The 57,671-nt window shown below is 71.1% G+C and carries 46 protein-coding genes and 1 riboswitch (2 of these 47 only partly in view); of the genes, 27 read left to right on the top strand and 19 right to left on the bottom strand.

Translation table 11 applies throughout. The annotated features are described in order from the left end of the window. The 4 genes in view from ACFWBB_RS09030 to ACFWBB_RS09015 are tightly spaced (each overlapping or abutting the next) and all read right to left on the bottom strand, a layout consistent with a single transcriptional unit that may run on beyond the window. Positions 1–285, bottom strand: the 5' end (the start) of a protein-coding gene (locus tag ACFWBB_RS09030) for an NADH-quinone oxidoreductase subunit H (protein WP_385268676.1). It extends 684 nt beyond the left edge of the window; 285 of the gene's 969 nt are visible here — the first part of the coding sequence; the start codon lies at positions 283–285; its stop codon lies off the left edge, out of view. Beyond that, a complete protein-coding gene (locus tag ACFWBB_RS09025) occupies positions 282–1,664 on the bottom strand; it encodes an NADH-quinone oxidoreductase subunit C (RefSeq protein WP_385268674.1) in 1,383 nt (460 codons plus the stop codon). Before ACFWBB_RS09025 ends, ACFWBB_RS09030 begins: the two co-directional genes overlap by 4 nt. Continuing rightward, positions 1,661–2,428: an NADH-quinone oxidoreductase subunit B gene (locus ACFWBB_RS09020; RefSeq protein WP_385268672.1), complete on the bottom strand. Its 768-nt coding sequence runs from the start codon at positions 2,426–2,428 to the stop codon at positions 1,661–1,663. Before ACFWBB_RS09020 ends, ACFWBB_RS09025 begins: the two co-directional genes overlap by 4 nt. Continuing rightward, the gene (locus ACFWBB_RS09015) at positions 2,419–2,826 is read right to left on the bottom strand and encodes an NADH-quinone oxidoreductase subunit A (RefSeq protein WP_356247383.1); all 408 of its coding nucleotides are present in this window, start codon (positions 2,824–2,826) and stop codon (positions 2,419–2,421) included. Before ACFWBB_RS09015 ends, ACFWBB_RS09020 begins: the two co-directional genes overlap by 10 nt. Positions 2,827–3,346: 520 nt before the next feature. Here ACFWBB_RS09015 and ACFWBB_RS09010 point away from each other — a divergent pair. The 5 genes from ACFWBB_RS09010 (at position 3,347) to ACFWBB_RS08990 (ending at position 10,431) form a co-directional block, all read left to right on the top strand. Beyond that, positions 3,347–4,429, top strand: a complete 1,083-nt coding sequence (locus ACFWBB_RS09010) for a sensor histidine kinase (protein WP_385268669.1) — start codon at positions 3,347–3,349, stop codon at positions 4,427–4,429. Positions 4,430–4,602: 173 nt separating this feature from the next. After that, positions 4,603–6,009 (top strand): sensor histidine kinase, encoded by a 1,407-nt coding sequence (locus ACFWBB_RS09005; protein WP_385268667.1) that lies wholly within the window; start codon positions 4,603–4,605, stop codon positions 6,007–6,009. A 422-nt stretch (positions 6,010–6,431) separates the two neighbouring features. Further along, the gene (locus ACFWBB_RS09000; protein WP_385268665.1) at positions 6,432–7,103 is read left to right on the top strand and encodes a LuxR C-terminal-related transcriptional regulator; all 672 of its coding nucleotides are present in this window, start codon (positions 6,432–6,434) and stop codon (positions 7,101–7,103) included. A gap of 309 nt (positions 7,104–7,412) precedes the next feature. Beyond that, on the top strand, positions 7,413–9,359 hold the full coding sequence (locus ACFWBB_RS08995) for a 2-oxoacid:acceptor oxidoreductase subunit alpha (protein WP_385268663.1): 1,947 nt from the start codon (positions 7,413–7,415) through the stop codon (positions 9,357–9,359). Continuing rightward, positions 9,352–10,431, top strand: coding sequence for a 2-oxoacid:ferredoxin oxidoreductase subunit beta (locus tag ACFWBB_RS08990; protein ID WP_385268661.1), 1,080 nt, complete (start codon positions 9,352–9,354; stop codon positions 10,429–10,431). The genes ACFWBB_RS08995 and ACFWBB_RS08990 overlap by 8 nt, the downstream gene beginning before the upstream one ends. A gap of 73 nt (positions 10,432–10,504) precedes the next feature. Here ACFWBB_RS08990 and ACFWBB_RS08985 read toward each other — a convergent pair whose 3' ends face one another. Next, positions 10,505–10,939, bottom strand: coding sequence for a winged helix-turn-helix transcriptional regulator (locus tag ACFWBB_RS08985; RefSeq protein ID WP_385268659.1), 435 nt, complete (start codon positions 10,937–10,939; stop codon positions 10,505–10,507). Between the two features lie 96 nt (positions 10,940–11,035). Between ACFWBB_RS08985 and ACFWBB_RS08980 the strand changes: the two genes are divergently transcribed. From ACFWBB_RS08980 to ACFWBB_RS08965, 4 genes are all read left to right on the top strand, one after another. Next, the gene (locus tag ACFWBB_RS08980; RefSeq protein ID WP_385268657.1) at positions 11,036–11,890 is read left to right on the top strand and encodes an SDR family oxidoreductase; all 855 of its coding nucleotides are present in this window, start codon (positions 11,036–11,038) and stop codon (positions 11,888–11,890) included. Positions 11,891–12,045: 155 nt separating this feature from the next. Next, positions 12,046–13,194 (top strand): EamA family transporter RarD, encoded by a 1,149-nt coding sequence (gene rarD / locus ACFWBB_RS08975; RefSeq protein ID WP_385268655.1) that lies wholly within the window; start codon positions 12,046–12,048, stop codon positions 13,192–13,194. Positions 13,195–13,372: 178 nt separating this feature from the next. Beyond that, positions 13,373–13,858, top strand: a complete 486-nt coding sequence (locus tag ACFWBB_RS08970) for a VOC family protein (protein WP_385268653.1) — start codon at positions 13,373–13,375, stop codon at positions 13,856–13,858. 257 nt (positions 13,859–14,115) lie between these two features. Then, positions 14,116–15,069 carry a M28 family metallopeptidase gene (locus tag ACFWBB_RS08965; protein WP_385268651.1) on the top strand — a complete coding sequence of 318 codons (954 nt, stop codon included), beginning with the start codon at positions 14,116–14,118 and terminating at the stop codon, positions 15,067–15,069. Between the two features lie 106 nt (positions 15,070–15,175). Here ACFWBB_RS08965 and ACFWBB_RS08960 read toward each other — a convergent pair whose 3' ends face one another. Further along, positions 15,176–16,936 carry a tetratricopeptide repeat protein gene (locus ACFWBB_RS08960; protein WP_385268649.1) on the bottom strand — a complete coding sequence of 587 codons (1,761 nt, stop codon included), beginning with the start codon at positions 16,934–16,936 and terminating at the stop codon, positions 15,176–15,178. 216 nt (positions 16,937–17,152) lie between these two features. On the opposite strand from ACFWBB_RS08960, the gene ACFWBB_RS08955 reads away from it, so the two are divergent. The 3 genes from ACFWBB_RS08955 to ACFWBB_RS08945 all read left to right on the top strand — a co-directional run bounded on the left by ACFWBB_RS08955 (position 17,153) and on the right by ACFWBB_RS08945 (position 19,855). Beyond that, positions 17,153–17,656 (top strand): hypothetical protein, encoded by a 504-nt coding sequence (locus ACFWBB_RS08955; protein WP_385268647.1) that lies wholly within the window; start codon positions 17,153–17,155, stop codon positions 17,654–17,656. A gap of 113 nt (positions 17,657–17,769) precedes the next feature. Then, a complete protein-coding gene (locus ACFWBB_RS08950; protein ID WP_385268645.1) occupies positions 17,770–19,092 on the top strand; it encodes an amidase family protein in 1,323 nt (440 codons plus the stop codon). Positions 19,093–19,270: 178 nt separating this feature from the next. After that, complete coding sequence (locus ACFWBB_RS08945) at positions 19,271–19,855, top strand: flavodoxin family protein (protein WP_385268643.1); 585 nt, start codon at positions 19,271–19,273, stop codon at positions 19,853–19,855. Here ACFWBB_RS08945 and ACFWBB_RS08940 read toward each other — a convergent pair whose 3' ends face one another. The 4 genes from ACFWBB_RS08940 to ACFWBB_RS08925 form a co-directional block, all read right to left on the bottom strand. Continuing rightward, positions 19,856–20,893, bottom strand: coding sequence for an ABC transporter permease (locus ACFWBB_RS08940; RefSeq protein ID WP_385268641.1), 1,038 nt, complete (start codon positions 20,891–20,893; stop codon positions 19,856–19,858). Further along, on the bottom strand, positions 20,880–21,848 hold the full coding sequence (locus ACFWBB_RS08935) for an ABC transporter ATP-binding protein (protein ID WP_385268638.1): 969 nt from the start codon (positions 21,846–21,848) through the stop codon (positions 20,880–20,882). Before ACFWBB_RS08935 ends, ACFWBB_RS08940 begins: the two co-directional genes overlap by 14 nt. A gap of 89 nt (positions 21,849–21,937) precedes the next feature. After that, positions 21,938–23,227, bottom strand: coding sequence for an outer membrane lipoprotein carrier protein LolA (locus ACFWBB_RS08930; protein ID WP_385268637.1), 1,290 nt, complete (start codon positions 23,225–23,227; stop codon positions 21,938–21,940). A 505-nt stretch (positions 23,228–23,732) separates the two neighbouring features. Next, positions 23,733–24,743 (bottom strand): polyprenyl synthetase family protein, encoded by a 1,011-nt coding sequence (locus ACFWBB_RS08925; RefSeq protein WP_385268635.1) that lies wholly within the window; start codon positions 24,741–24,743, stop codon positions 23,733–23,735. A 646-nt stretch (positions 24,744–25,389) separates the two neighbouring features. Next, positions 25,390–25,618: riboswitch (cyclic di-AMP (ydaO/yuaA leader) on the top strand. A 3-nt stretch (positions 25,619–25,621) separates the two neighbouring features. Between ACFWBB_RS08925 and ACFWBB_RS08920 the strand changes: the two genes are divergently transcribed. Then, positions 25,622–26,095, top strand: coding sequence for a transglycosylase SLT domain-containing protein (locus ACFWBB_RS08920; RefSeq protein WP_385268633.1), 474 nt, complete (start codon positions 25,622–25,624; stop codon positions 26,093–26,095). 45 nt (positions 26,096–26,140) lie between these two features. Here the strand turns inward: ACFWBB_RS08920 and ACFWBB_RS08915 are convergent, their stop codons facing one another. Next, on the bottom strand, positions 26,141–26,965 hold the full coding sequence (locus ACFWBB_RS08915) for an HAD family hydrolase (protein ID WP_385268631.1): 825 nt from the start codon (positions 26,963–26,965) through the stop codon (positions 26,141–26,143). A gap of 314 nt (positions 26,966–27,279) precedes the next feature. On the opposite strand from ACFWBB_RS08915, the gene ACFWBB_RS08910 reads away from it, so the two are divergent. The 6 genes from ACFWBB_RS08910 to ACFWBB_RS08885 all read left to right on the top strand — a co-directional run bounded on the left by ACFWBB_RS08910 (position 27,280) and on the right by ACFWBB_RS08885 (position 35,080). Continuing rightward, positions 27,280–28,344: a GNAT family N-acetyltransferase gene (locus ACFWBB_RS08910; protein WP_385268629.1), complete on the top strand. Its 1,065-nt coding sequence runs from the start codon at positions 27,280–27,282 to the stop codon at positions 28,342–28,344. Positions 28,345–28,878: 534 nt separating this feature from the next. Beyond that, entirely contained in the window at positions 28,879–30,189 is a 1,311-nt protein-coding gene (locus tag ACFWBB_RS08905) for a glycosyltransferase (RefSeq protein WP_385268627.1), read from the top strand. Between the two features lie 185 nt (positions 30,190–30,374). Continuing rightward, the gene (locus ACFWBB_RS08900) at positions 30,375–31,151 is read left to right on the top strand and encodes a polysaccharide deacetylase family protein (RefSeq protein ID WP_385268625.1); all 777 of its coding nucleotides are present in this window, start codon (positions 30,375–30,377) and stop codon (positions 31,149–31,151) included. A 91-nt stretch (positions 31,152–31,242) separates the two neighbouring features. Next, positions 31,243–33,177: a hypothetical protein gene (locus ACFWBB_RS08895; RefSeq protein ID WP_385268623.1), complete on the top strand. Its 1,935-nt coding sequence runs from the start codon at positions 31,243–31,245 to the stop codon at positions 33,175–33,177. A 116-nt stretch (positions 33,178–33,293) separates the two neighbouring features. Then, positions 33,294–33,944 carry a hypothetical protein gene (locus tag ACFWBB_RS08890; RefSeq protein ID WP_385268621.1) on the top strand — a complete coding sequence of 217 codons (651 nt, stop codon included), beginning with the start codon at positions 33,294–33,296 and terminating at the stop codon, positions 33,942–33,944. Next, positions 33,941–35,080: a glycoside hydrolase family 26 protein gene (locus ACFWBB_RS08885; protein WP_385268619.1), complete on the top strand. Its 1,140-nt coding sequence runs from the start codon at positions 33,941–33,943 to the stop codon at positions 35,078–35,080. Before ACFWBB_RS08890 ends, ACFWBB_RS08885 begins: the two co-directional genes overlap by 4 nt. Here the strand turns inward: ACFWBB_RS08885 and ACFWBB_RS08880 are convergent. Further along, complete coding sequence (locus ACFWBB_RS08880; RefSeq protein WP_385268617.1) at positions 35,001–37,598, bottom strand: oligosaccharide flippase family protein; 2,598 nt, start codon at positions 37,596–37,598, stop codon at positions 35,001–35,003. The two genes, ACFWBB_RS08885 and ACFWBB_RS08880, sit on opposite strands and share 80 nt — an antisense overlap. Further along, positions 37,591–38,826 (bottom strand): DegT/DnrJ/EryC1/StrS family aminotransferase, encoded by a 1,236-nt coding sequence (locus ACFWBB_RS08875; protein WP_385268615.1) that lies wholly within the window; start codon positions 38,824–38,826, stop codon positions 37,591–37,593. Before ACFWBB_RS08875 ends, ACFWBB_RS08880 begins: the two co-directional genes overlap by 8 nt. A gap of 301 nt (positions 38,827–39,127) precedes the next feature. Between ACFWBB_RS08875 and fahA the strand changes: the two genes are divergently transcribed. The 8 genes from fahA (at position 39,128) to ACFWBB_RS08835 (ending at position 49,120) form a co-directional block, all read left to right on the top strand. Next, positions 39,128–40,339 carry a fumarylacetoacetase gene (gene fahA / locus ACFWBB_RS08870; RefSeq protein WP_385268727.1) on the top strand — a complete coding sequence of 404 codons (1,212 nt, stop codon included), beginning with the start codon at positions 39,128–39,130 and terminating at the stop codon, positions 40,337–40,339. A 358-nt stretch (positions 40,340–40,697) separates the two neighbouring features. After that, complete coding sequence (locus ACFWBB_RS08865; RefSeq protein ID WP_385268613.1) at positions 40,698–41,636, top strand: M56 family metallopeptidase; 939 nt, start codon at positions 40,698–40,700, stop codon at positions 41,634–41,636. Between the two features lie 122 nt (positions 41,637–41,758). Then, on the top strand, positions 41,759–42,547 hold the full coding sequence (locus tag ACFWBB_RS08860; RefSeq protein ID WP_385268611.1) for a GntR family transcriptional regulator: 789 nt from the start codon (positions 41,759–41,761) through the stop codon (positions 42,545–42,547). A 208-nt stretch (positions 42,548–42,755) separates the two neighbouring features. Next, complete coding sequence (locus tag ACFWBB_RS08855; protein WP_020130156.1) at positions 42,756–42,983, top strand: ferredoxin family protein; 228 nt, start codon at positions 42,756–42,758, stop codon at positions 42,981–42,983. 30 nt (positions 42,984–43,013) lie between these two features. Continuing rightward, the gene (locus ACFWBB_RS08850) at positions 43,014–44,369 is read left to right on the top strand and encodes an ABC transporter substrate-binding protein (protein WP_385268608.1); all 1,356 of its coding nucleotides are present in this window, start codon (positions 43,014–43,016) and stop codon (positions 44,367–44,369) included. After that, positions 44,366–45,250 (top strand): ABC transporter permease, encoded by an 885-nt coding sequence (locus ACFWBB_RS08845; RefSeq protein ID WP_385268606.1) that lies wholly within the window; start codon positions 44,366–44,368, stop codon positions 45,248–45,250. Before ACFWBB_RS08850 ends, ACFWBB_RS08845 begins: the two co-directional genes overlap by 4 nt. Next, positions 45,234–46,049, top strand: coding sequence for an ABC transporter ATP-binding protein (locus ACFWBB_RS08840; RefSeq protein ID WP_385268604.1), 816 nt, complete (start codon positions 45,234–45,236; stop codon positions 46,047–46,049). Before ACFWBB_RS08845 ends, ACFWBB_RS08840 begins: the two co-directional genes overlap by 17 nt. 11 nt (positions 46,050–46,060) lie before the next feature. Beyond that, positions 46,061–49,120 (top strand): fumarate reductase/succinate dehydrogenase flavoprotein subunit, encoded by a 3,060-nt coding sequence (locus ACFWBB_RS08835; protein ID WP_385268602.1) that lies wholly within the window; start codon positions 46,061–46,063, stop codon positions 49,118–49,120. A gap of 148 nt (positions 49,121–49,268) precedes the next feature. Here ACFWBB_RS08835 and recQ read toward each other — a convergent pair whose 3' ends face one another. The 6 genes from recQ to ACFWBB_RS08805 form a co-directional block, all read right to left on the bottom strand. Next, positions 49,269–51,326 carry a DNA helicase RecQ gene (gene recQ, locus ACFWBB_RS08830; RefSeq protein ID WP_385268725.1) on the bottom strand — a complete coding sequence of 686 codons (2,058 nt, stop codon included), beginning with the start codon at positions 51,324–51,326 and terminating at the stop codon, positions 49,269–49,271. Positions 51,327–51,545: 219 nt separating this feature from the next. Then, the gene (nuoN, locus tag ACFWBB_RS08825) at positions 51,546–53,204 is read right to left on the bottom strand and encodes an NADH-quinone oxidoreductase subunit NuoN (protein ID WP_385268600.1); all 1,659 of its coding nucleotides are present in this window, start codon (positions 53,202–53,204) and stop codon (positions 51,546–51,548) included. Continuing rightward, positions 53,201–54,772: an NADH-quinone oxidoreductase subunit M gene (locus tag ACFWBB_RS08820; RefSeq protein ID WP_385268598.1), complete on the bottom strand. Its 1,572-nt coding sequence runs from the start codon at positions 54,770–54,772 to the stop codon at positions 53,201–53,203. The genes nuoN and ACFWBB_RS08820 overlap by 4 nt, the downstream gene beginning before the upstream one ends. A 5-nt stretch (positions 54,773–54,777) precedes the next feature. After that, positions 54,778–56,736 (bottom strand): NADH-quinone oxidoreductase subunit L, encoded by a 1,959-nt coding sequence (gene nuoL / locus ACFWBB_RS08815; protein ID WP_385268596.1) that lies wholly within the window; start codon positions 56,734–56,736, stop codon positions 54,778–54,780. Between the two features lie 15 nt (positions 56,737–56,751). Then, positions 56,752–57,051, bottom strand: coding sequence for an NADH-quinone oxidoreductase subunit NuoK (gene nuoK, locus ACFWBB_RS08810; RefSeq protein ID WP_020130147.1), 300 nt, complete (start codon positions 57,049–57,051; stop codon positions 56,752–56,754). Continuing rightward, a protein-coding gene (locus ACFWBB_RS08805) for an NADH-quinone oxidoreductase subunit J (RefSeq protein ID WP_385268594.1) crosses the window boundary here: on the bottom strand, positions 57,048–57,671 show its 3' portion. Its footprint extends 219 nt past the window's final position; 624 of the gene's 843 nt are visible here — the last part of the coding sequence; its start codon lies beyond the right edge, outside the window — the gene reads right to left on this strand; the stop codon is at positions 57,048–57,050. Before ACFWBB_RS08805 ends, nuoK begins: the two co-directional genes overlap by 4 nt.

Here is a 57,671-nt window from a genome sequence, read left to right as displayed (position 1 = left end):
GATGGCGAGGAGAACCAGAAGGTACGGGAGGAGGGATACGGCCGGCGCGAGCTGGAAGATACGGCGGTCCGCGCCCGCGGGGACGATGTCCTCCTTCTGTGCGAACTTGACTCCGTCCGCGACGAGCTGGGCCCAGCCGTGGAAGCCGCCCGCGTACATCGGTCCCAGTCGGCCCTGCATATGGGCCATCACCTTGTGCTCGGTCTGACCGACGATCAGGGGGAAGGTGAGGAAGACGACGAAGACGACCAGGAGTCGCAGGGCGACGTCGAAAGCGTCGTTCACTGCCGGCCTCCTGCGGGGTCCTCGGGGGCGATCTGCTCGGGGCTGAGCGGCTCCGGTTCGGACTTCGGTTCGGACTTCGGTTCGGACTTCGGTTCCGACTTCGGCTTCGGGTCCGGTCCTGACTTCGGTTCGGGTTCGGACTTCGGTTCAGGCGCTGGTCCCGGTTCGGATTCCGGCCCGTGTTCGGGTTCCGGCCCCGGTTCGGGGCGTGGCCTCGGCGATGGCTTCGGCTCCGGCTCCGGCTGCCGCTCTGGCTGGGGCTCGGCACTTACTTCCGGCCTCTGCTCCCGCTCCGCGTTCACCTCCGGATCGGCACTCCCCTCCGGCTCCTGCACTGGCTCAGCGTGCTCCTCCGGCTGGGGCTGCGGCTTCTGCTGGGGCTCGTGCTGCTCGTCCGGTTCCGGCTTCTGCTGGGGCTCGTCGAAGGCTGGGCGGGCGTGGTGCCATGGGGCGTCGGAGCTGCGGGCGGTCGTGGAGGAGCGGGTGGGGGTGCCGGGCGGCGATGTCGGGGGCTGGGTGTGCTGGGAGGCCGAGCCCTGGGAGGCGCTGCGCGCGCGGCGGGGTCTGGCCGGGGCGGGTGCGTCGGGCGCTACGGGCTCTGGCGGCGTCGCCGGTGTGGCCGACGTCGCCGATGTGGTCGGTGTTGCCGGTGTGGTCGGTGTCGCCGGTGTTGCCGTCTGGCTTGCTGAGCCTGCTGATGCTGTGCGGGCGCGGCGGACCGGGCGGTCGCCTGCCGTGGCTCCTGTTGCCGCCCGTGCCGTTGCCGCGCGTCCCGTTGCCGCTCGGGCAGGGCGGGTCGGGGCGGGGGGGAGCTGGCCCTTCAGGGGGCCCCATTCGTTGGGGTCGGGGACGCCTGGGGGGAGCATCTGGCGGCGCTTGGGACCGCCGTGCTCGGACTCGCCGGGCTCCTTCGCGCCGGGCCAGGCCTTGGCGACGCGGGCGGCGAGGACGAAGTCCTTGCGCAGGGGGTGACCTTCGAAGGTCTCCGGGAGAAGGAGGTGGTTCAGGGCGGGATGGCCCTCGAAGGCGACGCCGAACATCTCGTGCGTCTCGCGTTCGTGCCAGGTCGCGCCGGCGTAGACGTCGACGGCGGAGGCAAGCGACGGTGCCTCGTGCGGGACGGTCGTGCGCAGCAGCAGACGACGCACCGGGGACAGCGCCACGACGTGCGCCGAGACACGGAAGCCCGTGCCGGGTTCGTCGACCGCGCTCAGCCAGTCGAAGTACGTGCAGGACAGGCGGTCGCGTGCCACGCGCAGGGCGTCGGTCCAGGATGAGGGAGGGACGTCGACCGTCAGGACGTCGTACGACTCCTCGGCCGTGGCCTGCGGACCGAAGAGATCCTCGGCGGGGGCGGGGAGCCAGCCGATCGTGGTCATCGGCCCTCCCCCGACGGCTCAGAAGCGGACTGGGCGGCCGGGGGCCGGACCAAGCCGCTCTGCAGGGCCGCCGTCGAGGGGCGGGCCGAGGGGCGGGAAGCGGCCGAGCCGGACGTGGTCGGGCCGGACGTGGTCGGGCCGTAGCGCTCGTCCAGCGACTCCCGGGCGATCTTCTCCTGGAGCTTGAGGATGCCCTGGAGAAGCGCCTCCGGGCGCGGTGGGCAGCCCGGCACGTACACGTCCACCGGGATGATCTGGTCGACGCCCTTCGTCACCGAGTACGAGTCCCAGTAGGGGCCGCCGCAGTTGCTGCACGCGCCGAAGGAGATGACGTACTTCGGCTCGGGCATCTGCTCGTAGAGGCGCTTCACGGCCGGGGCCATCTTGTCCGTGACCGTGCCGGAGACCACCATCAGGTCGGCCTGGCGCGGGCCCGGCGCGAAGGGGATGACTCCGAGGCGGATGAAGTCGTGGCGGGCCATGGACGCGGCGATGAACTCGATGGCGCAGCAGGCGAGACCGAAGTTGAAGACCCAGAGCGAGTAGCGGCGGCCCCAGTTCAGGATCACCTTCATCGGTTCCGGGGCGAGGCGGGCCAGGGTGCCCAGGCGCTTCGGCTCGGGCAGCGGAACAGGTTCCGAGCGCACCCGTTCGAGCTGCTCCGGCTGCTGCGGCTGCTGCGGCTGTTCCGCTTGTTCCTGCCGTTCCTGCGGCTCCTGCTGCTCCGGCTGTTCTGGGGGATTCACTTTCGGCGTCACGTCCATGTCAGGACGCCCTTCTTGTAGGCGTACAGCAGGCCCACGGCCAGGAAGCCGAGGAAGATGAACATCTCCACGAGCGTGGCGGCGCCATAGCCGGGGGCCGCGAAGACCGTCGCCCACGGGAAGAGGAAGATCGAGTCGACCGCGAAGATCACGTAGAGGAAGGCGTAGACGTAGTAGCGGACCTGGGTGTGGGCCCAGCCCTCGCCCACGGGGTCGACGCCGCACTCGTACGTCAGGAGCTTCTCCGGGGTGGGGACCACCGGCCGCAGCAGGCGTCCCGCGCCGAAGGCCACGGCGACGAACAGCACGCCGACGACGGCGAGCAGCCCGACGACGGAGTAGGACTGGAAGTAGTCCGCCGCGACTTCCGCCGCGACCTCGACGGTCCGTTCCCGCACGTCCGTCCCTCGCTCCCTGACCTCAGTCTCTTCGACGACAGGCCCGTTCGACGATCTGTACGCACGGGAGTCTAGGCCCTGATAAAGGGACGGTAAGCAGCCCGTCACGCCTCGGCCTGCGGGGCGGGGGTTTTCCCCCGGCCGAGGAAGGCGGCAGACCTCATGGCGCGGCGCCGTGCGGCGCGGCAGGCTAGCCCATATGACCGCTTCCGCCAGCCGATCCGCCTCCGACCCCAGAAGTTCCGAGCCCAGAAGTTCCGGGCCCAGAAGTTCCGGGCCCAGAAGTTCCGGGCCCGAAAGTTCCGAGCCCAGAAGCCCCGATCACAGGAGCTCCGACCCGGGGAGTCCTCGGTCGAGCCCGGGAAGTACGCACTCGGGCGGCTTCCGTCCGGGGGACGCCCGTCCTACGAACTCTCCTCCCGGCGGGGCGGGGCATGACAACGACCGTCCGGCCCCGGTCCGTCTCGCCTACGACCCCCAGACGTGGAAGGAGATCGCGCACCTTCTCACGAACCTGCCGATGTCGTTGATCGGCTTCACCTATGTGATGACGGTGATCGTCAGCGGCGCCGCGATGACCGTCACCGTGGTCGGGTTTCCGCTGCTCGCACTCGGGCTGGCCGGGGCGCGGCTGATGGGCCGGTTCGAGCGGGGGCGGGCGCGCCTGCTGCTCGGGATGCGCATCGACGAGCCGAGCCCGCTGCCGCTGCGCAGGACGGGCGGCCTCTTCGCGCGGATGTGGCTGGCGTTGAAGGACCCGGTGGCCTGGCGCACGGTGCTGTACGACCTCATCAGGTTGCCCTGGGGAATCCTGACCTTCAGCGTGGTCGTCCCGTCGCTGTTCGTGCTGTGGCCGGTGCTGCCGTTCCTGGCGCGCGGGCTGACGAACGCGGACCGGGCGATGGTGCGGGGACTGCTGTCCCCCTCCGACGAGCTGGAGCGGCGGATCGCGGAGCTGGAGTCGGACCGGGGAGTCGTGGTCGACACGGCGGCCGCCGATCTGCGGCGCATCGAGCGGGACCTGCACGACGGGGCGCAGGCCCGGCTGGTCAACCTGGCGATGGGGCTGGGCCTGGCGAAGGAGAAGTTGCTGGAGGGACAGGCCGACGACGCCGTGGCGGCGATGGTGGAGGAAGCGCACGGCGAGGTGAAGCTGGCGCTCCAGGAGCTGCGGGACCTGGCGCGGGGGATTCATCCGGCCGTCCTCACCGACCGGGGGCTGGACGCGGCGCTGTCCTCGGTGGCCTCGCGCTGCACGGTCCCGGTGAAGGTGACCGCCGACCTGACGTCGAGGCCGGCGCAGGCCATCGAGGGCATCGCCTACTTCACCGTCTCCGAGCTGCTCCAGAACGTCAGCAAACACAGTGCGGCCCGGTCCGCCTCGGTCGACGTGTGGCGGACCGACGACCGGCTGCTCATCCAGGTGTGGGACGACGGCCGGGGCGGAGCGCGGCTCGACGGCGGATCGGGGATGCGGGGGCTGGCGGAGCGGCTGGACGCCGTCGACGGGCTGTTCATCGTGGAATCGCCGGTGGGAGGCCCCACGACGGTGACCGCGGAGCTGCCCTGGCGCAACCGCGGCGGGAAGGACCGGCAGGGATAGGGGACAGAGGGGCGAGCGGGGTGTGGAAGGTGGGTGGCGTCGAGGGAGGTAGGGAAAACCCCCCTTCCAAGACGCCGACGGACTCCATGGTCCGCGCGCCCGCCGCCGAGGAGGGTTGGAGGTACGGATCGACAGCTGCGCGACGAGCAGGACGACTAGAACGGACGACGCCGATGGCCACGCAGTACGGGCAGCACGGGCAGCAGGGGCAGGTCGAGGACGGCCTCGGTCTGTTCGGGCAGCCGGACCGGTACGGACCGGAGTACGGGCGCCGGGACGGGGGGCGCCGCCATCTGCTGCCGACGGGGCTGCGCGAGCCGCTCACGGCGCGTCACTGGCGTGAACTCGTCTACGTCCTGCTCGGTCTGCCGGTCGGCATCGTGTTGTTCACCTTCACGATCACGATGCTGTCGCTGGGTGCGGGGCTGCTGGTGACGTTCCTCGGCATCCCGGTGCTGGCGGCGGGGCTGGCGGCGGGCCGGGGCTTCGGAGCGCTGGAACGGGCCCGGGCGCGCGGGCTGCTCGGCCTGGAGGTGGCCGACCCCGAGCCGCTGCGGCCGCGGGGCAGGGGCGCGATGGCCTGGATGGCCGCCGTCCTGAAGAGCGGCACGTCGTGGCGGCAGGCGCTGTACGCGGTGGTGCAGTTCCCGTGGGCGGTGTTCTCCTTCGCTGTCACGGTGGCCGTGTGGTCGTTCGGCTGGGCCATGCTGACGTATCCGCTGTGGTTCTGGGTCTTCCCGATGTACGGCGGTCAGGGCGGGCTTCAGCTGTACGGCGACGAGCAGCACAGCGTCTACCTCGACAACCCCTTCGAGATCACGGTGACGGCGCTGGTGGGCCTGCTGATCACGCTGGCCACGCCGTGGATCGTGCGGGCGCTGACGACGGTGGACCGGCTGCTGGTGCACGGGCTTCTCGGGCCGTCGTCGCTGGGGGCGCGGGTGGTGGAGCTGGAGTCCGGCCGGGGGGTCGTGGTGGACACGGCGTCCGCCGATCTGCGGCGCATCGAGCGCGATCTGCACGACGGGGCGCAGGCGCGGCTGGTGGCGCTGGCGATGGATCTGGGGCTGGCGAAGGAGAAGCTGCGGGAGGATCCGCGGGCGGCGGCACGGATGGTGGACGAGGCGCACGGTGAGGTGAAGACGGCGTTGCAGGAACTGCGGGACCTGGCGCGCGGGATCCATCCGGCGGTGCTGACGGACCGGGGGCTGGACGCGGCGCTGTCGGCGGTGGCTTCGCGGTGCGCGGTGCCGGTGCGGGTGGATGTGGATCTGGTGGAGCGGCCGGCGCCGGCGATCGAGGGGATCGCGTACTTCACCGTCTCCGAACTGCTTCAGAACATCAGCAAGCACAGTGGGGCGCGGTCGGCCTCGGTCGATGTGTGGCGGGTGGAGGACCGGTTGATGTTGCAGGTGGTGGACGACGGGGTGGGGGGAGCGGACGCCTCCGGCGGGGGGTCTGGGCTGGCCGGGCTCGCGGGGCGGTTGGACGCGGTGGACGGGATCCTGGTGGTGGATTCACCGGCGGGCGGCCCCACCCGGGTGACCGCGGAGTTGCCCTGGCGGGCGGAGGGCGCCTGAGGGGCAGGCTGTTCGGCCACCCCTCGAACGGAGGGCGCCTGAGGGGCAGGCTGTTCCGCCACCCCCGCCACCCCGCCGTCCCCGCCCTACCCCCTGCCCTACCCGTACCTGACCTTTCGGCCCTCGCCCTTCCCGTACCTGACTTCCCGCCCCTGCCCTGCACGTCTCTGGCTTCCCGCCCCTGTCCTTCCCGCCCCTGTCCTTCCCGTCCCTGCCCTTCCCGTCCCGTCCCGGGTGCTTCATCCCTGCCCTTCCGCCCCTGGCTTCCCGTCCCCGGAGGTTGCGTTCCCGGGCCCTCCTTCGGCCCCGAAAGGGCCTGCTCCTCGAACTCGGGCAGAAAACTCGGACAGAAAACTCCCAGCCCGTTGCTGGAATGCTTGACTGGTTCGACCAACGGGTGGACGGCTGGGGGGCCGAGGATCGTGGAGGACAGGGTGCGGGTGGTCATCGCCGAGGATTCGGTGCTGTTGCGGGAGGGACTGACCCGGTTGCTGACCGACCGGGGGCATGAGGTGGTGGCCGGGGTCGGGGACGCCGACGCGTTGGTCAAGACCATTACGGAACTGAACGACGAGGGCGCGCTGCCCGATGTCGTCGTCGCGGACGTGCGGATGCCGCCCACTCATACGGACGAGGGGGTGCGGGCAGCCGTGCAGCTGCGCAGGGCGCATCCCGGGCTCGGAGTGCTGGTGTTGTCGCAGTACGTGGAGGAGAGGTACGCCACCGAACTGCTGGCCGGTTCCACTCGCGGGGTGGGGTATCTGCTCAAGGACCGCGTGGCGGAGGTACGGGAGTTCGTGGACGCCGTGGTGCGGGTCGCCCAGGGCGGGACGGCCCTCGATCCGGAGGTCGTCGCGCAGCTGCTCGGGCGGAGCAGGAAGCAGGATGTGCTGGCCGGGCTCACCCCGCGGGAGCGGGAGGTCCTCGGGCTGATGGCCGAGGGACGGACGAACTCCGCGATCGCCCGGCAGCTGGTCGTCAGCGACGGGGCCGTGGAGAAGCACGTCAGCAACATCTTCCTGAAGCTCGGCCTGTCACCGAGTGACGGGGATCACCGCCGCGTACTCGCCGTCCTCACCTACCTCAATTCCTGACGAGATGGCACTGTGCCTTCGTCGAGTCGGGGAACTCGGAGAGGGCGGAGGAAGCGACGGGGGCGGCGAACAGGCAGTGAGCGCAGCTGCGTGCAGATGCGTGCAGAACCGCGGTGTGATTCCGGAGCGTCTGCCGGACTGGCGCCGGGGGGCGGGAAATCATGAAAAGCGGGGGTGCCGGGCCGTCTCGGGACAGCGACCGTCATACGAATGGCCGAGGTAAGGCGACCCTTACAGCCATAGGGTTGATCCGTGGAGGGTCTTCGTGAAGGCCTTCCGGGACAGCCACCTCGAGGGAGGTCCAGTTCAGTGACCAGTCAGGTCAGCAGTCCAGCGGAACAGGCCGACGGAATCGACGGAACAGACGGGTCCGTCGTGGGAGAGCAGCGCAAACCGGGCGGGACGAAGGACGTCCGTCGTCTCGACCGGGTGATCATCAGGTTCGCGGGCGACTCGGGTGACGGTATGCAGCTCACCGGCGACCGTTTCACCTCGGAGACCGCGTCGTTCGGGAACGACCTCTCCACCCTGCCGAACTTCCCCGCCGAGATCCGCGCGCCCGCCGGCACCCTCCCCGGCGTCTCCTCGTTCCAGCTGCACTTCGCCGACCACGACATCCTCACGCCGGGTGATGCGCCCAATGTGCTGGTCGCGATGAATCCGGCGGCGCTGGCGGCCAACATCGCCGATGTGCCGCGCGGCGCGGAGATCATCGTCAACACGGACGAGTTCACCAAACGGGCGATGCAGAAGGTGGGGTACGCGGCCTCGCCGCTGGAGGACGGGTCCCTCGACGGTTATCAGCTCCACCCGGTCCCGTTGACCACCCTGACCGTCGAGGCACTCAAGGAATTCGACCTCACCCGCAAAGAGGCCGAGCGCAGCAAGAACATGTTCGCGCTCGGCCTCTTGTCATGGATGTACCACCGGCCCACCGAGGGCACCGAGAAGTTCCTGAAGACGAAGTTCGCGAAGAAGCCCGACATCGCGGCCGCCAATATCGCCGCTTTCCGTGCCGGCTGGAACTTCGGCGAGACGACCGAGGACTTCGCCGTCAGTTATGAGGTCGCTCCGGCCGCGAAGGCGTTTCCGGTCGGCACCTACCGGAACATCTCCGGGAACCTCGCTCTGGCGTACGGGCTGATCAGCGCCTCCCGGCAGGCCGATCTGCCGCTGTTCCTGGGGTCCTATCCGATCACGCCTGCCTCCGACATCCTGCACGAGCTGAGCAGACACAAGAACTTCGGCGTGCGTACGTTCCAGGCGGAGGACGAGATCGCCGGGATCGGTGCGGCACTGGGGGCGGCTTTCGGGGGGTCCCTCGCCGTCACCACCACCTCCGGGCCCGGTGTGGCACTGAAGAGCGAGACCATCGGGCTCGCGGTCTCGATGGAGCTGCCGCTGCTGATCGTGGACATCCAGCGGGGCGGACCGTCGACCGGCCTGCCGACCAAGACCGAGCAGGCCGACCTGCTGCAGGCCATGTTCGGGCGCAACGGCGAGGCCCCGGTGCCGATCGTCGCGCCCCGCACGCCCGCCGACTGCTTCGACGCGGCCCTGGAGGCGGCCCGGATCGCGCTCACCTACCGCACGCCGGTGATGCTGCTGTCCGACGGCTATCTGGCCAACGGCTCCGAGCCCTGGCGGATCCCCGAACCGGACGAGCTTCCGGACCTGACCGTGCAGTTCGCCCAGGGGCCGAACCACACCCTGACCGACGGCAGCGAGGTCTTCTGGCCGTACAAGCGCGACCCGCAGACCCTCGCCCGGCCGTGGGCGATCCCGGGCACCCCGGGGCTCGAGCACCGCATCGGCGGGATCGAGAAGGAGGACGGGACCGGGAACATCTCCTACTCCCCCGCCAACCACGACTTCATGGTCCGCACCCGCCAGGCCAAGATCGACGGCATCGACGTCCCCGATCTCGAGGTCGACGATCCGCACGACGCGAACACCCTGGTACTGGGCTGGGGTTCCACCTACGGGCCGATCACCGCCGCGGTACGGCGGCTGCGCACCGCCGGGGAGGCCGTCGCGCAGGCTCATCTGAGGCATCTGAACCCGTTCCCGCGCAACCTGGGCACGGTGCTGAAGCGCTACGACAAGGTCGTCATCCCCGAGATGAACCTCGGCCAGCTCGCCACCCTCGTACGGGCGAAGTACCTGGTCGACGCGCATTCGCACAACCAGGTCAACGGCATGCCGTTCAAGGCGGAGCAGCTCGCCGCGGCGCTCAAGGAGGCCATCGATGGCTGAGACGTCAACGGAGGGCACGGGCACGATCGAGGCGCTCTCGCTCGTCCCCAAGGCCGAGGCCCGGCAGTCCATGAAGGACTTCAAGTCCGATCAGGAAGTGCGCTGGTGCCCAGGCTGCGGTGACTACGCGATCCTGGCGGCCGTCCAGGGCTTCATGCCGGAGCTCGGGCTGGCCAAGGAGAACATCGTCTTCGTGTCGGGCATCGGCTGCTCGTCGCGCTTCCCGTACTACATGAACACGTACGGCATGCACTCCATCCACGGGCGGGCGCCGGCGATCGCGACGGGACTGGCCGCCTCACGCCGGGACCTGAGCGTGTGGGTGGTCACGGGTGACGGCGACGCGCTGTCCATCGGCGGCAACCACCTGATCCACGCGCTGCGGCGGAACGTGAACCTGAAGATCCTGCTGTTCAACAACCGGATCTACGGGCTGACCAAGGGCCAGTACTCGCCCACCTCCGAGGTCGGCAAGATCACCAAGTCGACGCCGATGGGCTCGCTGGACGCGCCCTTCAACCCGGTGTCGCTGGCGATCGGGGCGGAGGCGTCGTTCGTGGCGCGGACCATCGACTCCGACCGCAAACACCTGACGGAGGTGCTGCGTCAGGCCGCCGCCCACCCCGGTACCGCGCTGGTCGAGATCTACCAGAACTGCAACATCTTCAACGACGGCGCGTTCGAGGCGCTGAAGGACCGGCAGTCGGCCGAGGAGGCGGTGATCCGGCTGGAGCACGGGCAGCCGATCCGGTTCGGTGCGGATCGCGCGCGGGGCGTTGTGCGCGATCCGGCGACCGGTGATCTGCGGGTCGTCACGGTGACCCCGCAGAACGAGGCGGACGTCCTCGTCCACGACGCGCACGCCGCGTCCCCGACCACCGCCTTCGCCCTGTCCCGGCTGGCCGACCCGGACACCCTGCACCACACGCCGATCGGCGTGCTGCGCTCGGTCGAGCGGCCGGTCTACGACACCCAGCTGGCGGACCAGTTGGACACGGCGATCGAGCAGCACGGCAAGGGCGATCTGGCGGCGCTGCTGGCGGGCGGGGACACCTGGACGGTCGTCGGCTGAGGTACGGACACCTGGTCCGTCATCGGCTGAGGTACGGACACCTGGTCCGTCGTCCGCCGGGGCGCGGACCGGTTCACGAGGCCCGGGAGCGGAGTTCCCGGGCCTCGTCGTATGTCCGGCGGGCCTGCTCCACGTCCGGCATCCGGGTGTGCGTCCACAGGGCCAGCGCGCGCACCTGCCCGGCTGCCTCCCGGCCGAGCTCGGTCAGGGAGTAGTCGACGCGCGGCGGGATGACCGGCTTGGCGTCGCGGTGCACCAGGCCGTCGCGTTCGAGAGTCTGGAGCGTCTGGGTGAGCATCTTCTCGCTGACGGGCCGGCCCACCCCGCCGATCGCCCGGCGCAGCTCGCTGAACCGGTACGAGCGGTCGAGCAGCTCGATCAGCACCAGGACCCCCCACCGGCTGGTGACGTGTTCGAGGACGAGTCGGTGGGGACACATGCTCTCCGCTTCGGAGGGACCTACCTGGCTCACCTGCGCCACTCGCGCCACCTGCTCACTAACCGTCATGCCAGTACCTTACTTCAAAGTGGGTACTTTCGCTGAGTTAGCGCATCCCCTAGGGTCGGTGACAGACCCGCCCACCCCCACTAGGAGTTCCTGAGCATGAGCATCGTCGTCACCGGAGCCACCGGACACCTCGGCCGCCTCGTCGTGGAGCAGTTGCTGGAGAAGGTTCCGGCGGAGCAGATCACGGCCGTCGTGCGCGACGAGGCCAAGGCCGCCGACTTCGCGGCCCGCGGCGTGAAGCTCGCCGTCGCCGACTACAACACCCCCGAGTCCTTCGGCAGCCTCTTCGCCTCCGGCGACAAGGTGCTGCTGATCTCGGGCAACGAGTTCGACAAGGGCCGCCCGGCACAGCACCAGGTCGTGATCGACGCCGCGAAGGCGGCCGGAGTGGCGCTCCTCGCGTACACCAGCGCGCCGGGCACCCTGAGCGCGGCGCTGGCGGACGACCACCGCGCCACCGAGAAGGCGCTGCTCGCCTCCGGTCTGCCGTACACGCTGCTGCGCAACGGCTGGTACCACGAGAACTACACCGAGAACCTCGCGCCGGTGCTGGAGCACAACGCCGTCGTCGCCGCCGCCGGTGAGGGCCGGGTCTCCTCCGCCTCCCGCGCCGACTACGCGGCCGCCGCCGTCGCCGTGCTGACCGGCGAGGGCCACGAGAACAAGACGTACGAGCTGGGCGGCGACGAGGCGTGGAGCCTCGCCGAGTACGCGGCCGAGCTGAGCAGGCAGACCGGCAAGGAGATCGCCTACAACGCCGTCCCCGGCGAGGTGCTCGTCGGCATCCTGACCGGCGCCGGGCTGCCCGAGGCGTTCGCCACGATCCTGGCCGGTGTGGACGCGTCGATAGAGAAGGGCGAGCTGGTCGTCGTCAGCGGCGACCTGTCGCGCCTGGCAGGCCGCCCGACCACCCCGCTCGCCGAGGCGATCACGGCCGCGCTCAAGGGCTGATTCTCCCCGGGAGCCCTCGCGCTGCCCTGCGTCGAGAGACCCCTGCCTGCACCACCCCTGCCTGTCATGACCGTATGGCGATACGGACATGACAGGCAGGGGTGTCCGGCGTTACCTTTTCGTCCACGCATGCCTGCCGTGAGAAGGAGGGGCCCGTGGCCGGGACGTCGAGGAGTGAGGGCCGGACAGGCCTGCTGAACGGTCTCGCGGCATACGGGATGTGGGGGCTGGTCCCCCTGTTCTGGCCGCTGCTCAAGCCGGCCGGGGCGATCGAGATCCTCGCCCATCGCATGGTGTGGTCCCTCGCCTTCGTCGCCGCCGCGCTGCTCGTCGTACGGCGCTGGGCGTGGGCCGGTGAGCTGCTGCGGCAGCCGCGCCGACTGGGGCTCGTCGTGATCGCCGCGGCCGTCATCACCGTGAACTGGGGCGTCTACATCTGGGCCGTGAACAGCGGGCACGTCGTCGAGGCCTCCCTCGGGTACTTCATCAACCCGCTGGTCACCATCGCGATGGGCGTGCTGATCCTCAAGGAGCGGCTGCGGCCCGTGCAGTGGGCGGCGGTCGGCGTCGGCTTCACCGCGGTGCTCGTCCTGACCATCGGCTACGGCCGTCCGCCGTGGATCTCCCTCACCCTCGCCTTCTCCTTCGCCACCTACGGACTGGTGAAGAAGAAGGTCAACCTCGGCGGGGTCGAGTCGCTGGCCGCCGAGACCGCCATCCAGTTCCTGCCCGCGCTGGGCTACCTGCTGTGGCTGTCCGCGCACGGCGGCCTCACCTTCGCGACCGAGGGCACCGGACACGCGGCCCTGCTGGCCTCCACCGGCATCGTCACCGCGCTCCCCCTCGTCTGTTTCGGCGCGGCGGCGATCCGCGTGCCGCTGTCCACGCTGGGCCTGCTCCAGTACCTGGCGCCGGTCTTCCAGTTCCTGCTCGGCGTCCTCTACTTCGGCGAGGCCATGCCGCCCGAGCGCTGGGCCGGGTTCGCGCTGGTGTGGCTGGCGCTGGTGCTGCTCACCGGGGACGCGCTGCGCACCTCGCGCCGAGGGGCCCGGGCACTCGGCCCCGAGACCGCCCAGCTCACCGGGCTCGGGGTAGCCACCGGGACCGAGGTGGCCGGACCGGCAGGTCCGGCAGGCCCGCCTGGCTCCGCCGGCGCCGGACGGGAGGCGGAAAGCGTGACCTCCGGCGCCACCGGTGCCGCCCGTGTCTCCGGTGCCGCCCGTGTCTCCGGTGCGCCTGGCGCCTCGGGCATGCCCGGCGCTCCGGCTTCGGAGGCGGGAACCGCTCCCCTCGCCAAGCCGTAGTCCACCCTCACCGCCCCCGCCCCCCTCGCCCCCCTCACCGAAACTCGACAGCGCCCGCCGCCGCTCGACAGCACTCGACAGGGCTCGCCTGCGCTCGCCGGCATCGGATCGGGGCCGTGCCGCGTCGCGTACGGCGTGCGGGAGGCCGGGCCGGGGCGGGGCTGCTAGAAGTGACCGCATGACCGAGACATCTGGAGTACCCGAGGCACGGCCCACGCCCGTGCACTGGAAGCTCGTAGTCGACTCCGCCGACCCGCACGCGCAGGCTGATTTCTGGGCAGGCGCGCTCCACTACGAGGTCGAGGACAACAGCGCGCTCATCGAACGGCTGCTGGAGCTCGGCGCGCTGCCGGGGGCGGCGACGGTGGAGTTCCACGGCCGCCCGGCCTTCCGTGCCCTGATCGCCGTACGCCACCCCGACGACCCGTACGACCCCGACAGCGGGACCGGTCTCGGGCGGCGGCTGCTGTTCCAGCGGGTGCCGGAGGCCAAGACGGTGAAGAACCGGCTCCACCTCGATCTGCATCCCGGTGCGGAGCTGCGCGCCGCCGAGGTCGAGCGGCTGACGGCACTGGGGGCGAGTGTGCTGGGGGAGGTGAGTGAGCCGTCCGGGCAGTGGGTGGTCATGGCGGATCCGGAGGGCAACGAGTTCTGCGTGCATTGAGAGACCGTGCAGCGAGAGACGCGCATGGAGAGACGCGCGTCGAGGCATCGCGAGACGCGCTTCGAGACGCGCGTTGCTGGAAACGGGGGGCTTCATGGGCCTTCGGTATGTGAACCCGCTGTCCGGATAGCGCTCTTGACGGAGTGTTGACCACGGCTTCACCATCCAGTCACCCCATTCACTGTGGATTACCTGTGGGCGTCCAGGTGTTCGACGGTCGCTCACGGGTGTCCCCCTGGAATTCGGAGCCCCCCACCATGAAGCTCCCCGTTTCCGGGCGCGCGACGGCCACCGCCGTCTTCGCGGCCATCACCCTGCTCGCCACCGGATCCATAGCCGGGGCGGCGCCCGCCCCCGGTTCCGGGACGATCGCCGCCGCTCCCGACCTCCCGGTGGCCAACGTCAAGGCGCACCTGGCCCAGCTGCAGTCCATCGCCACCGCCAACGGCGGCAACCGGGCGCACGGCCGTACCGGCTACAAGGCCTCGCTCGACTACGTGAAGGCCAAGCTGGACGCCGCCGGATACACCACCAACATCCAGCAGTTCACCTCCTCAGGCCGCACCGGCTACAACCTCGTCGCGGACTGGCCCGGCGGCGACACCGGCCAGGTCGTGATGGCCGGATCCCACCTGGACTCGGTGACGGCCGGGGCCGGGATCAACGACAATGGCTCCGGCTCCGCGGCCGTCCTGGAGACCGCACTGGCCGTGGCCAGAGCCGGCTACCACCCCACCAAGCACCTGCGGTTCGGCTGGTGGGGCGCGGAGGAACTGGGCATGGTCGGATCCCGGTACTACGTCAACAGCCTTTCGTCGGCGAACCGGGCGCGCATCAGCGGCTACCTCAACTTCGACATGATCGGTTCGCCGAACCCCGGTTACTTCGTCTACGACGACGACCCGGCCATCGAGAAGACCTTCAAGGACTACTTCACCGGCCTCGGCATCCCCACGGAGATCGAGACCGAGGGCGACGGCCGCTCCGACCACGCTCCGTTCAAGAGCGCGGGCGTGCCGGTGGGCGGCCTGTTCAGTGGCGCCGACTACATCAAGACGGCGGCACAGGCGGCCAAGTGGGGCGGTACGGCAGGACAGGCCTTCGACCGCTGCTACCACTCGTCCTGCGACACCACGGCGAACATCAACGACACGGCCCTGGACCGCAACGCGGACGCGCTCGCGTACGCGATCTGGGCCCTGTCATCCTGATCGGCCGTTCGGCTGATCGGCCCTCGTGAACGACTGTCCTCGTGAACCGGCTGTCCCTGTGATCGGCTGTCCCCGTGATCGGCTGATCAGCCGATCAGCCGGGTCGCTACGCGCCCGACTTGCGGGCGCGTTCGGCCAGCCGGAGCATGCGCGCGCGGGCCGACTCGAGCTCCTCGACGTCGTCGGCGGCCGGCCCCTCCTCGGTGATGAGCTCCGTCCACAGGCCGAGGAGTTCGGTCCCCAGGTTCAGCCCCTGGAAGGGGTCGCGTACGGCACGCCAGGCCGCCGCCGCGCTCTGGACGTTGCCGTACGCGGCCTCCGCGTCACCGGCCCGGCGGTGGATGCGGGTCAGGTCGAGGGAGACGTGGAAGGCGCGCAGTGGATCGCCTGCCAAGTAGGCGATGTATGCCGTGAGTTCACGCATCCGGAGCACCTCTGGGTGCTCCGGGCCCAGCGTCCCGGACGCCTCCAGCACGGTTTGCTCGGCGAGCGCGGCCGCCGCGTCCGTCCGGCCCGAGCGCACCGCCTCGTTGATCCGCGCGTTCGGTTCCGCGAGGAGGGCCGGGGCGCTCCCGTCTCCGTGCAGGGTCCGGGGGTCGTCTCCGAGCACCGCCTCGGCGACGGCGTCGAAGCCGCGAGCGGGGGTCGGCTTGGGGCCGGGGTCGAGCTCGAAGGCCGAGTCGGAGATGAGGCCGTCGGGGAGAAGGGGGGTGAGCGCGGGGCCGAACGAGGGGCTCGGGCCGGAACTGGGGGTTGGGGTGGAGGCAGGGGTCGGAAGCGGGAGCGGGAGCGGGATGGGGGCCGAGGCGGAGATGTGGGCCGGCATCGGGGTCGGGGTGGAGACCGGGCTCGGGGTCGGGGTGGAGACCGGGCTGGGGGTCAGGGTCGGGGCGGAGGCCGGGGTCAGGGTCGAGGTGGGGGTCGAGTCCGGGTTCGGCGGCTCGTCCATCGTCGGGGGCGGGCCGAACACGCCGGTCGGAGCGGTGACCGTGCCCGGGGCCCGGGTGTCCCCCGCATACGTGAGTGCCGGCTGTGGTGTCTGCTCGGTCTCCGGCTCGGACACCGCGCGCAACGGGAACGTCGGGGCCGGGTCCCGCACCGGCTCGGGCACCTGGCGCAGGAGATGCGTGGCCTTGTCGCGTCGCGCCTGAGCGGACTGCTCGTCGTCGGCGGACGCGGGCGGGCCGGCCGGCGTGGGCGCGTCAGGGGGTGCGGCCAGGTCGGCGAATGCGGGCGTGCCGACGGGCGTCGGCCTGTCGGTCGGTGTCACGGCGGATGCGGGTGCGACAGCGGACGCAGGTGCGACAGCGGGTACGGGCGCGTCAGCGGATGTGGGCGCGTCCGCAGGCGCAGGCATGTCACTGCGCGCGTCGGCGGCCAGGGGAACGCCGGTGGAGGCGGGAACGCCCGGGGAGGCGGGAACACCGGTTGAGGCGGGAACACCGGTTGAGGCGGGAACACCGGCGGGGGCGGGAACGCCCGTGGAGGCGGGAACGCCGGTGGGTGGTGCAGGGCTCTGCGGGTCCGGTGCCGTCTCCTCCCGTGGCGCCGACGCGGCCGCGGGCATGCGCGAGGGCTCCGCCGTGAAGTGGCTGGACCCGTCCGGGTCCACGCGCAGGGCGACGACGAAGCCGATGCGTTCGTCGTAAACCGTGGCGCGGACCGGGTGTCCGGTGGCGAGGGCGATGCGGTGCAGGTGGCTCAGGACGGCGCGCTGGATCTCCTCGCCGTCGATCGCCACGACGGGTACGCCGCCTATCGTCGCCGTCCCACCCCCGCGGACGTGGACATCGAGCGGTGCCACCACGGCGGCCGTGTGGCCGGCGTGCTTCTGTTCCCGCTTCTTCTCGCGGCTGAGTCGAGACATCGGTTCCTCACTCGGATGCGTCGTCACGATCCGGTCGTCCAGGCACGCGTACGTGTACACGTACTGTTGAGTCTCTCCGAGCGCTCCCGGTCCGCACGTCACCACGACGTCACAGCCTCGTTCCAGGAACCCACGCCCCGCTTTCGGGGCGGCTCCGGGACCACCAGGATCAGGGGCGTCGCGGAGGGACGGCGACGACTGGGAGGAACGCGGGTCATGCGGACGACGGACGGGCAGCGCGGGCCGGAGATCTGGATCCGCGGGCCGGTGTCCGCACCCGATCCGGTGCCGATGCCGTACGCCTCCACCGCCGCACCACGGCGCTTCTCCTGGGTCGCCACGCACGGCGGGGCCGGCGGTTCCACGCTCGCCGCGGTCTACGGCGGCCACGACTGCGGCCGCGCGTGGCCCGGCCCGGCTGATCCCCCGTCCGTGCTGCTGGTGGCCCGTACCCATGCGGCGGGGCTGGCGTCCGCCCTGCGGGCCGTGGAGGTCTTCCGGCGCGGGGAGGCTCCGCGCGGGCTCGACCTGGACGCCGTGGTCCTCGTCGCGGACGCACCGGGCCGACTGCCCCGGCAGCTCGTCCAGCGGATGCGGGTGATCGAATCCGTCATAGACGTGTACCGCGTCCCGTGGGTGACGAACTGGCGCCTCGGTGACCTGGGCGGGAACCCGCCACGCGGGACGGAACCACTGTCCCGGCTCACCGGGGCCCGCTGAGCAGCCGCGGTGGGACGACGACGGGGTGAGGGGTGAGGACCGGGACCGCACAGGGGCCGTGGCCGTGGCCGGGGCCGGGCGCCGGGCCCGGGTTCCCGGAATGGCCCCCGGCCGTGGAGATCGCCGCGGCCGTGCGGGCGGGGCGGCTGCCGGCCGTGGACGTGGTCGGCGAGGCACTCGGGCGGATCGCGCGGGTCGACCGTTTCCTGTGTGCCTTCGCCGAGGTGTGGGCGGAGCGGGCGCGGGCGTGGGCGCGTGAGGTCGACGCACGGGTCGCCGCGGGGCAGTGGCTGCCGCTGGCCGGGGTACCGATCGGCGTGAAGGGGCGTCACGGGTTGCGCGCGGCGGGCCCGCTGGTCGCCGCCGGATGCGTGCCGGTGGGGGCGACCGCCGTACCGGGCCCCGGCACCCCCTGGCAGACCTGGGGCCTCGGCGCCCACGGACGTACCGTCAACCCCTGGCGCGCCGACCGCACCCCGGGCGGCTCCTCGGCCGGGTCCGCGGCCGCGGTGGCCGCCGGCCTGGTCCCCCTGGCTACCGGCAGCGACGGCGCGGGCTCGGTTCGGATCCCGGCCGCGTGGTGCGGCGTCATCGGCCTGAAGGCCACGAACCGACGCCCACCCCCCGGCGCGAGCCGCGCGCGTGGTGCGGCGCCCGCCTCACAGAACCGTACGGGGTTGGCGGCACCCGGCGTACTCGTCCGCCACGCGGCGGATGCCGAGGCGTACTGGCGGATCATGGCACCGGGGCCGGAGAACGCGTCGCCGCCCCGTCCCACGCCCACACCCACGCCCCCACCCTCTCCGTCCCCCTCACCCTCACTCCCGGCATCAGGAGTGCCTGCTGCGGGTCTCGCCTCGGAAGCTCACGCGCGCGTGGGCGGCCACGGGGAGGCGGGCGAGGGGACGGTGGAGGGAGGCGAAGGAGCCGTTCCCGCTCCGCCCCTCGCCGTCTTCTCCGCCGACCTCGGCTTCGCCGCTCCCGACCCCGGGCCGCTCACCCTGGCCCGTGCCGCCGCCGGCCGTCTCGCCGAGGCCGGTGCCGTACGGCTGCTGCCGCCCTCCGGCGCGCCCGCTCCCTCGCCCCCACGCCTGGTGGACCCCGCCCCGGCCTGGCTCGCGCTGCGCACCCCGGGCTCGGACCTCCGCGCGGCAGAACGGGTCCGGAACGTCAACGACCGCCTGCTGGCCGACTTCTTCGCCCGTGCCGACCTGCTGCTGACCCCTACGACCCCGAACGCCGCACACGGTCACGAAGGCCCGGGCGACCGCTACTCGACCGAGCTCACCTGGGCGTTCAACCTGAGCGGGCATCCGGCGATCAGCGTCCCGGCGGGGATCGGCGCCGACGGCTGTCCGGTGGGCTTGCAGATCGTCGCGGCACACGCATGGGAGATGGCGCTGCTGGCAGCAGCCCGAGCCGCTCAGACGGCTTGAGCCGACCCAGCCGCTCACGCCGGCTCATGCCGGCTCATGCCCCGCATACCGCTCATGCCGCTCATGCCGCTCATGCCGTTCGAGCCGATGTCTCCGCCGACCCTCGACACATGGTTGCGCACGCATATAATGCAGATGCAGAATATCGTCGCACGCCGACTACCTGGGGGACCGAATCATGAGCCGTCGCAGTTTCCTGTTCGTGTTGGGCAGCAGCCGTTCGGACGGCAACACCGAGTTGCTGGCCCGCGCGGCCGCCGAACAGTTGCCCTCCGACGTCGAGCAGACGTGGATCAGCCTGGCCCGGGACCCGCTGCCCGACTTCGAGGACCAGCGGCACGACACCGACCGCGTCCGCCCCACCGAGGGCAGCCCGGCACTGCTGCTCGACGCCACGCTCGCCGCGACGGATCTGGTGATCGCGTCCCCGCTGTACTGGTACTCGGTGTCCGCCCAGACCAAGCGCTACCTGGACCACTGGGCGGGCTGGCTGCGCACCCCCGGCCTCGACTTCAGGGCGACGCTCGCCGGACGCACCCTCTGGGGGGTCACCGTGCTCGCGGACGACCAGCCGGTGGTCGCCGATCCGCTCGTCGGCACGCTCAACAACTCTGCCGCGTACATGGGGATGTCGTTCGGCGGGGTACTGCTCGGCAACGGCAGCAAGCCCGGTGACGTTCTCAAGGACGCGGAGGCGCTGACGCGCGCGAAGACGTTCTTCGCGAGGGAGGCGCCGCCGGCCCGCTTCCTGTACGAAACCTGACTAGGCCGTGATGTCCTTCGTCGTGAAGCGCGCCCAGGCCGCCGACCCGAACACGGCCGCGTACAGGGCCTGGAGGCCGAGGTTCTTCTCCAGGTCGTCCCAGTAGACGGGTTCGCGCATCAGGTCGGCGAAGGACAGCCAGTGGTGTGAGAAGAAGTACGGCTGCAACGCGTGCAGTTGGGGGATCTGGTCGAGGATCTGGACCGTGATCAGCAGGCCGACCGTCGTGGCCATCGCCGCGATACCGCTGCTGGTGAGCGTGGAGACGAACAGACCGAGCGCCGCGATGCCGATCAGCGAGGCGGCGACGACCAGGGCCATCAGCAGTGCCCTCAGCAGCCCGTCGCCGAAGCCGATCCGGGTGCCGGAGATCGTAGTCAGGTCACCGAGCGGGAAGAGCAGCGCCCCGACGGTCAGCGCCGAGATCGCGACCACGAGCGTGGCCACCAGGCAGAAGATCATGACGGTCGCGTACTTGGCCAGCAGCAGGCGGGTGCGGCCGGCGGGCGCGACAAGGAGATAGCGGAGCGTGCCCGCGTTGGCCTCCCCGGCGATCGAGTCGCCCGCGACGACACCGATCGCCATCGGCAGGAAGAACGGCAGGGTCACGGCCAGCGCGGTGAAGACCAGGAAGAGGCCGTTGTTGGTGACCTGGGAGATGAACGCCGGCCCCGCGCCGCCGCCGCCTCCTCCTCCGCCGCCACGACCACCGGACGAGCCGTCGCTCGTCTCGATCTTCACGGCGATCCCGACCAGGACCGGAACGGCCGCCAGCACGCCCAGCAGCGCGAGGGTCCGCCAGCGCCGGAAGGTGGTCAGCAGTTCGCTGCGCAGCAGTCCGAAGGTCCAGGTCCAGGACCAGGACCGGTCCGACGTCGGTGTCGTGTGCGTCCCCGTCTGCGTCCCCGTCTGCGTCCCCGTCTGCATCGGCGTCTGCGTCCCTGTCTGCGTCCCCGTGTGCATCGGCATCGGCTTCTGTGAGGAGGGGTCCGGGCTCGGGGAGCCGTTCCGGTCGTCCACGGTGTCAGCCCGCGACATCGAATCCCTCCCCCGTGAGAGCCACGAACGCGTCCTCCAGAGAGGCACGCTCGACGGCGAAGCCGCGGACGCGGACGCCCGCCGTGACCAGTGCGGCGTTCAGGTCGGCGAGCTCGCGGTCGGGGAGCGGGGCCTCGGCACTCACGCGGTCCTCGCCGAGGACGACATCCTCCGCGCCCTGCTCCTTCAGCACCCGGGCCGCGTCCGCCGGATCCGGGGTCGTCACCACCAGGCGGTCTCGGGTGCCCGCCGCGAGGTCGGCCACCGGCCCCTGGACGAGCAGCCGGCCCTGCGCCATCACCGCCGCGTGCGTGCACACCTGCTCGATCTCGTCGAGCAGGTGCGAGGAGAGGAAGACGGTCGTGCCCTCCGCCGCCAGCTCCCGGATCAGCGAGCGGATCTCACGCATGCCCTGCGGATCCAGGCCGTTGGTCGGTTCGTCGAGGACGAGCAGACGGCGGGGCTGGAGCAGGGCGGCGGCGAGGCCCAGGCGCTGCTTCATGCCGAGGGAGTACGCCTTCGCCTTCTTGCCGGCGGCGGCGGTCAGGCCCACCCGCTCCAGCGCCTCCGTGACCCTCGCCCGCCGGGTGCGTGGATCGGCGGTCGGGTCGGCGGCGTCGTAGCGGAGCAGGTTGTCGCGACCGGAGAGGAACCCGTAGAGGGCGGGTCCCTCGATGAGGGTCCCGACGTGGGGCAGCACGGCGCGCGCGGCCCGCGGCATGGGTTGCCCCAGGACGCGGGCCGAGCCGGCCGTGGGCTCGATGAGCCCCATCAGCATGCGGATGGTGGTGGTCTTGCCGGAGCCGTTGGGACCGAGGAAGCCGAAGACACTGCCCGCCGGGACGGTCAGGTCGAGACCGTCGACGGCGAGCTGTCCGCCGCGGTAGCGCTTGGTGAGGGCGCTGGTGCGGATCACCGCCTCGTCGTCCTCGGGCTCCCTCACTGGCTCCCCCATCGACTTCACCCGCCGCACCCGCCGCTCTTGCCGCTCTTAGTGCTCTTAGTGCTCTTGCTGATCGCAGTGCTCTCAGCGCTGCCGCTTCCCTACTTCGCCGCGTTCGCCGCCTTCACCAGGGCGTCCTTGGTGACCGCGCCGGCGTAGACCTTGCCGTCGTCCGTGATCAGGGCGTTGATCAGACGGGTGGAGAAGACGGTGCCGGAGCCGAACTTGCCGGCCACCTTGTCTCCGAAGGAACCGAGGAAGCCGCCGAGGTCACCACCGGCCTCGGAACCCGAGGGCACGCCCTCGCCGCCGGTGTCGAAGGTGGCGACGGACGTCCAGCCCTCACCGAGGACCTTGAGGCCCTCGATGCCCTCGGCGAAGCCGTCGGGGCCGTTCGAACCCTCGAGGCTCTTGGCGAAGTCGTCGGACTTGCCGGAGCGTCCCGGTGCTGTCCCGTCGGCCTTACCCCGGTCGGCCTTGCCGGCCTCGTCGCCCTCGGTGACCTTCGCGCCCTTGGGGGCGGTGAAGTCGAAGGTGGACGCGGCGGGCCTGGAGAAGTCGACCTGGGTGAAGCCCGCGTCCACGACGGCGGCGCCGCCGCTCGCCGGGGTCAGCGTGAACTTCAGCGGCAGGCCGGTCCTCGCGTCCACGGCCACGGTGATCGCGCCGACCGTGGAACCGGACTGCTTCGGCTTGACCAGCAGCTTGTAGGCGTCGCGACCGGCGACCTGGACGGTGCCGTCGACGGTCACCGAGGTCGTGTCGTCGACCGCCTTCAGGGCGTCCTCGGTGAGGTCCTTGGGCGTGGCGGGGACGGGGGTCTCCGCCTTGCCTGAGCCCTTGCCGGAGCCCTCGTCGGCGGTGGAGTGATAGACCTCGTTGGAGGCGCTGTCGTACCCCCACACGTTCTTGCCGTTGTGGATGACGCTGTACTCGGCGGCGTTCTCCAGCAGCGAGAGCTTCTGCCGGTCGGGGCCGTCGGCGGCGACGCGCAGGGTGTGCGTGCCGGTGGCGAGCTCGGTCAGCTTGGTGGACGGGTCGGCGGACGAACCGTCGCCGCCCTGCTGGGTGGCCCCGGAGAGGAGCCCGCTCTCCAGTCCGCCGAGGTCCGGCAGCCCGAGATCGGTCGTGATCTTCACTGTCCCCGACAGCTGCTGTACGTCCGATGCGGCGATCTTGTCGAGGAGCTGCTGCGCGGTGATCTTCGGCAGGTCGGGGTCGCCGGAGTCGGCGAGTGCCGGGACCAGACCGATCGTCGCCGCCGCGACACCGATCACGGTGACCGGGACGATGTACCGCGCCGCCTTGCGCCGTCCGAGGCGCAGGTCGTCGGCCTCCCCGCCGGTCGGCTCCCCGCCGGTCGTGGTGTCGTCGGATGCCTTCGGTGCCATGTGTGCCTTACCTCCGTCGTCGGCGGCGGCTGGTCATCTCACGCGTTAACGTCCCCACCCCAAGCCGCCATTCTCACCCGAATCGGTGAGGAGTGGTGTTTTCCGTGGTTCCCATCTGACCAAATCAGCCACTGGGAAGCGTCAGCCCGAGGGCTCAACTCCACATACGCCTGCGGTATGACACGAAGCTGACGAGGCGGCACCCGACCCGTAGGGGTCACCGCACCCCTACGGGATCACCGGACCCGCACGGGGTCACCTGATCCGCAGGGATCGCCGGGCCCGTACGGGATCATCGGACCCGCACTCGGATCGCCGGACCCGCACCGGATCACTGAAGCCGCACGGGGTCACCTGATCCGCAGGGATCGCCGGACCCGTAGGGGATCAACGGACCCGCACGGGGATCACCGAGCCCATGGAGATCACTGATGCCGCACGGGATCACCGAGTTCCCGGGGATGATCACCGGACCCGTAGGGATCAGAGGTGCCGGGGTCCGGGGTCAGCCTGCCCGGTGGACCACCGCGTCGCAGAGTTCCATCAGCGCGGCCTTCGCGTCGCACTCCCGCAGCGGTGCCAACGCGGACCGCGCCTCCTTCGCGTACCGCACGGTGTCCCGACGGGCCTGCTCCAGCGCCGGGTGGGCCCGGAGCGCCTCCAGCGCCTCGGTGTGCCGGGCGTCGTCGCTCAGGTCGGAGTCCAGCAGCTCGCACAGGGCGATGTCCTCGGGCAGCGACAGCCGCGCCGCCCGCTCCCGCAGCCGCAGCACGGGCAGCGTGGGAACGCCCTCGCGCAGGTCCGTCCCCGGCGTCTTGCCCGACTCGTGCGAGTCGGACGCGATGTCCAGGACGTCGTCCGCCAGCTGGAAGGCGACGCCGAGCCGCTCCCCGTACTGCGTCAGCACGTCGACGACCGTCTCGTCGGCGCCCGACATCATCGCCCCGAACCGGCACGCCACCGCCACCAGCGAGCCCGTCTTGCCGCCGAGCACGTCGAGGTAGTGCTCGACCGGGTCCCGCCCGTCCGTCGGCCCCGCCGTCTCCAGGATCTGGCCGGTGACCAGCCGCTCGAACGCCTCCGCCTGCACCCGCACCGCCTCCGGCCCGAGATCGGCCAGGATGTGGGAGGCACGCGCGAAGAGGAAGTCACCAGTGAGGACGGCGACGGAGTTCCCCCAGCGGCTGTTCGCGCTGGACACCCCGCGCCGCACGGCGGCCTCGTCCATCACGTCGTCGTGGTACAGCGTGGCCAGGTGGGTCAGCTCCACCACCACGGCCGACGGCACGATCCCCGGCGCGTACGGGTCCCCGAACTGCGACGCGAGCACCACGAGCAGCGGCCGGAACCGCTTCCCGCCCGCTCGTACGAGATGCTGGGCGGCCTCCGTGATGAACGGGACCGCACTCTTGGTGGCCTCGAGCAAGCCTTCCTCGACAGCCGCCAATCCGGCCTGGACATCGGCTTCCAGAGCCTGGTCCCGCACGCTCAGCCCGAACGGCCCGACGACGGTCACGAGGGGTCTCCTGTCTGCTGGTGTCTACTGGCGATTACGCGGTTTGTCGATAGGTCTCTGCCATCACTCAAGTCAGCGTATCCGGTCACGTTTCGATCACCGATAGCCCCCACGTCCCCCGGGCTCGAATGGGCTCGCCCAGGAGGCGCTCCGCAGGCCAGGCGGTATCGGATCACGCCCGATATGTTTTTGATCAGCTCAGATGAGCGGACATGAATAGAAATGCCGGGAAGCGACGATTCATGTCCGCGCCAGGGTGGCCGGCAGGCCGATGACCCCGCCCGTCCACCCCCGCCCACGTGACGACGATCACGCACCCCCTCCAGGACTTCTCCATCCGGCACCCCTTCACGGACCCACCTCCCGCGCCCGGATTTCGCACGCGACTCATCGACGGTGCTTTAACGATGAGTTGGGCCTAATGCCCGATTCGCCGCTCTTGTGAACGCTGGTGAGTTGGCTCACTCCCCTCGACCGCCCGGGCCGACCTCGCCCTTCACCGATTCTCCGCACGCCCCAAGCAAGTTGAAGCTTTGCACCCACAAAGGATCAAGCACCCCATAGGTCACAGACCAAGGTCAATAGGGGTCAACTGTGAATCCGGTACTTGTTTCGGACATGTGCTCTCGCATACGTTCCCGGCCTGTCGGGCGGAACGCCGAATCCTGCCGCCGCCCGAACCACCCATCGAGAACGCTCGGCAGGAGCGGGGGAACCAGGTAAGTCGCCGAACCGGATGTTCCGGACGTCTTGGATGTATCAGACGTTTCGGACCACCCGGTACGGCTTGGGGTCAAGTCGCACCCGTAAGACGCGACCGGGCAGCTCCCGCCCGAACCCGACAGCTCACCTCGCAGGCGCTGGAGAGGAAAATCATCATGCCCGCTGCCGCTCAGCCGCGCCGCAACCGTCTCGTCCGCACGCTCGCCGTCGCCGTCACCGGCGCCGCCGTGCTCGCCCTCCCGCTCATCGGCGCGACCGGCGCCTCCGCGGCGACGCCGACCGTCGCCACCGCCACCAGCCTCGGCTACTCCAACAACCTCGACGGCTGGATCCGCGCCTCCCTCCAGGTCATGGGGCAGCACGGCATCCCGGGCACGTACAACGGCATCTACCGCAACGTCATCCGCGAGTCCTCGGGCAACCCCTACGCCATCAACCTCTGGGACTCCAACGCGGCCGCGGGCATCCCCTCCAAGGGGCTGCTCCAGGTCATCGACCCGACCTTCCGCGCCTACCACGTCTCGGGCACGTCGTGGAACTCCTACGACCCGGTCGCGAACATCACCGCCGCCTGCAACTACGCGGCCGCGCGGTACGGCTCGATCGACAACGTGTTCGGCGCGTACTGACCCTCGCGTCGGTGCCGATCCGTTCCGCGGTACCGGCCTTCCCGGTCATGGAAACAATCGTTCGAGGACGACGGCCACGCCGTCGTCCTCGTTCGACGTCGTCACCTCGTCGGCCACCGCCTTGAGTTCCGGATGGGCGTTGGCCATGGCGACACCACGAGCCGCCCAGTCGAACATCGGGATGTCGTTGGGCATGTCCCCGAAGGCGATGGTGTCCTCGGGCCGCAGCCCCAGACGTTCGGCGGCCAGGGCCAGCCCCGTCGCCTTGGTGATCCCGCAGGGCTGAAGCTCGACCGTGCCCGGCCCGGACATGGTGACGGTGGCCAGCGAACCGACCACCGAACGGGCCGTCGCCGCCAACTCGTCGTCCGACAGGGTGGGATGGCGCAGCAGCACCTTGCTGATCGGCTCGCACCACAGGTCGTCGCGCCGACCGACACGCAGGGCTGGCAGCGTCGGGTGCGGCATGCGGTAGCCCGGCTCGATGAGCGTCAGCCCGTCGACGCCGTCCTGGTCGACGGCCGCGTACAGCTGCCCGACCTCCGCCTCGATCTTGCCGAGCGCGGTCTCGGCCAGCTCCCGGTCCAGGGTGACCGACCACAGCAGACGGTCCGCGCCGGCGTCGTACAACTGCGCGCCCTGCCCGCACACCGCGAGCCCCCTGCTGTGCATCCGGTCGAGCAGCGGGCGCACCCGGGGCGCGGGCCGTCCCGTCACCACCAGGTGGCGTGCGCCGGCGGCCACCACCCGCGCGAGTGCGTCGAGCGACCGGTCGGAGAAGGTGTCGTCGCCGCGGAGCAGCGTTCCGTCCAGGTCGGTGGCGATGAGGGAGTACGCGGTGCGCGCGGCATATGCGGTGGGTGCGGCCATGATCAGAGAATACGGATCCCACGCCCCTCGGGTTCGACGCGAACCGGACGACGGCCAGTCCTGTCCTGTTCTGCCAACTCCCCTTGTACGACTGGCTCTGTGCGACTGGCTGAGGACTGCCTGGGGACCGGCTGAGGACCGGCTGGGGGAAACGGCTTTCCGGTACATCGTCGGACAGCGGGCGGTTGAGGGCCTCTGCACCGGTTGGCGACAACATGCGACGCTACCTACCGCGACGACCGGATGGAGCGGTACCGTCCAGGTGTCCAGGGGGACTTGATCGGGGGGTCAGGTTGAGCAGTGGGCGCATTCGTGTGCTGAGGCCGCAGGAACTCGGCGAGGGGGAGAAGGAGCGGTGGCGCGCACTGCGTGCCGCGTCGGCGCTTCCGCGAAACCCCTTCATGGAACCGGAGTTCACCGACGCCGCGGGTCTGGTGCGGCCCCACGCGCGCGTGGCGGTGGTGTACGAGGGGCGTGAGCCGGTCGGCTTCCTGCCCCACGAGCGGGGCCGGTTCGGCCAGGGCCAGGCCCTCGCGTACGGGGTCTCGGACGCGCAGGGCGCGGTGCTGGCCCCGGGGCTCGGACTGGACACCGTCGAACTGATGCGGGCGTGCTCCCTGTCGAGCTTCGCCTTCGACAACCTCGAGGCGGAACAGGGGCTGTTCACCCCGCACGCGGCCGAGGAGTACACCTCCTATGTCATCGACGTCGGAAAGGGCTACGAGACCTACGAGTCCGTACTGCGCGTCCGGTCGCCGAAGTTCCTGAAGACGACTCTGGCCAAGGAGCGCAGGCTCGGCCGTCAGGTCGGGGAGCTGCGGTTCGTGTTCGACGAACGCGATCCGGCCGCGCTGCGCACGCTCATGGCGTGGAAGTCCGCGCAGTACCGCAGGACCGGCCGCCGCGACCGGTTCACGCAGGAGTGGATCACCCGGCTCGTGTACGCGCTCGCCGAGACACGCGCGCCGGAGTGTTCCGGCACGCTCTCCGTCCTCTACGCCGGCGACCAGCCGATCGCCGCGCACTTCGGGCTGCGTTCGTCGACCGTCCTGGCCTGCTGGTTCCCTTCGTACGAACCGGGGTTCGCGAAGTTCTCGCCCGGCCTGGTGCTGCATCTGCGGATGGCCGGGGCGGCCGCCGCCGAGGGCATCGGCCTGCTCGACCTGGGGCGGGGCGCGGCCGAGTACAAGGACTCGCTGAAGACCGGCGAGATCCCCGTGTACGAGGGAGCGTGGTCGCGTCCGGGGGTGGGCGCCGCGCTCCACTGGCTCAGCCGTGAGCCGTCCCGCCGCGCGCACCATTTCGTTCGCAACCGGCCGAGGCTCGCCGCGGCGGCCGCACGGACCTTGGAGGGCGTGGGCCGACTGCGCCGATCGTGACGGAGAACGCCGGTCCGCACAGTCATGAGACAAGGGGGGTTCATGTCGCGCGCAAGAGGGGCGCAGCAGGAGGTACAGCGGTTCCTCGCTGTCCGGCCGGTGCAGATCGCCGAGCTGGAGCTGGACGGCGGTGGCCTGCTGAGACCCGGTCCGGGCAGTCCGCCCGTCATGCCCGGCGAGGTGTTCGTGCTGGTCAGGAGCGGTGGCCGACCGATCGGAACCCTTCTCGGACAGGTCCCGGAGGGCGCCGACCCGAAGTCGGTCCTCATGGACCTGGCCACTCATGAACATGCCCCAACCGGGCACACCGGGGCGGAGGATGCTCCGGCGGGAGGTGCGCCAGCGGGGAGTGCGCCGACGGGGGACGCGCCCGCGGGAGGAGCGCCGACGGGGCGAGCTCCGGCGGGAGGTGCGCCGACGGGGAGTGCACCGACGGGGCGAGCTCCGGCGGGAGGAGCGCCGACGGGAGGTGCGCCGGCGGGGCACACGGGGGCGGGGCACACGGGGGCGGGGCACTCCGGGGCAGGGGACTCCATGACTGGGCTCGCCCATCTGCCCGACCCGGCGGATGGGCGAGCCCTCGACCCGGCGCATGGCCCAGCCCCCGACCCGGCGCAGGGCCCAGCCCCTGCACCGGCGCGTGGCCCAGACCCCGGTCCGACGCTCGGCCCGGCCCCTGATCCGGCGCGTGGCCCACACCCCGGACTGGCGCACGGTCCGGCGCGCGGCCTGGTGGGGCCTGACGGCGGCCCGGCGCGCGGACGGGCCCATGCGCCGGACGGCGGCCCGGCTCCCGGCCCGGCTCCCGGCCTGGCTCCCGGCCTGGCTCCCGGCCTGGCTCCCGTACCGTTCACCACCGTCGTCATCGCCACGCGCGAACGTACCGAGAAGCTCGCTCACGCCCTCGACTCGCTGCTCGCCCAGGATCACCCGGACTTCGAGATCGTCGTCGTCGACAACGCGCCCGTGACGCGTGCGACCCGGGAGCTGGTCGAGCGCGAGTACGCCGAGCGCGTGCGGTACGTGGCCGAACCGGTGCCCGGTCTCGCCGTCGCGCACAACAAGGGCGTCGAGACCGCCCGGGGCGAGGTGATCGCCTTCACCGACGACGACGTCGTGGCGGACCCGTGCTGGCTGACGGAACTCACCGCGCCCTTCACCGCCGACCCCGGCCTCGGTTGTGCCACCGGCCTGATCCTTCCGGCCCGGCTGGCTACCCCTGCCCAGGTCCTCCTGGAGAGCCACGGCGGGTTCGCAAAGGGGTTCACGGCCCGCACGTACGATCCGAAGGCCCCGCCCGCCGACGAACCGCTGTTCCCGTTCACCGCGGGCCGCTTCGGCTCCGGCGCCAACATGGCCTTCCGTACGGCGGTGCTGCGGACGGTCGGCGGCTTCGACCCGGCGACCGGCGCGGGCACACTCGCGCGGGGCGGCGACGACCTCTACGGGTTCGTCCGCGTCCTCGCCGAGGGCCACCGGCTGCACTACACCCCGCGGGCCCTGGTCTGGCACCACCACCGGGAGACCTGGCGGGACCTGGAGACCCAGGCGTACGGCTACGGCGCCGGCCTCACCGCCTATCTCACCGCGATCCTGGTCAACCGTCCCGGCCTGCTGCCCGCGTTCCTGGCCCGGCTGCCCCGGGGCCTCGCGCACGCGCGGACGCTCACGGCCGGCCGGGACGGCGCTGCTGCGGCGGACGGCGCACCCGGCGGACACGACGACCGGAGCCACGCCTGGCCGGGCCGGCTCTCCCGGCTGCAGCGGCGCGGCATGCTCTACGGGCCGGTGGGCTATCTGCGGGCCCGGCGCGCGCTGCGCGCGCTGCGAGGTGCGGCGCGATGACGGCCTCCGCGCACAGAGCCGGCGCGGACAACGGCGACGGAAATGTCAGCGACGGCAGCAGCGGTGGCGGCACCGGTAGCGGCGCAGGGGGCGCCAGTGGCAGCCCGAGGGGTGCCGGTAGCAGCGCAGGGGGCGCCGGTGGCCGTGGAGGGGGCGCAGGTGGCCGTGGCACGGAGAGCATCCCGGTGTTCCTGTACCACGCCGTGATGGAGGATCCGCCCGACTGGATCGCCGAGTTCACCGTCACCCCGAAGCAGTTCGGCGAGCACCTGGACGCCGTCGTGGACAGCGGCCTCACACCCGTCACGATCAGCGCGCTCGGCGACCACCTCGCGGGGCGGGCGCCGCTGCCGTCCCGGCCGGTGCTGCTCACCTTCGACGACGGCTTCGCCGATCTGCCCGGTGCGACCGCCGAGGCGCTGGCCGGGCGCGGGTTGTCCGCCACCGCCTATCTCACCACCGGAGCGATCACGCGGGGCTGGCGCAGCCTGCTGCCGCCCGCCCCGATGATGACGCTGGAGCAGGCTGCGCGCCTCGAGCAGTACGGCATGGAGATCGGCAGTCACACCGTCACCCACGCACAACTGGACACTCTCGCTCCGCGAGCGCTGGCGTACGAACTGCGGCTGTCGCGCTCGGTGTTGGAGGACGCCCTCGGTCATCACGTCCGTCATCTCGCCTACCCGCACGGCTACAACAGCGGACGGGTACGGCGCATGGCGGCGGCCGCGGGCTACGAGACGGCCACCGCGGTGCGGCACGCGCTCAGTTCGGACCGCGACGAGCACTACCGCATCGCCCGGCTCATCGTGCGCCGCAGTCACACCGTCGCCGATGTCCGAAGCTGGCTGGCGGGGTCCGGCGCCCGTGTCGCCCCCTACCGCGACGGGCCCAGGACGGTCGGCTGGCGCTGGTACCGACGTGCCCGTGCCGTCGTGCAGGGGCCGGTGTTCGCAGGTTGAGCCGAGTTCGACGATTTTGGTGTGAAAAGAAGCAAAAATTCCTATAGTTGGCACGAGGGAGGGGGACCTCGACGTGCAACAAAACGTGCCTGTGCCGAGCACACCCGTACCTGGCACGCCTGCTCCTAGTACCGAGAGCAGTGAGCAACCCACTCCTGACCTCTCCACCGGACCTGGCAGTCGTCCGGGTCCGGGCAGTCCGGGTCCGGGCACCGGCGGTGACCGCGGGCCCTGGCGGATCCCACGCCGTCCACCGGACGCCTGCCTGCTGACACTGCTGCTCGCCGCCGGGCTGTGGGGGTACGCGCTGCCCCGCGTCGGCTTCCGCGAGATGGGCGACTACGGCCTGCTGGACCGCCTGCCGGTCGCCTACTACCTCTCGCTGCTCGTTCTCACCGCGGGCTTCGTCCTCAGTCTGCGGCGCGCGGGCACCGCACCCTGGTGGCCGGCCGCACACTGTGCCGCGCTGCTCTTCGCGCTGAAGGCGCCGCCGGCGGTGCTGTACGACGCGGTGCGCTACCCGTGGGCCTCCAAGCACGACGCCATCGTCAACACGCTGCTCACCAACGGTGAGCTGCGACCGGGCGCGGCACTGTCGGGCAACATGTCCGCGTACGACCAGTGGCCGGGCTTCTTCACTCTCAACGCGGGTTTGGTGCGCGTCTTCGGCGTCGAGAGCGCCGCCGTGTACGCCAACTGGGCGCCGATCGTCTTCGGCCTGCTCATGCTGCCGGTGCTGGTCCTCATCTACCGCACCTTCTGCGAGGACTGGCGGCTGGTGTGGACAGCCGTCTGGGTCTTCCAGCTCGCCAACTGGGTGGGCCAGGACTACTTCGCCCCGCAGGCGCTCGCGTATCTGCTGCATCTGACGGTCCTCGCGGTGGTGCTGCGGCACTTCGTGCGGCCCGGGTCGGCCGGACGGCTGCGCGACCGCACCTTCCTCGACCCCGTGGCGGCCCCCGTGCCGCCACCCACCGGCAGCAGACAGCGCGCGGTGTGCGTGGTGATCCTGGCCCCGCTGATCGCCGCCATCAACGCCACGCACCAGCTCACCCCGGTGATGCTCACCATCTGTCTGGTCACGCTCAGCTTCACCCGCCGCTACCGCAACTACGGGCTGCTGGTCGTCGCCTCGGTGCTGATGCTCACCTGGGACCTGACGATGGGTCGTCCCCTGTTCGTCGAGACGCTCTCCACCATCGAGAAGTCGATCGGCGAGCTGACGGAGAACTCCCGCGCGGGCTACGCGGGGCAGCTCACCGGGCCCGGACCCGAACTCGCGGGCACCGCCAACGTGGTGATGGTGCTCGCGATCGCCGTCCTCGCCGGGACCGCCGTCGTGCTGCGGCGCCGGCTGACCCGCAGCGCGCTGCCACTGCTGCTGGTGTCCGTCGCCCCGGTACCGCTGTTCGCGGTCAACGACTACGGCGGCGAAATGCTCTTCCGTGTCTATCTGTTCGCCCTGCCCGGGGCGGCCTTCTTCGCCGCAGCCACGCTCGTGCCGGCCGTCGCGGGGACCCACCGCAGCAGGGCGAAGGCGCTGCGGCGCAGGGCCGCGGCCGTCGCCCTGCCGGCCGTCCTGCTGATGCTGCTGGCCGGCTTCCTGCCGTCGTACTACGGCAAGGAGAAGATGTTCTACACACCGCCGGAGGAGACCGCGCTGGTCACCAGGGCTCTCGATAACGCCCCCGACGGCTCGCTGATCCTCGCCACCAGCGGTTCCTTCCCGCAGGCGCTCCACCACTACGACCGCCTCGAGCACTGGTTCTTCGCCGAACAGGCGCTGCCCGAGAACGAGAGGATGCTGAAAGACCCGTCCGACTACCTCGCGGGCGGGATCCCCCCGGGGGCGAAGGCGTACGTCGTCCTCACCCGCACCCAGGACGTCTACGCCTCCGGAGAGGGCCTGCTGCCGCCCGGCGGCTTCGAGACCCTGCGTTCGAAACTGTCCTCCTCGCCGCTCTTCCGAACCATCGAAAGCCATCCGTACGGCATCGTCCTCGAGTACGACCCGGCCACTCCCTGACGACCGTGACAGGCCCGACGGCCTGACAGGCCCGACGGCCGTGACAGACCTGCCGATCATGCCCACCGTGATGACCACGGCGGATGACCACGACGAACGACCACAGGGTGATCGCATTGACGACCGCAGACTCCGCGGGCATCGGCAACAAGGACATCGACAACGAGGTCATCCGCAACGAGGCCGGTGAGGTGAACGAGGTCGGTGAGCCGCGGGAGGTGGGCGGACTGGGCCAGGTCGTGGACGACGACTTCATGGGCGACGAGGTCATGGGCGACAGGGGCATGGGCGACAGGGGCATGGAAGAGAAGGTCATGGACCACGAGGTCATGGACGACGCCGAAGCGAGTACAGGCCTCGGGGTCTCCCCCACCCAGCTGAGACTCCTCGTCGCGGCCTCCGGCTGGCCGGCCCTGGCCGCCACCGCCGTACCCGGCCCCTCCCCGCTGCGCTGGGTCCCGGTGCTGCTGTTCGTCCTGTTCGGTCCGGGCTGCGCTGCGCTGTATCCGCAACCGGGCCACCTGGCCTCCGGTGCCCGGCTGGAGGCGATCGCGCTCGCCGCGCCGATCAGCCTCTCGCTCGGGGTACTGGCAGCAACCTCGTTGTTCCTGGTCAAGGCCTTCTCGATGACCGCCTTCCTCATCTCGCTCGCCTGCTTCACCACAGTGACCTCGGCCCTGCCGGGGCTGCCGCTGCCCGCCGCCCGGCGCGGCGCGGTCGAACGTGCCAGAGTCAGGCGCAGCCCCTCGGGCGGTAGCGACGCATGACGGGCTCGGAACAACGTCACCCGGGTGGCGAGCCGGGAAGCGCGAGGCGTGCCTACAAGGCCGTCGTGCTGGTCGCGGTGGCCGCGCTGCTCGCCGGGCTCGGCATCTGGGCCGGCCGCTCCGACGACCCGGACTCCGCCACGGACGCCCTCCCCGACAACGCGGCCTCGGGTGAGCTGCCCACCGGCGCCTGCGCCCCCACCGGCACGCTGATCCCGCCCTGCGGCGCCTGGTGGGGCGCCGCCGTGCCGTATGCCGAGGACGGCTCGCTCAAGGACGCCGTGCACGGCTTCGAGAAGAGGATCGGCCGCAAGCTGGATCTCGTCTACAACTACCACGACATGTCGGGCTCCGAGCTCGACGGGGAACTGCTCACCCCCGACGAGCAGGAACTCGGGAAGGACAGGCTGCTCATGCTGGCCTGGGAGTCCACCGTCTGGACCGAACCGCACCACGAGAACTGGACGGAGACCCAGCTCGGCTGGAAGAACATCGCCTCCGGCAAGCTGGACGGGAAGATCCTCGATCCGCAGATCCGGCGCATCAAGGCCTACGGCAAACGTGTCTTCCTCTCCTTCGACCAGGAGACCGACGCCCGTATCGAGGAAGGCGCGGGCACCCCGGAGGAGTTCGTCGCCGCGTACCGCCATGTCCGCGGCCGGTTCCGTGAGCTGGGCGCCGACAACGTCGTATGGGTGTGGACCGTCTCCGGCTACCTCGGCAGCGCGGCCGACATGAAGGCGCTCTACCCGGGAGACGAGTACGTCGACTGGATCGCCATGGACCAGTACAACTACTACCAGTGTCACGGCACCAGCGACTGGAAGGACTTCCTGCACAGCCAGCGGCCCAGCTACGACTGGCTGCGCGAGAACATCAGCGAGGACAAGCCGGTGATGCTCGCGGAGTTCGCCACCGCGCCCGACGCCGACGCCCCGCAGCGCCAGCGCGACTGGTACACCCGGATCCCCGCCGCCGTGAAGAAGCTCCCGCAGGTGAAGGCGCTGGTGCACTGGAACCGGCCGACCTCCGGGAAGCCCGAGTGTGATCTGACCGTCAACGAGGGCCCGGGTCTCGAGGGCTACCGGGAGGCGGGGAAGAACGGCTACTTCCACCAGCCCGTGCCGTCCCGCTGACCGGGCCTCTCGGTTGACGGGCCATCGCACGGTGACGGGTGGAGAGCGACCGGAGCGCGGCGGCGAGGCCGAGGACGGCGAACAGGGGCAGGGCCGCCGGCGCGAGCTCGAGCCGCCACACCCAGCCGCCCAGCGCCACGAGATACAGGACCCCCCAGCGCCCCGGCCAGGTCAGCCACCGGTCCGCACGCGTGAGCAGCAGCCACAGCGGTATGAGGCACAGCAACTGCACGGCCGGCGGTGTCCAGCGCAGCAGCGGCCCGGGCCCGTCGAGCCCGGTCGCCTCCGCCAGGAGAGCGGCCGCCTTCGCGTAGAACGCCCCACCGACGGGTGACGGCTCCCGGCCGAAGGCGACGGGTACGACGTACAGGGCGAGCAGCACCGACCCCAGGGCCGCCCCCGGCAGCAGCGTGCCGCGTGCCGTGCGCAGCGTCACCGCGCCGACGAACACCGCGAGCAACAGGCCCCCCGCGACGATCGCCATGAGCGGCAGCGCCGCCAGCTGCTGACGGCCGGTCAGTACATCCTCCGACGGGCCGTCGAGCCACGGCAGCTCGCGCAGCGCCGCCCAGAACACCACGGTGGCCAGGCCGAGCACCCCCCACAGCCCACCCGCCATCCACCGCTCCCGGCCCCTACCCGCGCTCGACGACGCCCGGTGCCCGGCCCCGACCCACCGCTCCCGGCCCCCACCCGCATTCGGCCGCTCCCGGCCCCCGGCCCCGACCCACCGCTCGCCGCCCCCACCCGCGTTCGACGACTCCCGGCCCCCGTTCGCACTCCGCCGTTCCCCGGTCCTGCCCGTGATCCACTGCTCCCGGCCTCCAGTCGCGGCCCACCGCTCCCGGTTCCCGGCCGCGCCGGACCGGTCCGGCGCGATCTCCCGGACCGACTCGCCCCGCCCCTCGGCTCCCTGGACCCCCTGAGCCCTCTCGGCCCCCTCGCTTTCCCGGGCGTCCTCGGACTCCTGCGGGGTCCGCCTTATCAGCGCCAGGGTGTCCGCCTGCAGCGCCTCGCGTTCGTAGCCGGGGCGCCCTATGAACAGGGTGACCGTGTCCTCGTCGACGCCCTCGCGTTCGTGAGCCGCCCGGCGCGCCCAGTTCGTGCCGTACCCGGCGGTTGCGTTCAGCCGCGCCCACTGGGTGCCGTAGGCCGGGGCAGCGGCGGACCGACCGGCGGGCCGACGGTCGTCGCGGCGCAGCGCGGAGCGCAGACCGACGGCGGAGACGGCCGCGATCAGGGTCATGCTGAGCAGCACCGCCCAGCCCGCGCCCGCGATCCCGGCCGGGGCGAACAGGACGGCCGCACTGCCCAGCACCAGCGCGCACATGGCGCCTTGGAGCGCGGCGAGCACCCCGGTCCGGCCCTGCACCCGCAGCACCCCGATGTACAGCTCGACCACGACCCGGGGCAGCGCCCCGGCGGCCAGCAGCCGCAGCACGGCGGTGCCGTGCTCGGCGTAGTCCTCGTTGAACGGCAGCAGGATCTGCGGGGCGAACACCACCAGGACCAGCACCACAGGCACCAGCAGCAGCGTCATACGGCGCAGCGCCCCCCGCACCCCTTCGACGAGCTGCCGCGGATCGTGCGAGGCGTGCGCGGTGAGGGAGGAGGCCATGTTGATGGCCATGAACTCCATCGTGCCGCCGACGGTGTACGCCACATAGAAGTAGCCGTTCTCCGCCGCGCTGAAGCGGACCGCGACCATCACCGGCAGCAGGTTGATCATCGCCAGGCTGAACAGCGCGCCCAGCGAGTCACCGGCCAGGAAGCGGCCCATCTCGCGCAATCGCGGAGGTTCCTTGTCGCGGTCGTCGGCGGCCTGGCGCGGGATCAGCCGACGAAAGATCAACCAGCCCAGCGGCAGCGTCGAGAACGCGATCGCGACGGCCCAGGACACGAAGATGCCGAGCACCGGCAGCGCGGTCGCGAACATGGCCAGCAGGATCAGCTTGCCGACGGAGAACACCGCGTTGCCGATGGGCACCCATCCCGACCTGCGCAGACCGGTGAGCACCCCGTCCTGGAGCGTGAGCAGCGCCCATGCCACGCACGCGACGACGAACGTCGCCCCCGCGGCGGCGGTGCCGAGCGGCGCGTACGTCGCCCCCCACAGGTCCAGGGTGAGCAGGAAGACGAAGGCGGCGACGGCGACGACCACCGAACTGGCCGCGTACGCCCGCCACACCAGCGAGCCCGTGGCCGGCCCCGCGCGCGGCACGAAGCGGACGACGGCCCCGATCAGCGTCGTCGCCGTGATGCTGGCGAGCAGCCGCATCGCCGCGATCGCGGCCGAGCCCTGCCCGACGGCCTCCTCCGAGTAGTAGCGCGCGGCCACCAGCCAGAAGCCCAGCCCCAGCACGGCGGACACGCCCGTGCTGAGCATCAGGAAGTAGGCGTTCTTGAACAGGGACCGGGAGTCGTGGGTGTCGTCGGCCGGTGTCGTGCCCGCCGCCTCCTTTCCGGCGGGCGGTGCCGATGGTTCGGGTACCTGGATCTCGGCCTGCGTCTCAGCCACGGGTCGGCTCCAGCCCTCCCGGCCCCTCGGCCGGCCGTACGCCGGACTCCTGAAGCACCTCGACGACCTGCCGGGCGCACAGCGGATCCACCGGCAACGCGTGCCGGGCGAACCAGCGGGCCCCGGCCGGATCGGGCGACAGGTCGGTGAAGGCGGCACCCGCGTAGTCGTCCAGGGGCGGGTCATAGAGGTACCCGACGACGATGCCCCGCCGCGCGAGCGCCGCCCTCGCGGCCTCCCGGTCGGCGACGAACAGGGGTACCCGGAAGAGGGGTTGGACCCGATCGGCACGGGGTGTGCCGGGGCGCGCCCACGCTGTGGACAGGAGCAGCTCCGTGCCCGCCCGGCAGGCCGTCAGCACCTCGTCCAGGTGGTCGAGCCGGCGGCCGATGCGGCCCGCTCGCAGCGGCCCCGAACGCAGCCGGTAGTCGTGCATGTCGACGCGGACCCAGGAGTCGTGCGCGGTGAGGTCCGGTGCCGTCTCGACGGCGCGGGCCAACTCGGCCGGCCGCAGGGGCATCCGGATCTCCTCCCGTTCCATCAGTCCGAGCAGCCGCATGGTGGCCCAGGCGGCCCGCCGCAACCGCAGTCCCCGCACGGTCGCCTCCGCGTACGGCCGGACGGTGTAGGCGAGTTCCGCCGCGAACCGTCCCGGCAGCAGCAGGTCCTCGCAGGTCTTCTCCAGCGTCTCGCGCAGTCCCGGGTCGGCGCAGGCCAGGAATCCACCGGCCTTGGCCCCGACATGCTTGGAAAGGCTGAAGACGGAGGCGTCGCCCCAGGCCCCGACCGGTCTGCCGCCCACTTCGCTGCCGATGGCGTGTGCCCCGTCCTCGAACAACGGGATGCCCAGCGCGTCGCACTTCTCCCGCAGGCGCGGCGTGTCGTCCGGGTTGCCGTACAGATTCGTCGTGAGCACGCCGGACAGCGAGTCCCACATCTCGTCGGGCACGGCATCCACGTCGATCGACGCGTCCAGCGGGTCCAACGGCGCCTGCACGGGCCGTAGTCCGGCCGCGATCACGACGAAGAAGATCACGTCGTCGTTGACCGGCGACATCAGTACGCGTCCGCCGGGCGGGCACCAGTGACGCAGGGCCACGTACAGCCCGAACCTGCACGACGGTACGTACACACAGTCCCGGCCGAGCCTGTCGCGCATGGCCGCTTCCAGCCGCTTCGGCCGTGAGCCACTCCGCGCCGACCCGAGGCCGGCCTCCCCTATGGCCATCCGCCCCCCAGTTGTGCCGGGGGAAGGCCCCCTCCCCGAGGCCTTCCAGCACCCGCCCAGAGTCTCCCCTTTCGCACCGCTCCGTCAAGATTGCGTACCGGTCGGGGGACGACCGCGAGTGAGCAACCGGAAGCGGAGAGCTGCCGGCCGAAGGGCCCAGCCGGGCCGGTCCCCATGTCACTTCCACGGCGTCAGCCGTAACGTGTGGCGCGGCTCGGCGCACCCTCGCGACACCCGCTCGGGGTCCGGCGAGCCCTACATGGCGAGCACCAAAGAGCGCACGAAAGAGAGGCAGTACCCGATGCCCCCCTTCGACCTTCCCGAGGGCGATCCCTTCGGTCCGCACAACCTCCCCTACGGTGTCTTCTCCCTCCCGGGCTCCACGGAGCGGACCGTCGGCGTCCGGCTCGGCGACCACGTCCTCGACGCGGGCGCGGCGGCCCGCGCGCTCGGCTCGCCACACGTCGGCCTGCTCGCTGCGCCGACGCTCGACCCGCTGCTGGCGGCAGGACGTACGACCTGGTCGCAGGTGCGCCGCGCCCTGACGGAATGGGTGACCGACCCCGCCCACCGTCCCACCGTCGAACCGCTCTTCCATCCCCTTTCCGGCGTGACCCTGCACCTCCCCTTCCAGGTCGCCGACTACGTCGACTTCTACTCCTCCGAGCACCACGCCCGGAACGCGGGAGCGATCTTCCGCCCGGACGCCGGAGACGTCCTCCTGCCCAACTGGAAGCACCTGCCGATCGGCTACCACGGCCGGGCCGGCACGGTCGTGGTCTCCGGCACGGACGTCGTCCGCCCGTCGGGGCAGCGCAAGGCGCCCACCGATCCGGCCCCTGTCTTCGGCCCGTCCGTGCGGCTCGACATCGAGGCGGAGGTCGGCTTCGTGGTGGGGGCGCCCTCGCAGCAGGGCAGCCCGGTCGCGCTGGCCGACTTCCGCGAGCATGTGTTCGGTCTCTGCCTGCTCAACGACTGGTCGGCCCGCGACCTCCAGGCCTGGGAGTACGTCCCACTCGGCCCGTTCCTCGCCAAGTCGTTCGCCACGTCGGTGTCGGCGTGGATCACTCCCCTGGAGGCCTTGGAGAACGCGCGGGTGGCGCCCCCGGAGCGGACCCATCCCCTCCTGCCCTACCTGGACGACGCGGCCGCCGAACCCGGCGGTTACGACCTGCGCATCTCCGTCGCGCTCAACGGCCACGTGGTCTCCGATCCGCCCTTCGCCACCATGTACTGGACGGCGGCCCAGCAGCTCGCCCACCTCACGGTCAACGGCGCCTCCCTGCGCACCGGCGACCTGTACGGCTCCGGCACGGTGAGCGGCCCGAACCCGCACGAGCGCGGCTCCCTGCTGGAACTGACCTGGAACGGCCGTGACCCGCTGGAACTCCCCGACGGCAAGCGCACGTTCCTGGAGGACGACGACGTGGTGACCCTGTCGGCGTGGGCCCCCGGCCCCGACGGCGCACGGGTGGGTCTGGGAGAGGTGAGCGGACGCGTGGTCGCCGGGTGAATCGACCGTTGCACCGACCGGTGCGGCGACCGTTGCTGCGACCGTCGGCAGGGCCCGGGGCGAGGGGGGTGACGGAGCCGGGGGCAAAGCCGGTGACGGAGCCAGGACCAAAGCCCGTGACGGAGCCGATGGCGGGGTGGCTGACGGTACCGGGGCCGAGGCGGAGCAACCGGGGCTGAATCGGGGCGGCGTCGTGGGCTGACTCCAGGAGTAACCGCCGTCATACTGGCGGCGGGCACGGTCCTCGTGCCGAGCCCGCCGCCCGTGGCGGTCCGCACGCATGCGGGCACGCGGAACGCGACAACCCGCGTGCACGTGGCGCCCGCCCCCTTCCCGACCAGGATCCGGAGCCCATGGCATGACCCTCTGCCTGCTCCTGCTGAGCGTCGTCGCTCTGTCGGCCGCCGTGCCGGTTCCGCGTGTGCTCACCCGGTCCGCGTGGCCCGAGCGGGAGCCGGTGATCGGGCTGTGGGTGTGGCAGTGCCTGGTCGCCACGGTGCTGCTGTGCTGCCTGACCGCCCTGACACTGGGCGCCGCTGCCGTGTTCCACACCGTCCGCGCCCGGGTCTTCGCCCCCGCACCGCCCGGGGTCTCCGAGGCGTACGACCTCTCCGCCGCCCCTCTGTGGGCCGCGGCCCTCACCCTGCTGCTGGCCTGCGGCGCCGCCTGGACGACCGCGATGCTGGCCCGCGAACTCTTCGACGCGCGCCGCCGCCGCGGCCGGGCCAGGGCGCACCTGCGGGAGCGGGCCCCCGACCTGCCCGCCGGCCTGCCGTCCGCCCGAGGCCCGCTGCTGGTCCTGGAGGACGAGTATCCCGACGCCTGGTGGATGCCCGGCAATCCACCCCAGCTGATCGTGACGACCGGCGCCCTGCACCGCCTCACCTCCCACCAGCTGGACGCCGTCCTCACCCATGAGCGCGGCCATGCCCGCGCCCACCACGACTGGCTGCTCCACCTGTCGACCGCCCTTGCCACCGGCTTCCCCCGCATTCCGCTCTTCTCCCACTTCTGCGATCAGACCCACCGCCTGGTCGAACTCGCCGCCGACGACACGGCCTCCCGCCGCTGCGGTCACCTGACCACGGCGCTGGCCCTGATCGAGCTGAACCAACACCGGGGCGTCCTGTCCTGCGCCTCCAGCCACCGTCTCCTGGGCGAGCGCGTCGACCGCCTGCTCCAGCCGCCGCCGCGACTGCTTCGCCGGCACCGGGCGCTGACGACGACGGTGGCCACGCTGGTGCCCCTGCTGCCCCTGCTGATCACCTTCGCCCCAGGACTGACGGCGTTGTCCTGACCTGGCAGATCTTGTGCAGGCCGAGCCGGTTTCCGCAGGTCAGCGCTTTGCCTGACGCTCCAGCAGGTGGCGCAACACTCCGGCAACACTGCTTTTCCTACTGGCTCGCTATGGTTCGAAACATGCCACCCACCGACCGCATCCGAGACCACGCCGGCCAGGGCGCGACCACCGTCGCCGCCCACCGCGCGCGTCGTCGGCTGCGCGCGGACCAGGCGCGTCAGCTGGCCGACCTGCTACGCCGCCAGCTGCTCACCGACGGCTTCCCGGACGGCACGCTCCCCCACGAGTCGATCCTCGCCACGGACTACCGTGCCTCCCGAAACACCGTCCGCCAGGCCCTCGACCTCCTCCGGGCGGAAGGGCTGGTCGAGCGCCTCCCGGGCGTCGGCACGGTCGTCGTGGCACAGAAGTACCCGCACGGCCTGGACCGCCTGATGGGTCTCGCGGAGACCCTGCACGAGCACGGTCACGTCACCAACGAGGTCCGCACCATGGGCCCCGTCGCCGCACCAGCCCCGGTGGCCGACCGCCTCCACGTACCGCCCGGCACCGACGTGCTCTACATCGAACGCCTGCGCCGTCTGGGTGGCATCCCCCTCTCCCTCGACCTCACCTACATCCCGCTCGACATCGGCACCGCCCTGCTCGGCGCCGACCTGGAGAACACCGACGTCTTCCGCCTGCTGGAGGCCGTCACCGGGCAGCGCCTCGGCCACGCCGAGATCACTCTGGAGGCGGTGACCGCGGACGCCCACTCCGCCGCCGTACTGGAGGCACCGCGCGGCGCCGCCGTCCTGATGCTCGAACGCCTCACCCACCTCGCCGACGGCCGCCCGGTGGACCTGGAGTTCATCCGCTTCCGCGGAGACCGCATCTCGATGAGCGGCCTGCTGCACCGCTCCGTCTGACATCTCCCGTCGGTCTCACTTCCACCCTCGCTTCCGCCTTCGTTCCTCCCTCTCCTCCGCCCACTCGCCCGCCCACTCGCCCGTCCGCTTGTCCGTCCGCTTGTCCGTCCCCTCTCCGCCCTCAACCCTTCATCGTTCGGCACGGCCTCATCGGTTCACTGCCGCTCGGGATTTCTCAGAAATTCTCGGGACTTTTCTGGAGACAGCCATGACCTTGGCACCCCAGCGGGCCGACGTGCCCGTGACCATCGACGAGTCGAAGTGCATCGACGGCTGCACGCTCTGTGTGGACATGTGCCCGCTGGACTCCCTCGCCATCGACGAGAGCAACGGCAAGGCCTACATGCACGTCGACGAGTGCTGGTACTGCGGCCCGTGCGCGGCCCGCTGTCCCACCGGAGCCGTCACGGTCAACATGCCCTACCTGCTCCGGTGAAAGGCCCGAACCTCCATGCATCCCAAAGCGATGAAATCCCGAGCGGCGAAGTCCGAAGTGATCGCCGCGGCCGGCGCCCTCCTCCTGCTCCCCCTCACCGGATGCGGCAGCGCCGAGGCCGGTAGCGGCTCCACGGTCACTGTCACCGTCGGCTACCAGTCCAAGACCATCAACACCGTCACGGCAGGCACTCTGCTGCGCTCACTCGGCTATTTCGAGAAGGAGTTGAACGCACTCGGCGACGGCAAGACCTACAAGGTGGACTGGCAGGACTACGCCACCGGCGCCCCCATCACCGCGCAGATGACCGCCGGGAAGATCGACATCGGCTCGATGGGCGACTTCCCGCTCCTCATCAACGCGGCCCGCGGCAAACAGCTCGGCAAGCCCACCCACCTGGTCTCGGTCACCGGCTACAACCTCCGGGGCGGCCTCAACACCATCGTCACCGCACCCGACTCCAAGCTCGCCTCCATAGAGGACCTCAAGGGCAAGAAAATCTCCACCAGCATCGGTTCCGCCGCCGACGGCACCCTCGTACGGGCCTTGCAGCGCGCCGGCATCGACCCTGACAAGGGCATCGAGAAGCTCAACCAGCAGCCGGCCGTGGGCGCGTCGGCCCTCTCCGCGGGCAGCGCCGACGCTCTCTCGCAGTTCGTCGCCTGGCCAGGTCTGCTCGCCTACCAGGGCAAGGCGAAGGCCCTGTACGACGGTGCCCAGCTGGACCTGCCCACCTTCCACGGCGTCACCGCGCGCGAGGACTTCGCGAAGAAGCGCCCGGCCGTGCTGGAGGCGTTCCTGAAGGCGCAGTCCGAAGCCACCGACTACATCGACACGCACCCCGTGGCCGCCGCCGAGAAGGTCGCCGAAGCCACCGGTCTGCCCGCCGAGGTCGTCTACCTCTACAACGGCGCGCACGGCATCTCCACCTTCGACCCGGCCGTCAAGCCCCAGCTCGTCTCCGCGCTCAAGGAGGACGTCTCGATCCTCAAGGCGGCGAAGCTGACGGGAGACGTCGACGTGGACTCCTTCGTCGACGACCAGTACGTGAAGAAGGCGCTCGGCTCGTCGTACGCGGAGCAGCTCGCCACCTCGCCCGCGCCCGCCGCGAGCGAGGTATGGCCGAAGGACGCCACCGAGACCCGTACCTTCAAGTCGCCCGCCGAACTGCTGACCTACGTCGCGCAGCACAAGGACGGCATCCGCGCCGCCTACGTCCCCGACGCCACCACCGGCACCCTGTGGTTCGCCGACAAGGCCGTCTGGGTCGCCGACGGCGAGACCCTTCTGCCGTTCGTCGCCCCGGCGACCGCGCAGGCCTATGTCGACGCCCATGGCGGCGCCCGGATCATCACGTACGCCGACGCGCTGGGGCGTGTGTCGTGACCCGGTATGCGCTGCGGACGGCCTCGGTGGCGGCCGCCCTCGGCCTGTGGCAGCTGCTGACCAGCCTGGACATCGACCTGTGGCTGCGGTTCTCGCAGTTCCCCACCGTCGCCGACGTGGCCCGCGCCTTCGGCGACCGCCTGGCCGGCGACGACTACTGGACCGACCTCGCCGACAGCCTCACCCGCATCGTCACCGGATTCCTCCTGGCCGCCGTGCTGGGCGTGGCCACGGGCGTGCTCGTGGCGCGCTCGCGCCTCGCCGAGGACCTGCTCGGACCGATCCTCGAAGTCGTCCGCCCGATCCCCGCGATCGCCCTGGTGCCCGTCGCGATCCTGCTCTTCCCCTCCAACGAACAGGGCATCGTCTTCATCACCTTCACCGCCGCCTTCTTCCCGGTGATGGTCTCCACCCGGCACGCGGTCCGCGCGCTGAGCCCCGGGTGGGAGGAGGCGGTACGCACCATGGGCGGTGGCCGGTGGCGGATCCTCGGCTCGGTCGTCCTTCCCGGGGCGCTGCCGGGCATCTTCAGCGGTCTGTCGGTCGGCATCGGCGTGTCGTGGATCTGTGTGATCTCCGCCGAGATGATCTCCGGTCAGTACGGCGTCGGCTACCGCACCTGGCAGGACTACACGGTCGTCGACTACCCGGGGGTGTTCGTCGGCATGGTCACGATCGGCGTGCTCGGCTGGGCCACGTCCACGGCCGTGGAACTGCTCGGTCGCCGTCTCACCCACTGGCTGCCCCGCACCTCGTACGTCCCCCCGGGCCGGACCCGGCCGGGGAGCGACCGGTCGGCCGCGCCGGCACCGGCGGCCTCCCCCGCCGCCGTCCCCACCGGACCCGAACCCGAGGAGGCGCGCGATGAGCACCTCGTCTGAGACCCGCGAGACCAACCGTGGGGACACCGTCGACGCGGCCACCGGTACGGCTTCCGGCACCGCCGTACGCGGTACCCGGCTCACCCTCCGCGCGGCCACCCTCGGCCGCCCCGACGCCGCCGCGCTGGCCGATGTCGACCTGGACGTCCCGCCGGGCGAGATCCTGACCGTCGTCGGGCCCTCGGGCTGCGGCAAGTCGACGCTGCTGCGCACCCTGGCCGGGCTGCTGCCCGCGCTGACCGGCGCCGTGGAGCAGGACGGCCGGCCGATCGGCGGCCCGGCGGCGGACCGCGCGCTGGTCTTCCAGGAGGACGCCCTCCTCCCCTGGCGCACCCTGCTGTCCAACGTCGAACTTCCCCTCGCCATCCAGGGTTCACCGCGCGCGGAACGCAGGAAGCAGGCCGGGGCCTGGCTCGAACGGGTCGGACTCGCCGACCGCGCACGGCAGTTGCCGCACCGCGTCTCCGGAGGCCAGCGCCAGCGGGCGCAACTGGCCCGGGCCCTCGCCGCGGGCCCGCGCGCCGTCCTCATGGACGAACCCTTCGGCGCCCTCGACGCCCAGACCCGCGCCGGCATGCAGGACCTGCTGGTGGAGGTGCTGCACGGCACGGGCGCGACCGTCGTCTTCGTCACCCACGACGTGGACGAGGCCCTGTTCCTCGGCGACCGCGTGGCCCTCCTCGGCGCGGGCCGCCTCCTCGCCGTACGGGACGTGCCGCGCCCGCGCGACCGGGCCGCCCACGACGACCCGGCACGCGTGGCCCTGCGACGCGACGTCCTGACCTCACTGAGCATCTGAAAGGCACCCCGGTGGACACCCTTCTGCAGATCCCCGCGCTCGGCGACGCCGAGGAGCTGACCTGCGACGTCCTCGTCATCGGTGGCGGCACCGCCGGCACCATGGCGGCCCTGACCGCCGCCGAGCGCGGCGCGGACGTCCTGCTTCTGGAGAAGGCCCACGTCCGCCACTCCGGGGCACTCGCGATGGGCATGGACGGCGTCAACAACGCGGTCATCCCCGGCCGCGCCGAGCCCGACGACTACGTCGCCGAGATCACCCGTGCCAACGACGGCATCGTCGACCAGTCCACCGTCCGCCAGACCGCCACCCGTGGCTTCGCCATGGTGCAGCGCCTGGAGTCGTACGGCGTGAAGTTCGAGAAGGACGAGCACGGCGACTACGCGGTGCGCCAGGTCCACCGTTCCGGCTCCTATGTGCTGCCCATGCCGGAGGGCAAGGACGTCAAGAAGGTCCTGTACCGGCAGCTGCGGCGGCGCGAGATGCGGGAGCGGATCCGGATCGAGAACCGGGTGATGCCGGTGCGCGTGCTGACCTCTCCCGAGGACGGGCGGGCCATCGGGGCGGTCGGCTTCAACACCCGCACGGGGCGGTTCGTCACCGTCCGCGCGGGCGGGGTCGTCCTCGCGACGGGCGCCTGCGGCCGCCTCGGCCTGCCCGCCTCCGGCTACCTGTACGGCACGTACGAGAACCCCACCAACGCGGGCGACGGCTACGCCATGGCCTACCACGCGGGCGCCGAGCTGACCGGCATCGAGTGCTTCCAGATCAACCCGCTGATCAAGGACTACAACGGCCCCGCCTGCGCCTATGTCGCCAACCCCTTCGGTGGTTACCAGGTCAACCGGCACGGCGAACGCTTCGTCGACTCCGACTACTGGTCGGGCCAGATGATGGCCGAGTTCGCGGCGGAGGTCGCGAGCGACCGGGGCCCGGTGTACCTGAAGCTGAGCCACCTCCCCGAGGAGTCGGTCTCGGCGCTGGAGTCGATCCTGCACTCCACCGAGCGACCGACCCGGGGCACCTTCCACTCCGGCCGCGGACACGACTACCGAACGCACGACATCGAGATGCACATCTCGGAGATCGGCCTGTGCGGCGGTCATTCGGCCTCGGGTGTACGGGTGGACGCCCACGCCCGGACGACCGTCCCCCGCCTGTACGCCGCCGGCGACCTGGCCTGTGTCCCGCACAACTACATGATCGGCGCGTTCGTCTTCGGTGACCTGGCCGGCTCGGACGCGGCCCAGTACAAGGCGTACGAAGGTGAGCTGCCCGCCGACCAGCTGCGCGAGGCGCACGAACTGATCTACCGCCCGTTGCGCAACCCGGAGGGCCCGCCACAGCCCCAGGTCGAGTACAAGCTGCGCCGCTTCGTGAACGACTACGTGACCCCGCCGAAGTCGGGCGCGCGGCTGTCGTTGGCCCTGGAGTCCTTCGAGCGGATGCGCGACGACATCGCCGAGATGGGGGCCCGTACCCCGCACGAGCTGATGCGGTGCGCCGAGGTCAGCTTCATCCGTGACTGCGCGGAGATGGCGGCGCGCGCCTCGCTGGCCCGTACCGAGTCCCGCTGGGGCCTCTACCACGAGCGTCTCGACCACCCCCGCCGCGACGACGCCTCCTGGTTCCATCACCTCGATCTGCACAAGTCCCCCTCCGGTGCGATGGAGTTCACGGCCCGTCCCGTGGCTCCCTATCTGGTTCCGGTCGACGAGTTCACCCCCGTCGGCGGCCCCTCACGACATCTCGGCGAGATCCACCCCGAACAGGTGGCCACGGCCGGTTCACGGGACGTGGCACCCGTCGCCACCGGGGCCGAAACCGCGTCCGCGGGGGCTGCCCCGGGGGTGAACGGCACCTCGGCGCCTTCGGCACCCGAGTTCGGGTCCGTTCCCGAGCAGCCCTCCTCTCTTCGGTCCTCCTCCCGTCTTCTCGAGCTCGTCGCCCTCGCTGAGGAGGAGCCCGAACTCGTCGCTCTTCTGCCGTACTTGACCGATCCGGCGCCGGTCGTCCGGCGCGAGGCCGTCGCCGTCCTCACCGAGACCGTGCCGTCGGGCACCGGGCCCGCCCTCGCCGAGGCGCTGCGTGACCCCGCCACGGAGGTGCGCTCCGCGGCGGCGGCCTCGCTGCGGGAGCTCGTCGAGACGCTGCCGCCGGAACCCGCCCTGCGCGACGGGCTGGCCGCCGCCCTGGCCGAGTCCGATCCCGTCGTCCGCGCCGCGGCCCTGGACGTGCTGCGCGCCCTGCGCCTCGGCGACGCCACCCTGTTCGCGGGCTCTCTCACCGACGCCGACATCGCCGTCCGTATCGAGGCCGTCCGCGCCCTGGTGTCCGTCGATGCAGCCGACGAACTGGCCCGCGCGGCGACCGCCGACCCGTCCCGCGAGGTCCGCGTCACCATCGCCAAGTCCCTGGCCACGGTGGCGGTCGGCCGCCTGAGCGACACGCCCCTGTCCGGCTCTGACAACGGCCCTGGCCTTGGCCCTGCCTACAGCCCAGGCACCGGTGCCGGTGCCGGTGCAGGGGCGGGGGCCGGTGCAGGGCCGGGGGCCCACCCGGGCTCTGGCCACGGCTCCCTTGACACCTCAGCCTCAGCCTCAGCCTCCGGCTCCGGCTCCGGCTCCGGCTCCGGCTCCGGCTCCGGTACAGGCTCCGGCTCCGGCTCCGGCTCCGGCTCCGGTACAGGCATCGCCCTCGAGCACGATGCCGTCCACGCGGCCCTCGTCGGGCTCGTCGACGACCCCGACGCCTTGGTGCGGGCCGCCGCTTACGGGGCGTTGGGCACCACCGGCTGCCCGCTGCCGCTCGCCGCCCGGGCCGTTACCGCCCTGGCCGACCCGGCCTGGCAGGTGCGCGCCGGTGCCGCCACCGCGCTGTCCGTGGCCCACCCGGACACGGCAGTCCCCGTCCTCGCCAAAACCCTGGCCGACCCGAACGCCGACGTCCGCAAGGCCGCCGTCCTGGCGCTGACTCGCCACCGTGCCTCGGAGGCCGCCCACGAGGCCCTCGCCACGGCGACGGCGGACTCCGACGCGGACGTCAGGGCGTACGCGACACGCGCCCTGTGACGAACCGGTCCAGCTGAAGCCGGCCCCCCGACCTCCCAGCCATCCAGCCCGGCCGACCGGTCGTCCAGCCCCCTGTCCCCCTCCCCTGTCCCCTGTCCCCTGTCTCCAGTCCTCTGGCTCGTGTCTCCTGTCTCCAGTCCTCTGGCTCCTACATCCAGTCCTCGGGCTCCGGCTCCGCATCCATCTCGGGCCAGTAGTCCGAGGCTCCGGGGTCTGTTCCGGCCCCCGGGCCGGCGCCGGGAGCGGGTCCCGGGGCAATGTCGGGAGCGGCGCTCTCGGCAGCTCCCGGAGTGGCGGTGCCCGGTGTGCCGCCCTGTGCCGCCAGCACCGCGAGCACGCCCTCCCCGTACGTCACCAGTTTCTTCTCGCCGACCCCGCCGATGCCGCCGAGCTGCTCCACCGAGGTCGGCCACGCCGTGACGATCTCCCGGAGCGTGGCGTCGTGGAAGATGACGTACGCAGGGACGCCCTGCTCACGGGCCTGTTCGGCACGCCAGGCACGCAGAGCCTCGAAGGCGGGCAGCAGCTTGTCGGGCAGCTCGGCCGCGGCGGCCTTGGTCTTGCTCCTGCCGGAGGAGGAAGAGCCCGACGCCTTCGCCGTCGTCGGCTTCTTCGGCTCCTTGCGCAGCGGCACGTCCCGCTCGCGGCGCAGTACCACCCCGCTGGCCTCCGTCAGCACCAGCGTGCCGTACTCCCCCTCGACCGCGAGCAGCCCCTGTGCCAGCAACTGCCGTACCACGCCTCGCCATTCGCCCTCGGAGAGCTCCTCACCGATGCCGAACACCGACAGCTGGTCGTGGTCGAACTGGATCACCTTGGCCGTGCGCTTGCCCATCAGGATGTCGACGATCTGCACCGCGCCGAACTTCTGTCCGCGCTCCCGCTGAAGGCGAACGATCGTCGACAGCACCTTCTGGGCCGCGACGGTGCCGTCCCAGGTCTCCGGGGGTGTGAGGCAGGTGTCGCAGTTGCCGCAGCCGGTCGGCTCCGGTTCCTGGCCGAAGTAGGCGAGGAGCTGTCCGCGGCGGCACTGGGCGGTCTCGCACAGCGCCAGCATCGAGTCCAGGTGGGCGGCGGCCCGCCGCCGGAAGGCCTCGTCGCCCTCCCCGGACTGGATCAGCTTGCGCTGCTGTATGACGTCGTTGAGCCCGTAGGCCATCCATGCCGTGGCGGGCAGTCCGTCACGGCCGCCACGTCCTGTCTCCTGGTAGTAGCCCTCGATCGACTTGGGCAGGTCGAGGTGGGCGACGAACCGTACGTCGGGCTTGTCGATGCCCATGCCGAAGGCGATGGTCGCGCACACGACCAGGCCGTCCTCGCGAAGGAACCGGGACTGGTGTGCCGCGCGCGTGCCCGCGTCCAGACCCGCGTGGTAGGGCACCGCCTCGACGCCGTTGCGGGAGAGGAACTCGGCTGTCTTGTCCACGGAGTTGCGTGAGAGGCAGTACACGATGCCGGCGTCGCCGGGGTGCTCCTCACGCAGGAAGTTCAGCAGCTGCTTCTTGGGGTCGGCCTTGGGCACGATCCGGTACTGGATGTTGGGGCGGTCGAAGCTCGCCACGAAGTGCCGCGCCGTCGGCATGTGCAGCCGCTGGGTGATCTCCTGGTGCGTGGCGTGGGTGGCCGTCGCCGTGAGCGCGATCCGTGGCACGTCCGGCCAGCGCTCACCGAGCAGCGAGAGGGAGAGGTAGTCGGGGCGGAAGTCGTGGCCCCACTGGGAGACGCAGTGCGCCTCGTCGATCGCGAAGACCGCGATCTTGCCGCGCGAGAGGAGGTCCAGGGTGGACTCCAGGCGCAGCCGCTCCGGTGCCAGGTACAGCAGGTCCAGCTCGCCGGCGAGGAACTCTGCCTCGGTCACGCGCCGCTCGTCGAAGTCCTGTGTGGAGTTGACGAACCCGGCCCGCACCCCGAGCGCCCGCAGCGCGTCGACCTGGTCCTGCATCAACGCGATCAGCGGGGAGACGACGATGCCCGTACCGGGTCTGACCAGGGCGGGGATCTGATAGCACAGCGACTTGCCGCCGCCGGTCGGCATGAGGACGACCGCGTCCCCGCCGGCCACCACGTGCTCGATGACCGCTTCCTGCTCGCCGCGGAAGGCGTCGTATCCGAAGACCCGGTGCAGCGTGGCCAGCGCCTCGCTCTCGGTCCGCTCCGGTGTCCCGGTGATACCTGTCATCTCGCTGATCCCGCCTGTCCCGCCCATCGACTGGTCCCCCGTACGTCGTCCTTCGACCACTGCCTCCACGATAGGGGTCCGGACTGACAGCGCCGGAGTTATCCACAGGCTCTTTCCGGTGACTCTGCGTGGCGGACCGAGGATCGGGCCGCCCGGGTCCGGGCTGGTGTACACGCCGGTGGGCCCGGCTCCCTCGGGGAACCGGGCCCACCGCACAAGCTCGCCGCAGGTCAGCGGCGCCATGGGTCAGCGCACGAACACTCCCGCCTGGTTCGCCAGGTCCAGGAAGTACTGCGGCGCCACGCCGAGCACCAGCGTGACCGCCACACCCACCCCGATCGCCGTCATCGTCAGCGGCGACGGAACGGCGACGGTCGGGCCGTCGGGCCGCGGCTCGCTGAAGAACATCAGCACGATCACGCGGATGTAGAAGAACGCCGCGATCGCCGACGAGATCACACCGACCACGACCAGCGGGGCCGCGCCGCCCTCGGCCGCCGCCTTGAACACGGCGAACTTCCCGGCGAACCCGGAGGTCAGCGGGATACCGGCGAAGGCCAGCAGGAACACCGCGAACACGGCCGCCACCAGGGGTGACCTGCGCCCGAGGCCGGCCCACTTGGACAGGTGGGTCGCCTCGCCACCGGCGTCGCGCACGAGGGTGACCACCGCGAAGGCGCCGATCGTCACGAACGAGTAAGCGGCCAGGTAGAAGAGGACCGACGAGACGCCGTCCGGGGTGGTCGCGATGACACCCGCGAGGATGAATCCGGCGTGCGCGATGGACGAGTACGCCAGCAGCCGCTTGATGTCGGTCTGTGTGATCGCGACGATCGCGCCGCCCAGCATGGTGATGATCGCGACGCCCCACATGACCGGCCGCCAGTCCCAGCGCAGCCCGGGCAGGACGACGTAGAGGAGGCGCAGCAGCGCGCCGAAGGCGGCCACCTTGGTCGCCGCGGCCATGAAGCCGGTGACCGGGGTCGGCGCGCCCTGGTACACGTCGGGCGTCCACATGTGGAACGGCACGGCGCCCACCTTGAACAGCAGTCCCATGACGATCATCGCGGCGCCGACGAGGAGCAGCGCGTCGTTGCCCATGGTGTCGGCGAGCGCCGGGTTCACGTTCTGGATGGTGCCGTCGACGACGCGCGCGATCGTGCCGTACGACACCGAGCCCGCGTACCCGTACAGCAGGGCGATGCCGAAGAGGGTGAACGCGGAGGCGAAAGCGCCGAGGAGGAAGTACTTGACCGCGGCCTCCTGCGACATGAGCCGCTTGCGGCGGGCCAGCGCGCAGAGGAGGTACAGCGGCAGCGAGAAGACTTCCAGGGCGATGAAGAGGGTCAGCAGGTCGTTGGCCGAAGGGAAGACCAGCATGCCGGCGACCGCGAACAGCAGCAGCGGGAAGACCTCGGTCGTCGTGAACCCGGCCTTGACCGCGGCCTGTTCACTGTCGCTGCCGGGCACGGAGGCCGCCTGGGCGGCGAAGGAGTCGACCCGGTTGCCGTGCGTCTCGGGGTCGAGGCGCCGTTCGGCGAAGGTGAACAGGCCGACCAGGGCGGCCAGCAGGATCGTGCCCTGGAGGAACAGGGCCGGTCCGTCGACCGCGATCGCGCCCATGGCCGCGATGCGCGCCTTCGTGGTGCCGTACCCGCCCTCGGCCAGCGCGACCACCGCGGCGAACGCGGCGACCAGCGCGACGACGGACACGAACAGCTGGGCGTAGTAGCGGTGCTTGCGCGGCACGAACGCCTCGACCAGCACCCCGATGATCGCCGCGCCCACGACGATCAAGGTGGGCGACAATTGCCCGTATTCGATCTTCGGCGTGTCGATCTTCGAAATCGGGTCGGCGGCGGTTGCCGCGGTTGTCCACAGGCTGTGGACGGCTGATGCGCTCACTTGGCCGCCTCCACCTCGGGCTGGGGGTCCTTCTTGTGTACGTCGGACAGGGTCTGCTTGACCGCCGGATTCACGATGTCCGTGACGGGCTTCGGGTAGACGCCCAGGAAGATCAGCAGCACGATCAGCGGGGCGACGACCGCGAGTTCACGCGCGCGCAGGTCGGGCATCGCCGAGACCTCGGGCTTCACCGGGCCGGTCATCGTCCGCTGGTAGAGGACGAGGGTGTAGAGAGCGGCGAGGACGATGCCGAGGGTGGCGACGACGCCGATCGCCGGATACCGCTCGAACGTACCGACCAGGACCAGGAACTCGCTCACGAAGGGTGCGAGTCCCGGCAGCGAAAGCGTCGCCAGGCCGCCGATCAGGAAGGTGCCGGCGAGCACCGGGGCGACCTTCTGCACCCCGCCGTAGTCGGCGATGAGCCGCGAGCCGCGCCGGGAGATCAGGAAGCCGGCGACCAGCATCAGCGCCGCCGTCGAGATCCCGTGGTTGACCATGTAGAGCGTCGCGCCGGACTGGCCCTGGCTGGTCATCGCGAAGATGCCCAGGATGATGAACCCGAAGTGCGAGATCGAGGCGTACGCCACCAGCCTCTTGATGTCCCGCTGGCCCACGGCGAGCAGCGCCCCGTAGATGATGCTGATCACGGCGAGGACGAGGATGAAGGGCGTCGCCCACTCGCTTGCCTCCGGGAACAGCTGGAGACAGAACCGGAGCATCGCGAAGGTGCCCACCTTGTCGACGACCGCGGTGATGAGCACGGCGACCGGGGTGGTCGCCTCACCCATGGCGTTGGGCAGCCAGGTGTGCAGTGGCCACAGGGGCGCCTTCACCGCGAAGGCGAAGAAGAAGCCCAGGAACAGCCAGCGTTCGGTGTTCGTCGCCATGTGGAGCGTGCCGTTGGCGCGGGCCGCGGCGATCTCGGTGAGCGAGAAGTTACCGGCGACCACATAGAGGCCGATCACCGCGGCCAGCATGATCAGGCCGCCGACCAGGTTGTACAGGAGGAACTTCACGGCCGCGTACGACCGTTGCGTGGACGCCGCCTCCTCACCGTGCTCATGGGCACGGTCCCCGAAGCCGCCGATGAGGAAGTACATCGGGATCAGCATGGCTTCGAAGAAGATGTAGAAGAGGAAGACGTCGGTCGCCTCGAAGGAGATGATCACCATCGCCTCGACGCCCAGGATCAGGGCGAAGAAGCCCTGCGTGGGCCGCCAGCGCTTGTGGCCCGTCTCCAGCGGGTCGGCGTCGTGCCAGCCCGCGAGGATGATGAACGGGATCAGCAGCGCGGTCAGCGCGACGAGCGCGACCCCGATGCCGTCCACGCCCAGCTCGTACCTGACCCCGAAGTCCGCGATCCAGGAGTGGGATTCGGTGAGCTGGTAGCGGCCGCCGTCCGGATCGAAGCGGACCAGGACGACGATCGCCAGGGCGAGTGTCGCGAGGGAGAACAGCAGGGCCAGCGATTTGGCGGCGTTGCGCCGCGTGGCCGGTACGGCGGCCGTGGCGACCGCCCCGATCGCCGGGAGCGCCGCCGTCGCTGTCAGCAGAGGAAAGGACATCGGTATCAGACCGCCCTCATCAGCAGGGTCGCGGCGACGAGGAGCGCCGCACCGCCGAACATCGAGACCGCGTACGACCGCACGAAGCCGTTCTGCAGTCGGCGCAGCCGCCCGGAGAGCCCGCCGACCGAGGCCGCCGTGCCGTTGACGACTCCGTCGACCAGGGTGTGGTCGACGTAGACCAGGGAGCGCGTGAGGTGCTCGCCGCCGCGGACCAGGACGACGTGGTTGAAGTCGTCCTGGAGGAGGTCGCGCCGGGCCGCCCGGGTGAGCAGCGAGCCGCGCGGGGCGACGATCGGAACGGGACGGCGGCCGTACTGGGCGTAGGCGATGGCCACGCCGATCACCAGGACCACCATCGTGGCGAGGGTGACGGTGAGGGCGCTGACCGGCGAGTCGCCCTCGGAGTGGCCGGTGACGGGCTCCAGCCAGTGCAGGAAGCGGTCGCCGATGCTGAAGAACCCGCCGGCGAAGACCGATCCGAAGGCCAGCACGATCATGGGGATCGTCATGACCTTGGGCGACTCGTGCGGGTGCGGCTCCGCGTGCTCGCCGTGGTGGGCGGGCTCCGCGCTCGGCGCCTGCGGGGAGCGGGTGGGTTGGTTCTTCCAACGCTCCTCTCCGAAGAACGTCATCAGCATCACGCGCGTCATGTAGTACGCGGTGATGGCGGCGCCGAGCAGGGCGCAAGCGCCGAGAATCCAGCCCTCGGTGCCGCCCTTGGCGAAGGCCGCCTCGATGATCTTGTCCTTGGAGAAGAAGCCGGACAGACCCGGGAAGCCGATGATGGCGAGGTAGCCGAGACCGAAGGTGACGAAGGTGACCGGCATGTACTTGCGCAGGCCGCCGTACTTGCGCATGTCGACCTCGTCGTTCATGCCGTGCATGACCGAGCCCGCGCCGAGGAACAACCCGGCCTTGAAGAAGCCGTGCGTCACCAGGTGCATGATCGCGAAGACGTAGCCGATGGGGCCGAGGCCCGCGGCCAGCACCATGTAGCCGATCTGCGACATGGTCGAGCCGGCCAGCGCCTTCTTGATGTCGTCCTTCGCACAACCGACGATCGCACCGAACAGGAGCGTGACGGCACCGACGACGGTGACGACCAGCTGCGCGTCGGGAGCCCCGTTGAAGATCGCGCCGGACCGGACGATCAGGTACACGCCCGCCGTCACCATCGTCGCCGCGTGGATGAGGGCCGAGACGGGGGTCGGGCCCTCCATCGCGTCCCCGAGCCAGGACTGCAGCGGCACCTGGGCGGACTTGCCGCAGGCGGCGAGCAGCAGCATCAGGGCGATGGCGGTGAGTTTGCCCTCCGAGGCGTCACCGGCGATGCCGGGCTCTCCCTCCGTCCCGAGCAACGGGCCGAACGCGAACGTCCCGAAGGTGGTGAACATCAGCATGATGGCGATCGACAGGCCCATGTCGCCGACGCGGTTGACCAGGAAGGCCTTCTTCGCGGCGGTGGCGGCACTGGGCTTGTGCTGCCAGAAGCCGATGAGCAGGTAGGACGCGAGACCCACGCCCTCCCAGCCGACGTACAGCAGCAGGTAGTTGTCGGCGAGGACGAGCAGCAGCATGGCCGCCAGGAACAGGTTCAGATAGCCGAAGAAGCGGCGGCGGCGCTCGTCGTGCTCCATGTACCCGACCGAGTACAGGTGGATCAGCGAGCCCACGCCCGTGATCAGCAGCACGAACGTCATCGACAGCTGGTCGAGGCGGAAGGCGACGTCCGCCTGGAAACCCTCGACCGGGATCCAGCTGAACAGGTGCTGGGTCAGCGTCCGCTGTTCGGCGTCCTTGCTCAGCAGGTCGCTGAAGAGGACGACACCGAACACGAAGGAGACGGCCGACAGGAGCGTGCCGATCCAGTGGCCGACGGCGTCGAGCCGGCGGCCGCCGACCAGAAGGACGGCCGCTCCGAGCAGGGGCGCCGCGATCAGCAGCGCAATCAGGTTCTCCACGATTCTTCCGACCCCTTACAGCTTCATCAGGCTGGCGTCGTCGACCGAGGCCGAGTGGCGGGAACGGAACAGCGACACGATGATCGCGAGTCCGACCACGACCTCCGCGGCGGCGACGACCATCGTGAAGAAGGCGATGATCTGGCCGTCGAGATTGCCGTGCATCCGGGAGAAGGTGACGAACGCGAGGTTGCAGGCGTTGAGCATGAGCTCGATGCACATGAAGACGACGATCGCGTTGCGCCTGATCAGCACGCCCGTAGCACCGATCGTGAACAACAGGGCAGCGAGATAGAGATAGTTGACGGGGTTCACTTCGACGCCTCCTCGGTCCGCTTCAGGTGCGGCGGTTCGATCGCGGCCCGCTCCAGGCGCTCCTCGGCGCGCTTTTCCAGGGCCTTGAGGTCGTTCAGCGCCTCGGTGGACACGTCCCGGATCTGACCGCGCTCGCGCAGCGTCTTGCTGACCGTGAGCTCCGACGGGGTGCCGTCGGGCAGCAGTCCCTGGACGTCGACGGCGTTGTGCCGCGCGTACACACCCGGCGCGGGCAGCGGCGGTACGTGCTTGCCCTCGCGGACGCGTTGTGCGGCCAGTTCCCGCTGGGTCCTGGGACGTTCGGTGCGCTCGCGGTGGGTCAGCACCATGGCGCCGACGGCGGCCGTGATGAGCAGGGCGCCGGTGATTTCGAAGGCGAAGACGTACTTGGTGAAGATGAGGGCCGCGAGACCCTCCACGTTGCCGTTCGCGTTCGCCTCGGCGAGACCGGTGAACTCCGTCAACGAGGCGTTGCCGATGCCGGCGATCAGCAGGATGCCGAAGCCGAGGCCACTGACGAGGGCCAGCCAGCGCTGGCCCTTGATGGTCTCCTTCAGGGAGTCCGCCGCGGTGACGCCGACGAGCATCACCACGAACAGGAACAGCATCATGATCGCGCC

The sequence above is a fragment of the Streptomyces sp. NPDC060000 genome, assembly GCF_042737375.1.
Classification (GTDB): Bacteria; Actinomycetota; Actinomycetes; order Streptomycetales; family Streptomycetaceae; genus Streptomyces.
Note: the sequence above shows the minus strand (reverse complement) of the source record. Positions and strands in the feature narration are given on the sequence as shown.

Bases quoted from the DNA above. Each gene is read 5' to 3' on its own strand.
- ACFWBB_RS08840 (WP_385268604.1), top strand. From the start codon at position 45,234: ATGAGCACCTCGTCTGAGACCCGCGAGACCAACCGTGGGGACACCGTC.
- ACFWBB_RS08920 (WP_385268633.1), top strand. From the start codon at position 25,622: ATGCCCGCTGCCGCTCAGCCGCGCCGCAACCGTCTCGTCCGCACGCTC.
- ACFWBB_RS09020 (WP_385268672.1), bottom strand. From the start codon at position 2,428: ATGGACGTGACGCCGAAAGTGAATCCCCCAGAACAGCCGGAGCAGCAG.
- ACFWBB_RS08875 (WP_385268615.1), bottom strand. From the start codon at position 38,826: ATGGCCATAGGGGAGGCCGGCCTCGGGTCGGCGCGGAGTGGCTCACGG.
- ACFWBB_RS08955 (WP_385268647.1), top strand. From the start codon at position 17,153: ATGCGGACGACGGACGGGCAGCGCGGGCCGGAGATCTGGATCCGCGGG.
- fahA (WP_385268727.1), top strand. From the start codon at position 39,128: ATGCCCCCCTTCGACCTTCCCGAGGGCGATCCCTTCGGTCCGCACAAC.
- recQ (WP_385268725.1), bottom strand. From the start codon at position 51,326: ATGGGCGGGACAGGCGGGATCAGCGAGATGACAGGTATCACCGGGACA.
- ACFWBB_RS08960 (WP_385268649.1), bottom strand. From the start codon at position 16,936: ATGTCTCGACTCAGCCGCGAGAAGAAGCGGGAACAGAAGCACGCCGGC.
- ACFWBB_RS08970 (WP_385268653.1), top strand. From the start codon at position 13,373: ATGACCGAGACATCTGGAGTACCCGAGGCACGGCCCACGCCCGTGCAC.
- ACFWBB_RS08855 (WP_020130156.1), top strand. From the start codon at position 42,756: ATGACCTTGGCACCCCAGCGGGCCGACGTGCCCGTGACCATCGACGAG.
- ACFWBB_RS08930 (WP_385268637.1), bottom strand. From the start codon at position 23,227: ATGGCACCGAAGGCATCCGACGACACCACGACCGGCGGGGAGCCGACC.
- ACFWBB_RS09005 (WP_385268667.1), top strand. From the start codon at position 4,603: ATGGCCACGCAGTACGGGCAGCACGGGCAGCAGGGGCAGGTCGAGGAC.
- ACFWBB_RS08865 (WP_385268613.1), top strand. From the start codon at position 40,698: ATGACCCTCTGCCTGCTCCTGCTGAGCGTCGTCGCTCTGTCGGCCGCC.
- ACFWBB_RS08935 (WP_385268638.1), bottom strand. From the start codon at position 21,848: ATGGGGGAGCCAGTGAGGGAGCCCGAGGACGACGAGGCGGTGATCCGC.
- ACFWBB_RS08915 (WP_385268631.1), bottom strand. From the start codon at position 26,965: ATGGCCGCACCCACCGCATATGCCGCGCGCACCGCGTACTCCCTCATC.
- ACFWBB_RS08980 (WP_385268657.1), top strand. From the start codon at position 11,036: ATGAGCATCGTCGTCACCGGAGCCACCGGACACCTCGGCCGCCTCGTC.
- ACFWBB_RS09010 (WP_385268669.1), top strand. From the start codon at position 3,347: ATGTCGTTGATCGGCTTCACCTATGTGATGACGGTGATCGTCAGCGGC.
- ACFWBB_RS08850 (WP_385268608.1), top strand. From the start codon at position 43,014: ATGAAATCCCGAGCGGCGAAGTCCGAAGTGATCGCCGCGGCCGGCGCC.
- ACFWBB_RS08885 (WP_385268619.1), top strand. From the start codon at position 33,941: ATGACGGGCTCGGAACAACGTCACCCGGGTGGCGAGCCGGGAAGCGCG.
- ACFWBB_RS08905 (WP_385268627.1), top strand. From the start codon at position 28,879: ATGACTGGGCTCGCCCATCTGCCCGACCCGGCGGATGGGCGAGCCCTC.
- ACFWBB_RS08990 (WP_385268661.1), top strand. From the start codon at position 9,352: ATGGCTGAGACGTCAACGGAGGGCACGGGCACGATCGAGGCGCTCTCG.
- ACFWBB_RS08940 (WP_385268641.1), bottom strand. From the start codon at position 20,893: ATGTCGCGGGCTGACACCGTGGACGACCGGAACGGCTCCCCGAGCCCG.
- ACFWBB_RS08965 (WP_385268651.1), top strand. From the start codon at position 14,116: ATGAAGCTCCCCGTTTCCGGGCGCGCGACGGCCACCGCCGTCTTCGCG.
- ACFWBB_RS08860 (WP_385268611.1), top strand. From the start codon at position 41,759: ATGCCACCCACCGACCGCATCCGAGACCACGCCGGCCAGGGCGCGACC.
- ACFWBB_RS09025 (WP_385268674.1), bottom strand. From the start codon at position 1,664: ATGACCACGATCGGCTGGCTCCCCGCCCCCGCCGAGGATCTCTTCGGT.
- ACFWBB_RS08985 (WP_385268659.1), bottom strand. From the start codon at position 10,939: ATGACGGTTAGTGAGCAGGTGGCGCGAGTGGCGCAGGTGAGCCAGGTA.
- ACFWBB_RS08945 (WP_385268643.1), top strand. From the start codon at position 19,271: ATGAGCCGTCGCAGTTTCCTGTTCGTGTTGGGCAGCAGCCGTTCGGAC.
- ACFWBB_RS08820 (WP_385268598.1), bottom strand. From the start codon at position 54,772: ATGTCCTTTCCTCTGCTGACAGCGACGGCGGCGCTCCCGGCGATCGGG.